The sequence below is a fragment of the Brevibacillus sp. NRS-1366 genome, from assembly GCF_050467985.1.
In genome coordinates, this window is sequence record NZ_JBITPN010000025.1 from 57,672 (window position 1) to 115,342 (window position 57,671).

Annotated in this window: 53 protein-coding genes (2 of these 53 cut by a window edge); 5 read left to right on the forward strand and 48 right to left on the reverse strand. The window is 46.5% G+C overall.

Going from position 1 to position 57,671, the window contains the following annotated elements:
• The 7 genes from ACIFQN_RS22400 to ACIFQN_RS22430 form a co-directional block, all read right to left on the reverse strand.
• A protein-coding gene (locus ACIFQN_RS22400) for an LLM class flavin-dependent oxidoreductase (protein ID WP_429835260.1) crosses the window boundary here: on the reverse strand, positions 1-507 show its start. It extends 639 nt beyond the left edge of the window; 507 of the gene's 1,146 nt are visible here — the first part of the coding sequence; the start codon lies at positions 505-507; the stop codon falls past the left edge of the window.
• Positions 500-697 (reverse strand): tautomerase family protein, encoded by a 198-nt coding sequence (locus ACIFQN_RS22405; protein WP_429835261.1) that lies wholly within the window; start codon positions 695-697, stop codon positions 500-502. Before ACIFQN_RS22405 ends, ACIFQN_RS22400 begins: the two co-directional genes overlap by 8 nt.
• Before the next feature lie 144 nt (positions 698-841).
• On the reverse strand, positions 842-1,723 hold the full coding sequence (locus ACIFQN_RS22410; RefSeq protein ID WP_429835262.1) for a polysaccharide deacetylase family protein: 882 nt from the start codon (positions 1,721-1,723) through the stop codon (positions 842-844).
• Positions 1,724-1,774: 51 nt separating this feature from the next.
• Positions 1,775-2,146, reverse strand: coding sequence for an arsenate reductase family protein (locus ACIFQN_RS22415; RefSeq protein WP_429835263.1), 372 nt, complete (start codon positions 2,144-2,146; stop codon positions 1,775-1,777).
• A gap of 121 nt (positions 2,147-2,267) precedes the next feature.
• Positions 2,268-3,233 carry a fumarylacetoacetate hydrolase family protein gene (locus ACIFQN_RS22420; protein WP_429835264.1) on the reverse strand — a complete coding sequence of 322 codons (966 nt, stop codon included), beginning with the start codon at positions 3,231-3,233 and terminating at the stop codon, positions 2,268-2,270.
• Positions 3,234-3,411: 178 nt separating this feature from the next.
• A complete protein-coding gene (locus ACIFQN_RS22425; protein WP_429835265.1) occupies positions 3,412-4,977 on the reverse strand; it encodes a response regulator transcription factor in 1,566 nt (521 codons plus the stop codon).
• 48 nt (positions 4,978-5,025) lie between these two features.
• Positions 5,026-5,688, reverse strand: a complete 663-nt coding sequence (locus ACIFQN_RS22430; protein ID WP_429835266.1) for a GntR family transcriptional regulator — start codon at positions 5,686-5,688, stop codon at positions 5,026-5,028.
• Between the two features lie 393 nt (positions 5,689-6,081).
• Here ACIFQN_RS22430 and ssuE point away from each other — a divergent pair, with 393 nt between their 5' ends.
• Complete coding sequence (ssuE, locus tag ACIFQN_RS22435) at positions 6,082-6,624, forward strand: NADPH-dependent FMN reductase (protein ID WP_429835267.1); 543 nt, start codon at positions 6,082-6,084, stop codon at positions 6,622-6,624.
• A 297-nt stretch (positions 6,625-6,921) separates the two neighbouring features.
• Here the strand turns inward: ssuE and ACIFQN_RS22440 are convergent, their stop codons facing one another.
• The gene (locus tag ACIFQN_RS22440) at positions 6,922-7,971 is read right to left on the reverse strand and encodes an AraC family transcriptional regulator (protein ID WP_429835268.1); all 1,050 of its coding nucleotides are present in this window, start codon (positions 7,969-7,971) and stop codon (positions 6,922-6,924) included.
• 168 nt (positions 7,972-8,139) lie between these two features.
• Here ACIFQN_RS22440 and ACIFQN_RS22445 point away from each other — a divergent pair, with 168 nt between their 5' ends.
• Positions 8,140-8,721, forward strand: coding sequence for an NAD(P)H-dependent oxidoreductase (locus ACIFQN_RS22445; protein WP_429835269.1), 582 nt, complete (start codon positions 8,140-8,142; stop codon positions 8,719-8,721).
• Between the two features lie 137 nt (positions 8,722-8,858).
• Here the strand turns inward: ACIFQN_RS22445 and ACIFQN_RS22450 are convergent, their stop codons facing one another.
• The 7 genes from ACIFQN_RS22450 to ACIFQN_RS22480 all read right to left on the reverse strand — a co-directional run bounded on the left by ACIFQN_RS22450 (position 8,859) and on the right by ACIFQN_RS22480 (position 17,477).
• Entirely contained in the window at positions 8,859-9,908 is a 1,050-nt protein-coding gene (locus ACIFQN_RS22450; protein WP_429835270.1) for an NAD(P)/FAD-dependent oxidoreductase, read from the reverse strand.
• A gap of 109 nt (positions 9,909-10,017) precedes the next feature.
• The gene (locus tag ACIFQN_RS22455) at positions 10,018-11,274 is read right to left on the reverse strand and encodes a GNAT family N-acetyltransferase (protein ID WP_429835271.1); all 1,257 of its coding nucleotides are present in this window, start codon (positions 11,272-11,274) and stop codon (positions 10,018-10,020) included.
• 260 nt (positions 11,275-11,534) lie between these two features.
• Positions 11,535-11,798: a YokU family protein gene (locus ACIFQN_RS22460; RefSeq protein ID WP_429835272.1), complete on the reverse strand. Its 264-nt coding sequence runs from the start codon at positions 11,796-11,798 to the stop codon at positions 11,535-11,537.
• A 278-nt stretch (positions 11,799-12,076) separates the two neighbouring features.
• Positions 12,077-13,435 carry an APC family permease gene (locus ACIFQN_RS22465; protein ID WP_429835273.1) on the reverse strand — a complete coding sequence of 453 codons (1,359 nt, stop codon included), beginning with the start codon at positions 13,433-13,435 and terminating at the stop codon, positions 12,077-12,079.
• Positions 13,436-13,617: 182 nt separating this feature from the next.
• Complete coding sequence (locus ACIFQN_RS22470) at positions 13,618-15,063, reverse strand: aldehyde dehydrogenase family protein (RefSeq protein WP_429835274.1); 1,446 nt, start codon at positions 15,061-15,063, stop codon at positions 13,618-13,620.
• Between the two features lie 9 nt (positions 15,064-15,072).
• Entirely contained in the window at positions 15,073-16,062 is a 990-nt protein-coding gene (locus tag ACIFQN_RS22475) for a Gfo/Idh/MocA family protein (RefSeq protein ID WP_429835275.1), read from the reverse strand.
• Between the two features lie 32 nt (positions 16,063-16,094).
• Positions 16,095-17,477, reverse strand: coding sequence for an APC family permease (locus tag ACIFQN_RS22480; RefSeq protein WP_429835276.1), 1,383 nt, complete (start codon positions 17,475-17,477; stop codon positions 16,095-16,097).
• Between the two features lie 221 nt (positions 17,478-17,698).
• Here ACIFQN_RS22480 and ACIFQN_RS22485 point away from each other — a divergent pair, with 221 nt between their 5' ends.
• Positions 17,699-18,307 (forward strand): TetR/AcrR family transcriptional regulator, encoded by a 609-nt coding sequence (locus ACIFQN_RS22485; RefSeq protein ID WP_429835277.1) that lies wholly within the window; start codon positions 17,699-17,701, stop codon positions 18,305-18,307.
• A 125-nt stretch (positions 18,308-18,432) separates the two neighbouring features.
• Here ACIFQN_RS22485 and mdcH read toward each other — a convergent pair whose 3' ends face one another.
• The 8 genes from mdcH to ACIFQN_RS22525 all read right to left on the reverse strand — a co-directional run bounded on the left by mdcH (position 18,433) and on the right by ACIFQN_RS22525 (position 27,641).
• Positions 18,433-19,389, reverse strand: coding sequence for a malonate decarboxylase subunit epsilon (mdcH, locus tag ACIFQN_RS22490; RefSeq protein WP_429835278.1), 957 nt, complete (start codon positions 19,387-19,389; stop codon positions 18,433-18,435).
• Entirely contained in the window at positions 19,386-20,036 is a 651-nt protein-coding gene (locus ACIFQN_RS22495; protein WP_429835279.1) for a malonate decarboxylase holo-ACP synthase, read from the reverse strand. Before ACIFQN_RS22495 ends, mdcH begins: the two co-directional genes overlap by 4 nt.
• Complete coding sequence (locus ACIFQN_RS22500; RefSeq protein WP_429835280.1) at positions 20,024-21,745, reverse strand: biotin-independent malonate decarboxylase subunit beta; 1,722 nt, start codon at positions 21,743-21,745, stop codon at positions 20,024-20,026. The genes ACIFQN_RS22495 and ACIFQN_RS22500 overlap by 13 nt, the downstream gene beginning before the upstream one ends.
• Complete coding sequence (locus ACIFQN_RS22505) at positions 21,742-22,035, reverse strand: malonate decarboxylase subunit delta (protein ID WP_429835281.1); 294 nt, start codon at positions 22,033-22,035, stop codon at positions 21,742-21,744. Before ACIFQN_RS22505 ends, ACIFQN_RS22500 begins: the two co-directional genes overlap by 4 nt.
• Positions 22,036-22,061: 26 nt before the next feature.
• The gene (locus tag ACIFQN_RS22510) at positions 22,062-22,925 is read right to left on the reverse strand and encodes a triphosphoribosyl-dephospho-CoA synthase (protein WP_429835282.1); all 864 of its coding nucleotides are present in this window, start codon (positions 22,923-22,925) and stop codon (positions 22,062-22,064) included.
• Position 22,926: 1 nt separating this feature from the next.
• Positions 22,927-24,588: a malonate decarboxylase subunit alpha gene (gene mdcA, locus ACIFQN_RS22515; RefSeq protein WP_429835283.1), complete on the reverse strand. Its 1,662-nt coding sequence runs from the start codon at positions 24,586-24,588 to the stop codon at positions 22,927-22,929.
• A 122-nt stretch (positions 24,589-24,710) separates the two neighbouring features.
• Positions 24,711-26,252: an AbgT family transporter gene (locus ACIFQN_RS22520; RefSeq protein ID WP_429835284.1), complete on the reverse strand. Its 1,542-nt coding sequence runs from the start codon at positions 26,250-26,252 to the stop codon at positions 24,711-24,713.
• Positions 26,253-26,276: 24 nt separating this feature from the next.
• Positions 26,277-27,641 carry a M20/M25/M40 family metallo-hydrolase gene (locus ACIFQN_RS22525; protein ID WP_429835285.1) on the reverse strand — a complete coding sequence of 455 codons (1,365 nt, stop codon included), beginning with the start codon at positions 27,639-27,641 and terminating at the stop codon, positions 26,277-26,279.
• A gap of 209 nt (positions 27,642-27,850) precedes the next feature.
• On the opposite strand from ACIFQN_RS22525, the gene ACIFQN_RS22530 reads away from it, so the two are divergent.
• Complete coding sequence (locus ACIFQN_RS22530; RefSeq protein WP_429835286.1) at positions 27,851-28,726, forward strand: LysR family transcriptional regulator; 876 nt, start codon at positions 27,851-27,853, stop codon at positions 28,724-28,726.
• Positions 28,727-29,000: 274 nt separating this feature from the next.
• Complete coding sequence (locus ACIFQN_RS22535) at positions 29,001-29,105, forward strand: DUF1259 domain-containing protein (RefSeq protein WP_429835287.1); 105 nt, start codon at positions 29,001-29,003, stop codon at positions 29,103-29,105.
• Here the strand turns inward: ACIFQN_RS22535 and ACIFQN_RS22540 are convergent.
• The 25 genes from ACIFQN_RS22540 to ACIFQN_RS22660 all read right to left on the reverse strand — a co-directional run.
• A complete protein-coding gene (locus tag ACIFQN_RS22540) occupies positions 29,078-30,409 on the reverse strand; it encodes a (Fe-S)-binding protein (protein ID WP_429835288.1) in 1,332 nt (443 codons plus the stop codon). The two genes, ACIFQN_RS22535 and ACIFQN_RS22540, sit on opposite strands and share 28 nt — an antisense overlap.
• A gap of 4 nt (positions 30,410-30,413) precedes the next feature.
• The gene (locus ACIFQN_RS22545) at positions 30,414-31,838 is read right to left on the reverse strand and encodes an FAD-binding oxidoreductase (protein WP_429835289.1); all 1,425 of its coding nucleotides are present in this window, start codon (positions 31,836-31,838) and stop codon (positions 30,414-30,416) included.
• Positions 31,839-31,867: 29 nt separating this feature from the next.
• On the reverse strand, positions 31,868-33,301 hold the full coding sequence (locus ACIFQN_RS22550; RefSeq protein ID WP_429835290.1) for an NAD-dependent succinate-semialdehyde dehydrogenase: 1,434 nt from the start codon (positions 33,299-33,301) through the stop codon (positions 31,868-31,870).
• 91 nt (positions 33,302-33,392) lie between these two features.
• Positions 33,393-34,673 (reverse strand): aspartate aminotransferase family protein, encoded by a 1,281-nt coding sequence (locus ACIFQN_RS22555; RefSeq protein WP_429835291.1) that lies wholly within the window; start codon positions 34,671-34,673, stop codon positions 33,393-33,395.
• Between the two features lie 26 nt (positions 34,674-34,699).
• Positions 34,700-35,881 (reverse strand): CaiB/BaiF CoA transferase family protein, encoded by a 1,182-nt coding sequence (locus tag ACIFQN_RS22560; RefSeq protein WP_429835292.1) that lies wholly within the window; start codon positions 35,879-35,881, stop codon positions 34,700-34,702.
• A gap of 31 nt (positions 35,882-35,912) precedes the next feature.
• Positions 35,913-36,884 carry an aminopeptidase gene (locus ACIFQN_RS22565; RefSeq protein ID WP_429835293.1) on the reverse strand — a complete coding sequence of 324 codons (972 nt, stop codon included), beginning with the start codon at positions 36,882-36,884 and terminating at the stop codon, positions 35,913-35,915.
• Positions 36,881-37,423, reverse strand: coding sequence for a gamma carbonic anhydrase family protein (locus ACIFQN_RS22570; RefSeq protein WP_429835294.1), 543 nt, complete (start codon positions 37,421-37,423; stop codon positions 36,881-36,883). The genes ACIFQN_RS22565 and ACIFQN_RS22570 overlap by 4 nt, the downstream gene beginning before the upstream one ends.
• Before the next feature lie 18 nt (positions 37,424-37,441).
• Positions 37,442-38,209, reverse strand: coding sequence for an enoyl-CoA hydratase/isomerase family protein (locus ACIFQN_RS22575; RefSeq protein ID WP_429835295.1), 768 nt, complete (start codon positions 38,207-38,209; stop codon positions 37,442-37,444).
• Between the two features lie 25 nt (positions 38,210-38,234).
• Positions 38,235-39,365: a 2-keto-3-deoxygluconate permease gene (locus tag ACIFQN_RS22580; protein ID WP_429835296.1), complete on the reverse strand. Its 1,131-nt coding sequence runs from the start codon at positions 39,363-39,365 to the stop codon at positions 38,235-38,237.
• A gap of 47 nt (positions 39,366-39,412) precedes the next feature.
• The gene (locus ACIFQN_RS22585) at positions 39,413-40,597 is read right to left on the reverse strand and encodes a CaiB/BaiF CoA transferase family protein (RefSeq protein WP_429835297.1); all 1,185 of its coding nucleotides are present in this window, start codon (positions 40,595-40,597) and stop codon (positions 39,413-39,415) included.
• 41 nt (positions 40,598-40,638) lie between these two features.
• A complete protein-coding gene (locus tag ACIFQN_RS22590) occupies positions 40,639-41,073 on the reverse strand; it encodes a tripartite tricarboxylate transporter TctB family protein (RefSeq protein ID WP_429835298.1) in 435 nt (144 codons plus the stop codon).
• Between the two features lie 24 nt (positions 41,074-41,097).
• Positions 41,098-42,165 (reverse strand): tripartite tricarboxylate transporter substrate binding protein, encoded by a 1,068-nt coding sequence (locus tag ACIFQN_RS22595; protein WP_429835299.1) that lies wholly within the window; start codon positions 42,163-42,165, stop codon positions 41,098-41,100.
• On the reverse strand, positions 42,165-43,673 hold the full coding sequence (locus tag ACIFQN_RS22600) for a tripartite tricarboxylate transporter permease (protein WP_429835300.1): 1,509 nt from the start codon (positions 43,671-43,673) through the stop codon (positions 42,165-42,167). The genes ACIFQN_RS22595 and ACIFQN_RS22600 overlap by 1 nt, the downstream gene beginning before the upstream one ends.
• A 17-nt stretch (positions 43,674-43,690) precedes the next feature.
• The gene (locus ACIFQN_RS22605) at positions 43,691-44,668 is read right to left on the reverse strand and encodes an aminopeptidase (RefSeq protein WP_429835301.1); all 978 of its coding nucleotides are present in this window, start codon (positions 44,666-44,668) and stop codon (positions 43,691-43,693) included.
• Between the two features lie 349 nt (positions 44,669-45,017).
• A complete protein-coding gene (locus ACIFQN_RS22610; protein ID WP_429835302.1) occupies positions 45,018-46,805 on the reverse strand; it encodes a sigma-54-dependent Fis family transcriptional regulator in 1,788 nt (595 codons plus the stop codon).
• Between the two features lie 361 nt (positions 46,806-47,166).
• Positions 47,167-48,075, reverse strand: coding sequence for an N-acetyltransferase family protein (locus ACIFQN_RS22615; protein WP_429835352.1), 909 nt, complete (start codon positions 48,073-48,075; stop codon positions 47,167-47,169).
• 28 nt (positions 48,076-48,103) lie between these two features.
• Entirely contained in the window at positions 48,104-49,672 is a 1,569-nt protein-coding gene (locus tag ACIFQN_RS22620; protein ID WP_429835303.1) for an ABC transporter substrate-binding protein, read from the reverse strand.
• Between the two features lie 33 nt (positions 49,673-49,705).
• Entirely contained in the window at positions 49,706-50,377 is a 672-nt protein-coding gene (locus tag ACIFQN_RS22625; RefSeq protein WP_429835304.1) for a YczE/YyaS/YitT family protein, read from the reverse strand.
• Positions 50,374-51,348 (reverse strand): ABC transporter ATP-binding protein, encoded by a 975-nt coding sequence (locus tag ACIFQN_RS22630; RefSeq protein ID WP_429835305.1) that lies wholly within the window; start codon positions 51,346-51,348, stop codon positions 50,374-50,376. The genes ACIFQN_RS22625 and ACIFQN_RS22630 overlap by 4 nt, the downstream gene beginning before the upstream one ends.
• Positions 51,338-52,336 carry an ABC transporter ATP-binding protein gene (locus tag ACIFQN_RS22635; RefSeq protein ID WP_429835306.1) on the reverse strand — a complete coding sequence of 333 codons (999 nt, stop codon included), beginning with the start codon at positions 52,334-52,336 and terminating at the stop codon, positions 51,338-51,340. Before ACIFQN_RS22635 ends, ACIFQN_RS22630 begins: the two co-directional genes overlap by 11 nt.
• 24 nt (positions 52,337-52,360) lie before the next feature.
• The gene (locus ACIFQN_RS22640; RefSeq protein ID WP_429835307.1) at positions 52,361-53,266 is read right to left on the reverse strand and encodes an ABC transporter permease; all 906 of its coding nucleotides are present in this window, start codon (positions 53,264-53,266) and stop codon (positions 52,361-52,363) included.
• Between the two features lie 9 nt (positions 53,267-53,275).
• The gene (locus ACIFQN_RS22645) at positions 53,276-54,193 is read right to left on the reverse strand and encodes an ABC transporter permease (RefSeq protein ID WP_429835308.1); all 918 of its coding nucleotides are present in this window, start codon (positions 54,191-54,193) and stop codon (positions 53,276-53,278) included.
• A gap of 68 nt (positions 54,194-54,261) precedes the next feature.
• Positions 54,262-55,428, reverse strand: coding sequence for an amidohydrolase (locus ACIFQN_RS22650; RefSeq protein WP_429835353.1), 1,167 nt, complete (start codon positions 55,426-55,428; stop codon positions 54,262-54,264).
• A gap of 47 nt (positions 55,429-55,475) precedes the next feature.
• Positions 55,476-56,807 (reverse strand): hypothetical protein, encoded by a 1,332-nt coding sequence (locus ACIFQN_RS22655; RefSeq protein WP_429835309.1) that lies wholly within the window; start codon positions 56,805-56,807, stop codon positions 55,476-55,478.
• A 207-nt stretch (positions 56,808-57,014) separates the two neighbouring features.
• Positions 57,015-57,671, reverse strand: partial view of an APC family permease gene (locus ACIFQN_RS22660; RefSeq protein ID WP_429835310.1) — the final stretch only. Its footprint extends 675 nt past the window's final position; 657 of the gene's 1,332 nt are visible here — the last part of the coding sequence; the start codon falls outside the window, past its right edge; it ends in the stop codon at positions 57,015-57,017.

Below are 57,671 nucleotides of genomic sequence, written 5' to 3' on the forward strand. Positions count from 1 at the left end.
TAGTACGACCTCAATCCATTCTCCTGCATAATCATAGCGGCGGTCATGGTCCATCATTTTAGGCCCGAACATTTCCATCTCTTCCCGATAATTACCGGTTACGATGTTCAAACCAAAACGCCCTTTTGACACATGGTCGATTGTCGCTGCCTGTTTGGCGGCAAGTAGCGGATGGACGGTCCCCACATGCGATGTGGCAAAAAGGCAAATTTTTTCCGTCACAGCAGCAAGAGCAGCAGCCCATGTATAGACTTCCATACTCGTTCCATTAAAATTGGAAGGTCCTCCCCATCCGCGCCATCGGCCAAGTGGAATCATGCATTCAAAGCCGGCAGCCTCCGCCATTTTTGCGATTTCCACATTTTTTTCAAAGGTCGGTTCAAATACGGTTTCAGCTAATGTCATGGACAGAGCACCAGAACAATTTGACGCAAAAGTCCCTAATTTCAGTTTATTCTCATTGAACATCGGGTTGCCCGCTTCGCGAAAAACATCCAAATTACTCATCGTTTTGTCCCCTTCCCGGTGTTTTTCCACCTGCATTGGTGTTGTCCTTTGAAATCTCATGCAGCATGACTAGTATCCAATCAGGGGAACTTTGCAGCGTACGGCTTACCGCGTCGGTTACTTCGGCAATCAATCTTGTTTTTACTTCTTGGTTTCGTCCCTCTAAAATGTGCATATGAATAACGGCCATGTTCAACCTCTTTTCCAATTGTTATTTTTGTTTATTCAATTCAGATTAAATAAAATTCAATATGTTTTTATGTTCTACCAATTCAATCTCCATCCCACTCGGTGCAACTCCTTGAATAGCTTCGCCCAAGGGGTAATTGGTTCATCACCAGACCGGCGGCTCGTCGTGGTGGGTGATGGTCGGAAAGTCACCAGGATGATCGGTCATCCAGCGAGCCACCTCGTCTGGGGAGGCGAGCCAGAGCCGTGAATCACGGGCGAGACGATCAATCAGTTCACCGATGGCCTCGAGGCGCTCGGAACTGTCGATCCACGGGACATGGAAGACAAACGAGGTGCAACCGCCGACGGACACCGTCTGCTCGACGTAGTCGAGGTGCGCTTCAAGGAGTCCACGGGGGCCGACGGGCTCGCGACCTGGGGGAACCCGGAGCCTGGAGAACTGCTCGAAGTAGTAACAGCCATCGACGTTCCGCCAGGCGAAGGGAAGCATGGGCACCCCGTTTGTCAGCCCATAACTCGCTCCAGAAAACGACAGGTAGTCAAATCCTGCGTCGAGATACAGGGAGAGTGGAAGTTCCCCTAATACCCCGCCAGGTGGTCGCGCGCCGGCCAAGCGCAGCCCAATGGCATCAAAAGCGGCGAGCGTCTTCTCCATGATGGCTGTTGCTTCATCGAAGCCGACCTTGTACATGGGCTCGTTCCACCACCCGTGCCAGCCAAGCGAGTGCCCGGCTGCAACGATGGAACGCAGTGCATCCGGGTAGAGCTCACAATTTAGCGCTTCGATGTAAAAAGTTGCCTTGACATCGCGATCAGCCAGCAGGGCCAAGAGGTGCGGCAAGTCCCGAGAGACACTCGGATGCGCTCCGCGCGGGGTATCAGGCGTCAGGATGCCCGCCTGTAGGTCGGCGGCCTCGCCCAGGTGATCGAACGTCAAGCACACCGTCGCTTGGCGTCCGTCTGGCCCCCAGACTCCTCGATTTGCCTCGCCAAGGGTTTCATGAGTTCCAATCTTTTCAATCATTATAGCCCTCCTAATATTTGTATTTTGCTATACAGATTGACAAGGTTATTCTTACAACGTTCTTACCTTCACAAAGCGGAAAGTGGATTTCATTTTGTCAGAATCGTATCCGATCATGATTTGTTCATTGTTGGTAATCACTGGCGTTTTGATTAAGGCAGGGTGGTCGGCTAAGATCGCGACAATAACTTGATCACTCAGCGATTGATTGTGTATGTTTGTCTGATACGCCGGGTTTGTCTTTTGTTCCTGATCGATCAAGCCGGCTGCCCCGTTTTCACTGAGCTTTGCCCAAAGAGAAATTTGCTCTTTCGAGGCCGCAAATACGTTGACCTTCTGAAACGGAATGCCATGATTTTTCAGCCAGGCGTTGCCTTTTTCACTGTCGACACAGTCCGGTTTAACAAATATCGTCCAAGTCATTATTATCATCTCCTCACACCGATTGAGGTGCATTCTTTTCCTTTACCTCTTGGCTTCGTCCCTCTACAACGTGCATGTGAATAACGGGCATGTTCATCCTCCTTTCTGTTTCCATCGTTGATCACACAATTCGGTTTGACAGTCGTCCGAGACCTGGGACTTCCACCTCCACCAAGTCACCTTTACGCAAGTACCACTCGTCGCGTCCAACAGCCACACCCGAGGGAGTGCCGCTTAAAATGATGTCACCCGGTACCAAGCGAGTTTTCGACCAGTAGGAGATCAAGTGTTTCCAGTCAAAATGCATATCATTGGTGTTACCCTTTTGCCTAATTTGCCCGTTGACATAGGTTACGATATCAAGGGCCTGGGGATCTGGGATTTCGTCCGTGAAAACAAGTTCTCTCCCCATAGGGCCAAAACCGGGAAAGTTTTTCGACAACATAATGGCGCCGGATTTTAACTCGGTTCGTTGGATATCTCGTGCACTTATGTCATTGACGATTACGTAACCGGCTACATATCGCATTGCGTTTTTTGCATCAATGTTATGAGCCTCTCTCCCGATGACCACTCCAATTTCACCTTCGTAATCAAGCTCTTTCGTTTCACGCGGATAGGGAATATTTTCGTTATGACCGATTAAGCATGTATGCGCTTTCAAGAAAGCCACTGGAGTGCTGGGCAAAGGGATTTCTGGTTCACCTCGTAAAATCCGGTCCTGATTTGCTTCCTTAAGATGATCGAGAAAGTTTCCTCCCATGCCTACGATTTTGGTGGGAGTAGGTACCGGTGGCAGCCAACGAACCTCCGTTTCTGGAATAAAACACTCGATGTCTCCTTTGGCTATTTTTGTGTCTGCCCAGTTTTGTACAGAAAGTGCAACTTGCTTTGAACGGTCGAGATCCTGTAGGAACGAAATCATATCAGACAGAATCGGGTCTGTTGAAGAAACGGGAATACTAGCCTCCATAGCCCCGGTATGCAAGTCTAAAACATATCCCCCTGAGCCTACTTTGTCCAATAGAACCAAACCAAGATGGTTCCTATTTTCATCAACCTTTTTTTGAAATCTAGCTATTCTCATCCGGCTACCTCACTCCTTGTAGACCTGAGGGATTAACCCTGCAAAATGTCGCTGTATTCCCATTTTAAACACGACGGAGGCCACAGGGCAGGGAGAATCCTCATCAAAAAAAGGAATATTTTAATCTCTTTCCAAAAGAAATGCCGGACCCACGGAAAATGAGTCCAGCATGCAAATTCTATCTATTTCTATTGCGTTTACGGAAATGAATCGGGGACAATCCGGTTTGTTTTTTAAAGACTTTGCCAAAATAACCTTCATCCTCGTAACCGATGGAATAGGCCAATTCTGAGATCGGTGTATCCGAGTGAAGAAGCAGTGATTTTGCTTTATCGATTCGTAGATCTGTCAGGTAGGTAATAATGGTCGTATGAAACTGTTCTTTGAACTTTTTCGCCAAATACTGAGGACTAAAATGAAAAATCTCCGACAGCGTGGATAAAGAAATATTCTCTTGATAATGCTGCCTGATATATAGTCTGACCGCTTCCATTCCGAGAGAGAAAGACTGATCGCTTTCAAACTTTTCAGCCATACCCCAATAACGATGGATAAGCTGAGTTTTCCATTCGTCCAAATCACTGATCCAAAGGGGAAGAAAAAAATCAGTCCGATGGGCGTCCATTTGGCATAGACTGGCGGTACGTTTCAGCAGGAGGTTGGCTTCTATCGTATACAATTGAAGTTCTTCGAAACGCAAAGATCCATGGGACCTCAATGACTGAACAAAGGCTTCGATAATATCCGCCAAATAGGGTTTTTTGCCTTTTTGTGTACCATCCATCAAAGGGATCTCCAAATCCTGCAATCGAGGAAGCTCCCTGCACGTATGAGGAACGTTGCCACTAAAAAGCGGTTGTTTCAACAGAGATGCCCTCGCTCCTGCAATTGCTGGAAGCAGCTGTGAATAATCTGCTACTTTCACGTAGGTTCCTTGCAGGACTTCCAGCCCTAAAGTCTCCCTCCATGCACGGACTAATTTTTCGAGTTGCCTGCTAAATTCATTTGAATTTCTTTCAGGATTCGTAGAAGATGCAAGTAGTACCCCTTGGTAATGGTCCAATTTACATAAATAATGTTCCCCAAAGGATTGAAGGATTTCTTGTGTGATATTGTTAACCACAAATTTAAACAACTCGATATCACCCATAAATCTTTCATACACAAGCTGGTTTATGTTTCGCGGAATAAAGCAAGAGACACGCAAACCTTGCAAGGGTAGTCCGATTTTATCGAACAGATTACGTATGGAATGATCCTGGAATGCAGCTTCTCCTTTGAGAAATCCGGCCAGTTTTTGCTCAGTCAACAGGGAGTCGGCAAGGCGAAGGCGATGACTGATCTCCACTTCGTCTTTCGCTTTGCTCGTGATTTGCTGATACGCAGTGATGGCCCTAGAAACCGCATCTTCCAATTCCTTCGTCTTGAACGGCTTCAGGATATAGTCTACCACGTTTGCCAAAAGAGCCGTTCGTATATAGCTATAATCGTCAGAACCGCTGACGACAATGACTTGGGTATTCCACCCTTCTTCCCGAACCAACCGCAGTAAGTTAACCTCGTCCATACGAGGCAGGCCCATATCGCAAAGCAAAATGGCAGGATGATGTTGCCGAATCATCTCCATCGCCTTGTATCCGTCGTCAGCCATGAATCGTTCAATGATCCCGAACTGATCCCAATTGACAGCAAGATCGATTCCTTTGCAGACATGTTCTTCATCGCCTGCTATAACGACTTTCATGCTTCAATCCTCCCTTTTTGCACCTGGAAAAGGAATATGGAGAAATGACTACCGCTTCTGCGAAAACATCTCCCCCATGCTGGCAACGAGCTCTGCGGCCGATCGGAGATGCATTCGCATCGCTTCCTCCGCTTTATCCCCGTCCCCTGCCAAGATCGCATCCAACACAACCTTATGATGTTGGTGAGAGGTTACCATTCGTACCATATTAAAAGCTTTGACGTATTGAAAACCGATCATTTGCGTCTTCAGCCTCTTTAATACGTTGATTAACGGTCTATTTCCGCTTGCCCTGGCAACAGCACGGTGGAATTCGCCATTTAACTGCATGTATTCCATCACATTGCCAGCTGCGATAGCTTCCCCCTCTTTTTCCCAAATCTCGCTAAGACCAAGCAGGCTCTCCGAGGGCATGCCTGCTGCCAGCAGAGCAGCAAGACCTTCAATTGGCTCCCTGACAAGATACAGCTCAAGCGCATCATTAACGGATAAAATGCGTACCCGGATGCCGCGGTGGGGCAAAAGTTCAACCAGCTCGTCGACAATTAACCTGCGCAAAGCATCTCTTATCGTGACGCGACTTACCTGGAACTCGGCCGTGAGCTCCGCTTCTACTAAATGATCGCCAGGTAGAATTACGCCGCGAAGAATTCGTTCTTTAATCTCGTGGTAGACTTTTTCCACCACCGGTACGTCTTGACGATCAGCCATGGTACATGCTCCTTTCTCTAAAGGTGAAGGCGATTGTATGACAATAATCATAAAATTCAAACGAATATATGTGAAATTGTATGACAATGTCATCCGAGATGCAATTATTTTCTCAAATTCAGAGGCTTATTTGAAACACATTGGTTTAGTTTGTAAAACATTCAAATTGAATGATTTCGAAAATTAAACTTATTGACTAACAATTTGTTGTGCTATAGTTTTTATCGTAGCAAATATTTCCTTGGTCTCTTTTCTACCAGCTTTTGTGATTTTGATTTTGATAGAATGGTATAGGGGAGATTGACAGGAATCAGAACCACCCGGAAGGAGTCGCACTCTTATTTACGCAATACCGTTTCCCCATTTTTAGTAGAAGAAAGGGTTGTGGATAAAATGCCAAATATTGCTATTATTTCAGGGAGTCCTTCAGCATCATCGCGTTTGAATGGGATTGTCGAGGGTCTTCAAGCTGAACTACTAGAGGCAGGTGCCGCCGTCCAAATCATAACGCTCCGCGAGCTTCCGCCCGAAGACCTGATCTATACCAAATTCGATAGCCCTTTCATTACGAAGGCGTTGGGTGAAATTGAAAAGGCTGATGCAGTAGTAGTGGCTACCCCGATTTACAAGGCGTCCTACACCGGGGTGGTAAAATGCTTCCTGGACATGATCCCGCAGAAAGGCTTGCTCGGAAAAGCAACACTTCCTGTCGTGATTGGCGGAACGATCGGGCATCTTCTTGTCATCGATTACGCACTCAAGCCGGTACTAGCTGCGATCGGGGCCAAGCACCAGCTACAAGGCATATTCGCTCAAGACACGCAAGTAGCTCGAAACGAGGATGGAAGCTTTCAGCTTGCTGACGAGCTCACCGAGCGGATCCAAAATTCCGTCAAAGAACTGATTCACGATTTACATTTGTATAAAAACAACTAGGCATAGTCCTATTTACCATGACGATAGACTGGTGGCCAAAAGCGGCTTCTCTTGCTTTCACCTCCCCTGCTATCCATTCGTGTATCATTTGAACGAATAAAGCCAAGCCTTCGAGTATATCCGGCTTGGCTTTATTACTGTCGGGTGGTTTGGGGCTGTCAACCCCACCAGTGTGATGAATAGGTATTAATTGAACTTTTTTATGAAATTTTTTTGGTCCTTTGTAAACACATAGTCACGTCGCTCGTAGAACTTATGAGCATGCATCCATAAAAAAGAACTCATGTGGGGACGAGTTCACAGACTGTAACTATATTTTTGTGGCTTCGTCATGTCTTGACCTGCCAGCGATTTTGCCCGATACTGGCCCGGCGTTAACCCAGTCCACTTCTTGAAAGCACTTTGAAATGCACTTGGCTCCGAAAAATACAGCAAATAGGCAACCTCAGTGACCGAATACTCCCTTTTTTTCAAATAGCCCATAGCCAATTCCTTGCGTACACGGATGGACAGGTCATTAAAGGAAGTGTTCTCTACCTTCAATTTATTTTGAAGGGTTCTCGTACTGATTCCGAAAAATTCAGCAGTTTGCTGCAGTGTCGGGAAGAAGGATGGAACACATTTTTTCATCCACTGAACTACCCGATCTGAAAACATATTCGCCTGGGTCAATTCATCGCTTGATTCCTGTGCAATCGTCTCAAATACACCCAACAGTCTTGTATCGGAGTACATGATCGGATGTTTCAGCAAGTCCTTGCTCATACGCAAAATATTGTTTTTCGCGCCAAACCGTGGAGCTTTCCCAAACACCGACATGTAGGGCTCGGTATCCCCTGGTGAGTCATGTGTAAAGAGAATCTCATGCAAAGAAATGCGCTGGTTGCTGAGCCTTCCGATCAGATGAAACAAGGAACTTGCCATTTCCTCTATACAATGACGTGACACCCGCCCGGGATTCTGCAAAAACATCCGGATAAGAACGTCGTCTTCTTTTATTTCCCAATCCAGATTGAATACGTTGCAAAGAATCACATTGTATCTCTGGTAAGCGGTTAGCGCATCGACAACTGTTTTCGAATGCAGCATCACATAACCGAGCACGCCCATATCGACGAGTTCCGTCATTTGTCCCTGGTGCAAGCCAAAATGATCATCTTGCGTGTATTTGGCAGCTGCGGTCATCAAATGCTCCAATTCCTCCACGGAAATGCGTGCCTCTACATTTTGTAACAGACTGCTGTCAAACGAAGCATAATGGAAAAATTTCTCTATTTCATATCCTTTGTGAACCATTGTCTTCATAATCGGATAGATCATGGAGATCGCGATTCCTGGGCTCTTCAAGTCTCCTTTCCTCCTTTGCGCGAATTAGCAAGATGATTGCGTGGTTGAGCATTCATTTCACTTTCCATTCAATCTATGCTAATGAGTACAGTCTGACTTCAATCTATTATATCGCAAATAGCGATTATGGTCAGTCATCAAGAGGTCACATTTGAGGAGGAACGGAAGATGAAATCGAATATTCTCGTTATTAACGGACATCCTGACCCACAGAGCTTCTGTGCGGCCTTGTCCGACTCTTATATGAAAGGGGCTTTAGCCAGTAATGCCCAGGTTCGCTCTATTGATCTTGGCAAGATCGAATTTAACCCGAACTTACAGTTTGGTTATCGCAAAAGAACAGAACTGGAGGAAGATCTGATAGAAGCGCAGAAACTCATCCTCTGGGCGGATCACCTTGTATTTGTCTATCCTACATGGTGGGGGGTCATGCCGGCCATTCTGAAAGGATTTATTGATCGGGTCTTTCTTCCTGGATTTGCATATAAATACCGTGAAAATTCTTCCTTCATAGACAAGCTCTTAACCGGCAAATCCGCGCATCTGATCGTAACCGCTGATACTCCATACTGGTACAATAAGTTGGCCTATAAGAATGCGGAATACAATGTGATGAAACGAAACATATTGAAATTTTGTGGGGTATCGCCTGTCCTTGTTACCGAGCTTGGTCCAATTAAGGGATCATCAGATAAACTTCGAACCCAGTGGTTAGAAAAAGTGAAACAGCTAGGGTCAAAATTAGCTTGAGTAACCCCTAAATGAACGCAACAAAATGGACCTTTTCCCGACCCTCATCACTTCAACTGGCGGCAATGAGGCAGGGGACAGGTCCTGATGTCGTTATCTCATCCGGTAGGATCCGGATAATGTCTTGGGCAAATATATTAAAATGAAAACCTGGATAATCGCCAACTTTCAAATTCTTGTATCCGCACGTTTTCTACAATCTCATTTGCAGCCAAGCGACTAACAAGAGGAGCTAGTGTAATCGCGGAATGCATAACTGCTAAATAAAGGCCCTTTATCTGATCATGAAATCCAACAATGGGATACCCGTCATGAGGCATGGGCCTCATCCCTACCTTGATATGTTCCAGCCTTAAATTCTCCCCTCCTTTTAGATTGTGACGAATTATTTCAAAAGCCCGTTTTCCAATTGCCTCCGGCCCATTTTCTTCTGACTCATCTATATAATCTTCCGCAGCTATTAACGTTTCGTTTGTTAGGTGCCTTGCTTCAAATTGCTGATTAGAAATTAACGTGTGGATTAATTTTTTATTGGATTTCATCCGAATGATAATGGAAGGCGAAGGAGCAACAGGTACATCGATACCTAATGGCCGACAAAGCCCAGGTAAAGCGGTTCCAGCAGCTAATACAATTACGTCTGATTTAATAAAACCATTGGAGGTATGTACGCCAACAACCCCAGAACCGTCTTTTATTAATTGCGTAACTTTTGTATCATAACGTACGTTTGCTCCGTTTTCTTCTGCTTTTTTTATGAATAAGTTTGTTGTGTATACCGGATCTAATGCGCCTTCTTTATTTGCAAACATGGCTTCTTGGGGATATTCCTTCAAATTTGGTTCCAATTCTATGATCTGTTGCCGATTCAGTTTTTGTATATGAGATTCCTCCGTATTTATAGGAACTCCCCATGTCAGTGCTCCATGCCAATTTACGTTTAAATCAGGTAACTCTTTCTCTAATGTGTGGTATTCCGCTAGAGTTGCATCGTATAAAGGTAGGGAATTTTTAAAAACGCGACCAGACGGATTAATCCAAGCAAATGATTTGTCGGTTACTTCACATGCTGCTGTTGGATTCCTTTCGATTAACGTAACCTCCTGGTTTCGCTTTGATAAGTGATAGGTCATTGCTGCACCAACAATCCCCGCACCCACAACTACAATCTTTTGTTTATCCTGCATGTAGCTCCTCCCTCTTTAAAGACATGAGTCCATATAAGGATGATTCTAACATGAGAAGTGCCTTTCTTGCGCTATGTGTAGACAATGCATCAGCTTGTTCACCCTCGCACTAGAAAGAAGCCGTGCAAATGGGCTTTTGTACCGCATGAAACAGCTGATCCAAATCCTTCTCAAAGGTGGGATTCGATACTTTTACCAAGCTATAGTCTAGCAGCTTTTGAAAAGATATAGAACCCATGATGAGTGAGGAGAAATCGGCAATGTCCAATTCGATGGTTACATCCGGGGTACCTTCAGTCAATACAGACGCCCTTCCCTCCTGAAAATGAACAAGGGTGTTTTCCTGGTTTTCCGGCAAAAACTTGTCCTGAACCCGTATCTCTACCGTTAGGGTCTTTCCACCAAAGTTGTGATTCGAAAGATCAGCGAATAATTTGGCTACATGGATGACCCTATACATAGCACCTACACCCGATGTATGCATTTGAATATTAGAGCCGGGAAGCAGATTATCGTATCCGTTGCTAGGATCAGTCAGTAAATGGTGAAAGTCTTCTTCTTGTGTGTTTACAATTACCCGATGAATTTGATCTGCCTGGCTGGAAAGGAATGTGCACAATTCGGCAAAAGCTTCAGCAGTTTCATAAATCAATTCATTGACGATAAGATCACTGGCAGAAAAATTATCTTCAGGACAGAGTCTTTTAAACGAAAATACTAGGTACCCTTCAATTTTATCATCTTTTTTGTAAGCAACCGTATGATAATCCGGATTGGCAAACATAAGTCTGGCTTCCATATCGGTTTTGGCGATCATTCCATGCTGACGTTCCATATAGCGTTGATAACAAGCAAACACCAATTCATGATCACGTTCAGTAACGCGGACGATGTGTTTTTTCGTACCTCTATTATGGAACTGACCAGGATTGACCCGGTATTGATTTATCTTCGTACCTACACCAAACCCCATTTGTTTGTAGAAATCAACACGAAACGGATTCAATAACGTGATGCTAACTCCTCTATCCCGAAAATAGCGCAAGAAATAGGAAAGCAAGTCACGACCCACTTTTTCTTTTTTGCGCATGATATCAACTGCAACCAGACCGACTCCTCCCACAGGTAATAGATGAGAGAAGACATTCATCGTATAGTTATGAAGCCGCATACTCCCCAAGAGCGTTTCATCTTCAAACAAGCCGTAAAACTCAGAGCTTGTGTCCTGCTCATGTGCCTGGGCAAAGCGTTCTCGCAGGCTTCCGCAAGTATCCGGCAGGTCAAATCGGGTACCGGGGAATGCACTTTGGATGATAGGGACGTATTGTTTAAAATCTTCCTCAGTCAATTTACGAATAATCCGCATGCTTACAAACACCGCCTCTATGTTTATTACACCCAGAAATAACTATTATCGTTTGCGCTCATGATTCCCAGCTTTTTGGATGTCTTACATTTCGAATACTCAGTCCATACGAACGGTTGTATGGATGATTTTACATTCCTACGTTTGCAATTTCAAGATAAATATTTCTATTTTATCAAAAATAAACTTCTTTTATTGACTGCTAAAAAGTACCTACCCACCTTTGGTCATGGAAAGCAGGTACTTTCTATCATTTACATTTATTTCAACTTAAATAAATCAAGCATAGGCGCCTTCAGAAGTTCTTCATATGTCAATACATTGGGATATTTAGAGAGGTCACTCGAGTACACTCTATCTTCAACCGTTTGATTGATCTCATCTTCAATATATAATCCGCAGTCAACACATTCAAGAGCAGGCACTCGGAGTATCTGTACAGATGTTGCTCCATCTGGCATAATCCAGTAACCATCTTTTGTGGTTTCCCTCACTTTATCTTCGTTACACCATATGCATTCCATTGCAAATATCCTCCCTTATTCGTACACCACCGAGATATTGTATGATTTCATCGTTTGTTGCAGATGGCATCCAATAGACCTCCCTTTACATTTAGAATGTATTGCGTATCGTAAATATACAACAAGCAAGGTTCATGCCAATTCCGCATACTAAGAAAAAAGAGGAAATATCCTCTCTTCTATGTGTTAGTGCAAAAAAATCGGCAATGTTTAAAATTTAAATGCATAATATTGGGCAGTTATTTCTCTATGCTAGATATATCATTCGCGCGGGTTGATTAAACTTTTTGCACCTCCACCTCTTCATTTAATTCAATATTTCCGAGCTTACCTTTAAACATCTTCGTCTGATAGGCAAGATAAATGAAACCAATAAAAACCCAGCCGATACCAAGAACAAAAGAATTCAACTCCAAATGAAACCAGAGTACAGCAACCAAGGCTGCCCCAATACTTGGCATTATTACATAGGATAAAAAATCTTTAGGTGTCTTGTATCTCTTCAGTCTAATCGAATAATAGGCAATCACAGATAAGTTAACAAACGTAAAAGCTATCAGCGCGCCGAAGTTTACCAGTGCAGCAGCCATTTCCAAATCGAAAAAAGCCGCTGTGAGGCAAACCGCTCCAACCAGAAGAACATTAAAAACAGGTGTTCTCCACTGTGGATGCAAATAGCCGAATAGCTTTTTAGGCAGAACATTATCACGACCCATTACGTACAAAAGACGTGATACACTTGCATGCGAAACAAGTCCTGAAGTAAAGGATCCTGCAAAAGATGCTGATAGAAAAAACAATTGAAATAGTTTCCCCCCTACGTATAGGGAAATCTCAGGAGCAGTGGCACCTGGATCTTTGAATGTGGATATATCTGGGAATAACGCTTGAGTGAAGTAGCTACTTACAATAAATATAAGCCCACCGGCAAGTGCAGTAATCATAATCGCTTTCGGTATGTCCTTTGTCGGATTAAGGGCTTCCTCGGAATAATTTGTTACTGCATCAAACCCTAAAAAGGAAAAACATAATACAGTTGCGGCCGCAATCACACCAGAAAAATGAAAATCCGGTTGATAAAAGGGTTGAACCGTGAGCGTAGTTCCAACACCCATTCCCTGATTTAATTCCTTTACAGCCAAAAACACAAAACAGACTATTACAACAATTTGAAACACAACCAAGATGCTATTCACATTTGCTGTAATATTGATACTCCACAGATTAATGACAGTAGCGACAATCACATATCCAGCAATCCACACCCACGATGGAATATCAGGAAAAATAGCAGTACAGTAAATTTGTATTAACAATGCACTGATCATGGGAATAAGCAAATAGTCAAGCAAAGATGCCCATCCAACAAAAAAGGCAAGATACGGACTCATCGTCTTCTGTGTATACGTATAGGATGAACCTGCGCTGGGGAAAGCCTGTGCCATTTTTCCATAGCTAAATGCTGTAAATAACATCGCACCTAAAGCGATAATATAGGCAAGTGGCACAAGTCCACTTGATATTTCCGATGCAATCCCAAACGTATCAAATACGATCATCGGAACCATCCACCCCATACCCAGCATAACAATTTGCCATACTCCCAACGAACGTTTTAAAACTATGTTTTCATTCATGCCGTTTCCCCCTTGATAACGGTTACAATATTGTCTATCCTTTGGTACTCTCCTTACCCAAGTAAGTAAAAAAGAGAGTTAAATAGGTTCTGAAGAAATGGGGAAAAAAGCTGAATAGAGCGAGCAAGGTCTTATCTGCTTCATTCAGCTTTTTGACAAATCGTTAGTTGTATCTTTTACATCTAGCGCAGATCAAGCGAAATGGTTTTTAGATCTGACATTTCACTGATGGAATATTTTCCGCCAATTCTACCTACACCACTGGCTTTTCCAGCTACTCCTCCAAATGGAACGTGCGCCTCCCAGTAGTTACTGCTATCGTTAATGTTCACGATTCCGGTCTTTAATTTTTCAGCAAAATACATGGAATCTTTTACATTGCTTGTAAAAACGGAGGAAACCAGGCCCCAATTATTACGTGCGGCAATCCCCAACGCTTCCTCATGTGTGGAAAATGACATTACTGGCGCTACCGGACCAAACGTTTCTTCCTTGTTGTATAAACAGTCTTCGGTTACCCCGACGATGACTGTCGGTTCAAAGAACAGATCGCTTGTTTGATTTTTTGCGCGATTACCCCCGATGAGAATTTTCGCGCCTTTCTCCAGGCAATCTCTCGCGTGCATATCATTTTTTAGAGTAACGGCTTCATTATTCAACGGCCCCATTGTCGTGCGGGGATCAAACGGATCACCCATGATAATCTCCTTCGCATGGTTGACCAATTTGGCGACAAATTCATCATGGATATCACGGTGAACCAAAATCCGTTCGGTTGCAGAACAGACCTGACCGGCATTATAGAAACACCCACTCGCAATCATGTTTGCTGCATGATCCAGATCGGCATCTTTCAGCACGATCGTGGGACCATTTCCGCCCAATTCCAGAAGCATCGGTTTTCCAGCGCCCCGAACAGCAATTTGGTGGCCGGTTGCCGTACTGCCAGTAAACCCGATTGCATCCGTACCTGGATTCGCAACGATTTCGTCCCCAACCACAGAGCCTTTGCCAGTTACTAGATTGAGGACGCCTTCGGGAACGCCCGCTTCCTCAAAACATTCCGCCAGCCTGATCGCACATAAGGAGGTTGTTGGTGCCGGAACCCAGACGATGGCATTGCCTGCAGCCAAACCAGGAGCAAGGTATTCCGCCGCAACCATGAAAGGAAAGTTCCATGGAGTGATGACGGCGTATACTCCCTTTGGTTGCCGAATCGTCAAAACCCTTTTATTCCTGTCTTCTACTGGAATCACAGAGGTCTCTAGCCACTTGATTTGTTCGGCTGCGTTAGCGAATGCCATAGCCGTACCATCGATTTCATCGAGTGCTTCGGAATAATACGGCTTTCCCTGTTCCAGTGTTAAGACTCGTGCCAATTCCTCTCTCCGACGCGAGATAACCTGTGAAATGGATACAAGTAATTTTGAGCGGTCCCAAATAGACATCTGTGATAGTTGCTCAAACCCTTGGCGTGCAGCTTGAATTGCCATTTGAGCGTCTTCGCGGACCCCCTCCGGAATACTGGCAATCGGTTGCCCTGTTGCTGGATTAACACTGTCGAAATAGGTGTTGGATACTGAATTCACCCATTTTCCACCGATAAACATTTTTTCTGCTCTCATCATGGTACCCTCCTACAAATTGACCTGCACTGGAAGTCCTTCCTTGCTAGACTTTTCTAAAGCGATCATGATTTTCAATGTGTCGAGCCCTGCCTGTCCCCCTGCATACGGCTGCTCATCACTCAAGATGCATTTGATAAAGTGGTCAGCCTCGATGTGATATCCATTATCGAGTGTAAGCTCGGGATAGTCACAATACGTATCCGTTGCAACATTAAGCTGCTGTCCTCCCAGAATCACGTGACCGCTCCCTTTGGTTCCGTTCACGTAGCATTCCATCTCCAGCAAATTCTTGTTTCCCTCAGGTTCATTCCATGTTACTTGCAGAGCTGCTGTCGCCCCACTTTTCCACTTGATAATGTTCCAGTAATAGTCGGATACACCCAATTTATCGAAGATTTCGAAATTACCACGAGTGGCGTAAACGCTGTCTACTTCTCGTCCAAAAATCGATAGCAGAAAATCAAAGTCATGAACCCCTAAATACTCATTCACACTGCAGCGCCCATTTATTCGGTATCCTTCTGATTTTCTTACTGCTCTTCTTGAATAGGCATTGATGGGAAGTCCTAATTCGCCCTTTTGGAATTGCTGCTGAATATGCGCATATTCCGGGATATAACGCAAAGTCATACCCAGCATCAATTTCACGTTCGCAGCAGTCACCGCCTGTATGATTGCCTCTGCATCCTCAATTGTAGTGGCAATTGGCTTTTCTAACAGAATATCAACGCCTGCAGCAGCAGCCAGTAAGGTCGGTTCCCGGTGATATTGATCAGGAGTAGCGATGATTACCCCATCCAAAGGGCATTTCTCATGCATTTCCGACTGATTGGTGTACACTTCAGGGATTCCATAGGTTATTTTCATTTCTCGTAATCTACTTTCATTCATATCGCAGATGGCTACCACTTCACAAAGAGGATTCTTTTGAAATGCCTGTATATGCACCTCTCCAATCAAGCCAGTTCCCACAATACCAATGCGTGCTTTCTTCATCATTTTATCTCTCTCCTTATCGATGAAATATTCATTCATTCTGATGAGGCCCTTGGTTCCAGCCCTGTCTCTTTACCTGAACCATAAAGATCAGGCAGCGGTTGACGAAACATTTTTGTTAAAAAGATGAGATATATCAAACCGCAGGTAAGCCATAAGCCACCTAACAGTAATGAATGATAATCCAGTTTCATCAAGAAACTACCGGTAAAAAAAGCACCTATGAGCGGGAGAATCAGGTATAGGATTATGTCCTTGCCCGAACGTTTCTTCAGCTTAATGAAATAGTGAGAGATGACAGAAAGATTAACCATTGTAAAAGCAAACAAGGCTCCAAAGTTGATAAATGAGGTTACTGTCATAACATCGAGTACCAAAGCCCCCATGGCCACTACGGCAACTAACAGCAAATTCAAAACGGGAGTATGATATTTGGGTGACAGATATCCAAAAAACTTATTAGGCAGTACATGTTCTCTCCCCATCACATACAAAACCCTAGCAGCACTAGAACCGGCCGCCACAGCAGAGGCCAATCCTGCTGTCGACCAAATCGCTACAAATATAGAGACAAAAATGTTTCCGCCAATATAGGCAAATATTTGCATTGCTGCTGATTCAGGATCGATAAAAGAATCAATATCTGTATATACCATTTGCAAAAAATACGAGATTGCGATAAACAGTAAGCTTGCGATAAGCGTAATGAGGAACATTGCTTTCGGTAACGTTTTTCTTGGATTTTCGGTCTCTTCTGCCAATGTCGTTACCGCGTCAAATCCCAAATAGGTAAAGGCGAGAAGCGGCACGATGGAAAGCACGGATGCCATTTTTACATTTGGGTCAAAGAATGGCAGCGTGGACAGCAACGTTCCCATCCCTTTTCCATCTACTAATCCTTTAATGGATAAGGCGATAAAGCTTAAACAAAAAATGACCTGCAACGTCAACAGTAACGTGCTAAAATTCGCTGCGATTTTTATTCCAAGCACATTTACAACGGTGATAACCGTTACGAAAAAAATGACAACTACATAAAAGGGAACTGCAGGAAAATAGGATGTAATAAAGATTCCAAAGAATAACGCGCTGATTAATGGACTAAACATGTAGTCTAATATGACTGTCCACCCCACAATGAAGCCAACGTGGGAATTAATCGACTTTTGTGCGAAAGAGTAGGCAGCTCCAGCATTTGGAAACGCTTTCACTAACATGCCGTAACTATAAGCAGTAAACAGCATAACTACAGTAGCAATTACATAAGCTGAGGCAATCATTCCTTTTGAAGACTGAACGGCCACCCCGTAAATCGAAAAGATGGAGATCGGAGCCACGAAAGCCAATCCGAAAAATACGACCTGTCCCAAGCTGAGCGAACCACGCAAAGAATTACCGTGCCCTTGTCCCTCATTCATGTATTACATACCCCCTTAGCTGAATACGTTTTCGATGGATCAAGAATTAGATGGGTATTTTCCCTTCCCATACGAACGGCTGTATGGATGATAATACAACTTTATTTTTTCAATTGCAAGATAATATTTTCAATTCCCGCAACGAATTATTCATATATTGACTTTTGTAAAAAACTTATGTAAAAAGGGTTACAAGACGATAAAACTTATCGGGAGGCGTCATGACAGCTAACCTCATTATAGAAGCTGGTTTAAAATTGTTTACCCAACATGGTTACGAAGGTGCATCCTTGGCAGATATCGCCAAAGAAGTAGGCATCCATAAGTCTTCCATTTATACACACTTTAAGAAAAAAGAAGATCTTTTCTTAGCGGTATTTGATTATGCCATGTCAGATTATCGTGAGCATCTCAAACTATTGCTTGCCACAATACAACATGACTCCATTGAAGATAGCCTTTATAAGATCTTGTGCAATGTTGGTCAGTACTACAATCAAAGTGCAGAAAAAGTGGTGTTTCAAAAAAGGTTTCTTCTCTTTCCACCGAGCTTTTTACAAGATGAAATGAAAAGTAGATTTGCGTTCTTTGATGATTCACTCATTCAAATGCTGTTTACTATTTTTAAAGAAAGAACCCCGGAAGCTGAATTCCACTCTCATGAAGTAAAAGGTTGGTTGAATGCGTATTCTTGTGTGTTAGATGGTCTTTTTTCACATATGGTTTATTACGGAAATGTAGGGTTTGATGAGAAGGTTAATAGTATTTGGAAGCTTTATTGGGGAGGAATTCAACATTCCACACTAAGATCAAATAGTCCATCCAAGTAGGTATCTTTCCAATGAAAACTCTTATGGAATCTTTCAACCCACGTAGACTCTAGAGGCCACAAAAAATAAGCTTTGATCAATCAGACATTTGATTATCAAAGCTTATTTTGATTTTGTTGTGCCAGTCATTGTTTCGCGGTTGTATCTGTGGCTAAGAACTTTTTCTCGCGCAATATCAAGATTTTGACGTTCTCAAATCTGCTATTGCTGAAAGAAATAGATTGTGCATTCGGAAATTCCACAGCAGCAATGTCTGTCAAGACGTGACCAGGTGCCATTTCTACAAACAGCCTGGCCCCCAGTTCATATAACAGCGTAGTGGCATCGTGCCACCGAACAGGTTTGGCAACACTTAATGCAAGATCTTTTTTGATGGCTGTCGCGTTTTTTAGAATTCGTGCATGAACGTTTCCAGCATAAGGCACAATCGGTTCACGCAATGCCATCTTTTCTAAAGCAAACATCAGCTCTTCTGATACTCGATTTAGTAACTCGCAATGCGAAGGAACGCTTACGTTCAATAACTGGGCCCTCCGAGCACCTGCCAAACGTGCGGATGCAAGAACTCTTTCAAGTCCAGCAATCGCACCTGCAATGGTAATTTGCTGTGGTGCATTCAGATTAGCCATATACACAGGTACCTTACACGTAAATTCTTTTTGGATAATTCCGGATAATCGACGTTCATTGAGGCCTACTACAACGCCCATCCCATATCCCTTTGGATACGCGTTCTCCATCAGAATAGCTCTCAGCTTTACAAGTTGCAGTGCATCTTTCAACTCTAAAACATTTGCAATGACAGCAGCACTAAATGCTCCCACAGAATGTCCGGCCACCAAATCCGGTGATGCTCCTTCAGCTCGTAAAGCACGGGCCGTAGCTACTCCGGAAATAAGTAAGGCAAGTTGAACCGCAACCGTAGAGGAAAGCGACTTTTCTGAATCGAGTGTATAAATATCTTCTTCCAATACCTCACTTGCTTCATGAAGAGTTGCTTCAATAACCGGATGATCAGGCAATTGATGAAGCATTCCGATCTGTTGAGAACCTTGTCCAGGAAAGAAAAACACAGTGCTCATCTTCCATCCTCCTGATTCAAAGTTACGACAGACCATGGAGTGTCCACTAATGTAGGACCAGAGCTTGTACGGAGGAGTACCTGTTTTTCATTTCGAGCATACTCGGCGAGCGCAACAGCTCCCAAGGGAGTTTCAAGCTGGACATCTATTCGAATCGGCAGTTGAGTATTCCAGCCGTGGAGAACTCCTGCTTTCTTTCTATCAAGCGGTTGAGGCATTCGGATCACGATGTCCAAGTCGCTGTTCGGACGAGCAGTCGGTATAGAACTTGCCAGTTCGAAACCGACGCTACCTGTAATTCCCCATGACCAATCATAACGACTATAATAGAAAGAAACGATATCGAGTATTTGGAAAGCACGAATGGTAGTAAACCGTTCACTCGTTCTCCAGCCGGCCTGAGAGACTAGTTGCTCTGGCGTAACTTTCATTACTATCGCAGAAGATGGAATATAGGCACCGAAACGCTGAATTCTATTTTCGCCACGAACCCCGACCGGTATCATTCCATTCTGAAGCGGAGCTCGACGAACCACGACCCAAGGCGCCTGGAGCAAAGCCTCGTGCACCCATTTTGGTGCCTCTTCATCACTCGCGATACACTCGATATTGTTAATTTTTAGCAGATCATGAACTAAGAGTTCCATTGTTCTGCCATGCGGGCACGTACTGCGATGGATGCGGCTCGTCCCTTTTGAGCATCATCGGAAGCCAAGCGACTACTTAAGTCCCTTTTACTTGTTCGTGCCTCAGAAATCGTATTTTTTAGTTTACTCTTCACGATATCGATGTCAGATTGAGCAGGTTCATCGGCAGACACGTTCACCAGTAACTCGTGCAAGGAACCTAGTGAAGCAAATGAACGTATATCATAAGCAGTAGCTGGTATCTTTTTAGCTGCTTCTTCTAGTTCTTCGATACATCGACGGGTGACACGAGCGGCAGAGTTTTTGGACATCACTTGTACGACAACATCAGGATCATCAAGTGCCAGGATACGATTGGCCTGTAATCCATGAGCAAGGAAAGCACCTGAGATGGCGTTTCCAACAATGAGCGCAATGACAGGATGCCCAGCCAATCGAGCGGATGCGTATGCGTCTGCGGCAGCCGCACAAGCCAAATGAATACCCAGCAATTCTTCCCGGTAGCCATAAGCTTGACTTGGCACGTCGACAATGGCAACGATCGTCCGGCGCTTTCCGTCTTGATCAGCTTGGATGGCATCACGAACATAACGTGCAATGGTCCAGCCCTCGTCCAAACCTACCTCACCATGGCGAGCACGTGGGAATCGATTTTCCGGATTGGGAACGACAGAAATATAACGAACGCACTCTCCGCCTAAGGATGCATCTGTACACAAAACTGACGGCGCTCCTACCTTTTCCGACTTCGTTACGCCGGTCAACGCTTCGAACCACTTCCGCCCACGACTCTTTATATCGTTCGTTTCAGTCTGGAGCCACACTTCCTCCAATTTCTTCATCCATTCCTCTGTAAGGGAGACATCTTGCTCTTGATCTCGTCCCCACAGGGTTCGTAATAGTGGACCATCAACAGGGGTAGAAGGGTCAATAACGGCTAGCCGAGAAAGAAACCGTTCCACCTGAGAACTACGAGCTTCAAGGGCCACATCTTGTTGACAAGCATCTCGAACAGCCTCATAAATTTGTGTCACATCGTCACTGACCAAAGTATCAGCAAAACCGGTTTCAAAGCGCTGTTCCCCACCGACTGTACTCCAGATTAACTGACGGTCACGCGAATCGAACTCCAGAATTCCCGCTTCCTGTTCAATGACTTCAGGGCCGTTTAGCTCCAACCGTCCTTGACGTGTCATGATCAGAGTCGTGCATAATGCAGACGTGATTGACATGCCACCAAAGCAACCGATCATTCCGGACACGACACATACGACCGGTACGTAACTGCGCAATGACACAATGGCAGCTTGTATTTCTGCAATGGCCAGCAACCCATAGTTCCCTTCCTGCAATCTCACGCCCCCTGTTTCTAGCAACAATACAGGTCTCGTACGAATGCCCTCTTCATTGTCTTTCAACGCTTGTTCCAGTGCCGCTGCAATCTTGGCACCGGAAACCTCTCCAATCCCACCGCCTTGAAATTCACCTTCAATGGCAATGACGACAGCGGAATCTCCATTGATGAAGCCACGAGCAATTACGACACCGTCATCACTCTGTGGAACAATGCCTTGAAGGGCGAGGTGAGGCGACTCTATTCGATCAAAGGGTCCGAGGATCTCGCGAAAAGTATCTGGGTCGAGAACCGCTGCAGCTTTCTCTCTAGCATTTAATTCTATGAAGCTATTCTTCAAGAAAATGTGGTTCATGATTGAAGCACCTCCACAGCTTGTGCCAATCGAAGCGACACGACGCCAGGGGTTGCTCCAAAGTCATTGATTTCAATGGACACAGCCAAATCGTAGATGGAAAAAAAGCGATCCAGAACAGCTTTCCACGTTTCTCCAAACCCATTTGACTGAGTACGAATCACCACATAAGCCCGTAGCTCTTGACAAGGTTCAATCAAGATTTCCAAGTCTCCTGAACCAGCCACTCCAACATGTGCACGGCGTGACACTTTTTTTCTGGCGTTATATTCAAACGTCAATTGTTCCATCCAAAGGCACCTCCTATTGCTAACTTTTATCGCTTACATCCGTATCCTGAAAGATGATCCAAAAACAATGTGGCAGCGAGTAAATCAGCACTTCCACCAGGGGAAGCATTACGGGCGATTAGACCTGTATCTAACTGCTGAAGCGCATTCCAACCCTCTTCCGTGGACGTTCCCCCTAGTAAAAGAACATACCTGGCCCCTTGTTTCGCAAAATGGAGTGCTTCCATACCGCCTCGGTGCAAAAGACATGTGTCATCAAGACTTGCTATAATCGCAAGTAGAGCATCCAATTTTGCTTTGCTCTCGGGGATGCCACGATCACGGAATGACTGCAAAGCCGGCAATCCGATGTTAATTACGTTTGGGAATCCCTGCTGCGCCTCACCAGTGGCGCCAGATACCTTAAACTTTTGCTGAACTCGTATTCCATTTGTAGATCTTACGGGAGCAAACCGATCCGGATAACGTGCAATCTCGCCGGCAAGCGTTGCGATCTCTTTTGGAGTGGCTTTAGGTCCAGTAATTGCGGCAGCGGCGATTAACAGACCAAGAGCCCAAATTGCCCCGCGGTGCGTATTCGTTCCTCCTGTTGCTTCCAACATCACTTCTTCACCTTCACGGCCAATCCGCGCTAATTGCTCCCGTAGTTCTTGACTCGGCTTACTTCGAAAGGCAAAACGTGCCATCTCCGCATATGTTTTATTCAAAGCTTTAGCCGATCGCCGCATGAGTTCAATAGTTAAGTCCGTATGGGCTCCTACCGTTTCCATATCGACCAAGCCCGGCTTTGGAGTAAGCTCTGCTTCATCTATCAGTGCTTTTGTGACGAGATCAGCGAGCCATTTGCTACACGAATCAGCATTCGTCCATGGGAAAGAACATTGGATCATATTACCAACTCCGGAATTTCGCTGGTGGTTTGTAATGTCCCCCCGACCATTCGACTAAATCCTCTATACTTTTTGCTGCCAATAAAGAACGCTTCGCATCGGTGCGACGGATTCCAAGGTCTTCTGGAAAAGCCACTAAACCATCACTGCGGAGCCGATCGTTTACAGACAGGTCATGATGACGACCAAGGGGAGAGACTCCAGCAACAGCCGCAATCGCTAATTTGCGTTCTTCGAGGTCGCGTGCTTTATAGAGATAGGCCACTCCTTCTTCCGTTACAACATGAGTTACATCATCCCCATAGATCATGACCGGTGCGATGGGCATATTGGCATCATGCCCAACCTCTACTGCGTCCAAAGATGGAACGAAAGTGGGTTGGTCCCCTTTTTGGAATGTTTCAACCATTTGGACAACGAGTTTCTTTCCTCTGACGATATCTCCTTCCTCAGAGATCATATTCAGCCAAGCTGGAGTTGCGTGGCGGCGTCCACGAGGATCATGCCCCATATTAGGAGCACCGCCGAAACCTGTCAGTCGCCCAGAGGTGACAGTTGAAGAATTTCCGACAGCGTCCATTTGGAGCGTGGAGCCAATAAAAAGATCCACTCCATATTGACCAGCCATTTGGGAGTAGGCGCGGTTCGATCGCAAGCTGCCATCAGAACCTGTGAAAAAAACATCAGGACGTGCGGCCGTGTAATCCTCCATTCCCACTTCCCCACCAAAACAGTGAATACTTTCGACCCAGCCACTCTCAATAGCTGGAATCAGCGTTGGGTGAGGATTAAGAGCCCAGTGTTTACATATCTTCCCACGCAGGCCGAGCTTTTCGCCGTACGTTGGCAATAGTAATTCAATCGCCGCTGTATTAAATCCAATTCCATGATTCAGTGATTGTACCTTATGACGCTCGTATACGCCCCTAATGGCAATCATGGCCATCAAAATTTGCGTTTCTGTTATCAATCGCGGATCTCTGGTGAACAAAGCCTCTAATTGATAAGGTTTGTCCGCTTTGACAACAATATCAACCCAGGATGCAGGAATATCAACACGCGGTAGATCGTCAACAAATTCATTGACCTGAACAATGACGATGCCGTTGCGAAACGCGGTCGCTTCAACGAGAGTTGGGGTCTCCTCTGTGTTTGGACCGGTATAGAGATTTCCTTCTGCATCGGCTTTGTCTGCAGCTACGAGCGCGACATTGGGTATGAGGTCGACAAACATCCGGGCATATAACTCCAGGTACGTATGAATGGACCCGATCTCCAGCTGCCCATCTTCGATCATTTGCGAGATACGAAGGCTCTGTGGACCTGAATAGGCAAAATCTAATTTTCTTGCGATCCCTTTTTCGAATAGATCCAGATGTTCCGGACGAGAAATGCTGGACATGATCATGTGCAAACCGTTTACTTTATTCGAATCTATCATGGCTAGCGCATGAGATAAAAAAGTTGCCTGTTTCTGATTGTTACCTTCCAAAACAACTCGATCACCAGGTACCAGCAAAGACTCTAGGGCGTCGACAATGCGCTCAGTAGGAAGTACACGTCCTTTCATGAAGCTTTTGATTTTCTTTAATCGGATATCCTTCTGATCACGGCGCGTCGTCCATGATCCTCCATATACGTGATCTCGTACTTGCTCGTTCATAACATTGCACCCCTTCCCAAGACGAATTTTATCCATTTCACAGTACCCGGTTTTCCGTTTAAGTCGAACACGTCGGATTGAAACCCTTAACCAGGAAGTATTCTGTTCTTTTTGGACATCTTTTACAAATGCATAGAAACACCTGGTCCTACAGGGATCTCGAAAATAGCAAAGATACACAGCATGGCAATCCATGCGATCAAGAATGCTACCGTATAGGGGAGGATCAGGGATATATGTGTTCCTAGACCGGCTTTTTTATCGTATCGAACCAAATAGGCTAGCATGACAGCTACAAAAGGCTGCATGGGTGTGATGAAGTTGGTTGCGGAATCCCCGATTCGAAAAGCAACTTGAACGAAAGCTGGATGAAAATCCATCAGCATAAACATTGGAACAAAAATAGGAGCCATAATGGACCATTGGGCAGAACCACTCGTAATAAGTAGGTTCAGCATGGTTGTAATCAGTACAAATACAATGATGAGAGGTAACCCATCAAGCTGGATCGTCTTTAGTAATTCTGCTCCCTTAACAGCAAGCCAGACTGTTATATTGCTCCAATTGAGAAAAGCAATAAACTGTGACACAACGAAAACCAAGACAATAAATCCAGACATGTCCTTTATTGATTGAGACATGAAATTAATTGCATCTTCTGCCTTTTTAATAATCCCTAATGTACGACCATACGTATATCCGGTAAGGAGGAAGAAAGCCAAAATGAATACAATAATGCCCGACATAAACGGCGATTGCATGATAGAACCATTTTCTCCACGAAGAGGTGAATTTGGTATGAATAGAATCAAAGCAACTAAACCGATAAACATCAAAGCAACAAGCAACGTATTTCGAAGCGCTTTGTTCTCTAGGGGAGTTACACTGGCCATTTTTTCTTGAATAATGTCCTCTTGATAGATACCCAGGCGCGGTTCTACAATCTTGTCTGTAACAAAAGCCCCAACAACTGTAAGCAGCAATACGGAAGCACTCATAAAGAACCAGTTATCTACAGGCGTCACCACGACGGCAGGATCGATGACTTTCGATACCTCTGTTGTTATGCCAGATAATAGCACATCCGTTCCTGCGATAAAAAAGTTAGCAGTAAATCCGCAACCTACCCCGGCAATCCCGGTGGCAAGACCTGCGACAGGATGCCGGCCAACGGAATGAAAAATCATTGCTGCGAGTGGGGGAACGATAACATAAGCTGCGTCGGAAGCTAAATTTCCTAGAATCCCTATGAATAATACGGCATAGGTGATCAATGATTTCGGCGCATTAATGAGGGCTTTTTTAATCGTTGCTTCAAACAATCCTACCTTGTCAGCCATTCCAATACCGAGAGCGATAACCAAGACCAATCCTAAAGGCTTGAAGCTGGTAAAATTGTTCACCATAGACTCTAGGAAATATTCGAGGCCTTCTTTGGAAACCAAACTTTTGACAGCTATTTCTTCACCCTTACCTGGATGAACAGCAGACAAACCCATGTAATTACCAATCCAGGACACAACGATTACAATGAAAGTCAAGTAAAGAAATAACGTAAACGGGTGCGGGATGCGATTACCTAAACGTTCAACCAAGTTTAAAAACCGCATCATCACTCCATTCATTACATTACTGGTCTTATAATTGGGCTGCAATTTAGCCATCGATAACACGTCCTCCCCAAATCTCTATGTCTTTACATGTTCTCCAAGCTTATGGATCACGTGACATGTACACTTTATCCCATTAAAGAAGTTATCAATATTCAGATTTTCATTTGGAGAATGATTTGCTTCATCAAAATTGGCATAAGGTACAACAATCGATGGCAATCCTAATAGTTTTGTCCATACATAGTCTGGCAAACTACCACCTAAACTAGGTTGAATAATCGGTTCTTGCTGATAAGCCTCTCGAACAGCACTTGTTACAATCTTAACGAATTCGTGGTTCGAACTCGTCCTGGATGGATAAACAGCACCCATAAATTCTACATCAATATCAGGGGCGTACTTTTTGACATGACGAACAAACTTTTGATAAATATCTTCTGGATCTTGATCCACGACTAAACGTATATCCATTTTCGCTGTAGCTTTTGAGGGGATAATGGTCTTAACCCCTTTCCCACCATAACCACTCTGAAATCCAGAAATGTTAAAAGTGGGTTCAAACATTAATCGGCGATAATAGGTTTCTCCATCCAAAGCCAAATCTTTGTATCCGATTTTTTTAGAAATTTCATCACGATTATAGGGAATCTTCTTTAGAAGCTGAGTCTCATGTTCGGTAGGTTGACGTATATTGTCATAAAAACCCTCAATTAATACATGCTCGTTTTCATCCCGTAGAGTGTTAAATAAAGCGATAAGTTTCCAGACTGGGTTAGGAACGATATTTCCTTTGTTTCCTGAATGATTATCCCACTCGGCCCCTTTCGCAGTTAACTGTACTTTGAGGTTCCCTCTCACTCCTAATAAGATAAGAGGATTCCCACTCTCATGAGATGGCCCATCGGACGTATATACCAGATCTGCCTTTAATAGTTCCTTATTTTCTTGGACAAAAGAAGGAAGGTTGACACTACTCTTCTCTTCTTCTCCCTCAAATACAAATTTGACATTGATCGGCAGCTCACCATATGCATCCAAATAAGTTTTGATTGCGAGAACTTGAGCCATAAGTTGACCTTTGTTATCCCCTGCGCCTCTACAGAAAATTTTCCCATCCCGAATCGTAGGTTCAAAAGGGGGAGACAACCACTCTTCAATGGGATCAGGTGGTTGGACATCGTAATGACCGTATATGAGTACTGTAAAAGCGTTTTCATTTTTGAGAAGTTCACCATATACGACAGGATTTCCATTGGTTTCGATTAAACGAGTTTGAACACCGATCTCCTCCATCAATCCCTTTAGCAATTCTGCACATTCCACAATTCCATCATCTTGTGTGCTGATGCTTTTTTGTTGCAGCAGAGTAAAAAGTTGTGCTAAATATTGTTCCTTACGTTCAAAAATGATCTCATCAATTTTTTCAAGATTTATTACCATGTTTTTTGTCCTTTCCTAGCTGTTTGTTGATCTATCTCTATCGACCCCTGCGTAACTTAGCCCCAGTTCCTCCCCCCTTAAACATGGTTCCTCTGGCATTACCCATCCATGTCATATATTTTTTTAAAATTATACCTTTTCTAAATCAATACATTCTAATATATAATTTTATATTATTTGATATAAAATCATGTATAAGAGGGATGAAGATGGAACTTTTACAGCTTAAATATTTTCAAACAGTCGCTCGCCATGAACATATGACCCGAGCAGCAGAAGAATTGTGCATTGTCCAACCCGCTCTTAGTAAAATGATTTCCATTTTAGAGAAGGAGCTTGGTGTACAACTTTTTGATCGAGTAGGAAAGCACATCAAACTAAATCAGTATGGGAGAGCATTTTTAAAAAACGTGGAGAAAGCTTTAGCCGCATTAGAGGACGGTAAACGTGAACTAGCAGACCTCAGTTTAGAGAAATACAAGTATATCCATCTAGCAATTCTTGTAGGTTCCCATATCCTATCAGATATATTAGTGGAATTTCGTAAGCAGTATTCGAATATTGGTTTTCATTTAGTGCAGCATGTTTCCAGATCAGCCATACAACCCAACTTTGACTTATGCATCTCTTCATCACCACTTGAACTGCAAAATATCGACAGTACACCTTTAGTGAATGAAGAAATTTTTCTAGCTGTTCCTTCCAATCATCGGTTGGCTGGACGTTCGAGCGTTCATCTCCAAGAGGTAGCAGATGAAGATTTTATTAGTTTACGATCTGGTAAAAGCATGAGAGGATTAACGGATGACTTCTGCAGGCTTGCCGGTTTTACGCCACGCATCGTGTTCGAAACGGATGATCCTTCTACCGTAAGCGGGCTAGTTAAAGCAGGCCTAGGGGTAGCCTTTATTCCTGGAGTTTCATGGGGGGGTACAACGGGTTCTTCTATCATTCTTTTGCATATAAAGGAGCCAATATGTAGGCGAACCCTATGGTTATCTTGGGTAAGAGATCGCTATGTTACAGAATCCTCACAAATTTTTCGGCAGTTTATGATTGAGTACTTTTCCAGGTTTAAGAAGTAAACATACTGGCAAGATGACTTCCGTTCTCTTGGAATCTCCCACGTAAAAGCAGTAGAAATTGCAAATACCTGCGGGTGTGCATGGTGTACTACAAAGACTTCGCATATACACAAAGCCCTTGGTATTGCCTTCTGGCAACAACAAGGGCTGTAAAGCTTAGTACGAGGAAGTTTAGAGCTTCGTCAAGTTTGATGAACCGCATAGGAATACATTATCGCGTAAAATCCGCAGGAGTCTAATTTGAACTCCCTCTATCCTCTTCAAAAAAAAGTCTATGCTTCGTTACTACGATATCCTTGTGACTGCCCTTCATAAGCACTGGCTTTTCAACAATCCCGGGATTATGTTCATTCATTTTGAATCAATCGATGAACCCTGATCGGTTTTAAGACCAGCTGACTCTGCCAGCAGCTCGACCAGATGGACGACGCGTGCCTTGGGGGAATATTCTACTCGCTGGACTCCGAGTTTCATTTGCAAGAGACAGCCCGGATTGGTCGTGACAATGATGGAGGCTAGCGTCTCATTGACGAATGGCATCTTGGCATCCAGTACCTCCATTGATTCTTTATAATTCACAACGTTGTATATGCCTGCGGAACCGCAGCACATGTTGGGGTTAGCCATCTCTCTGAGATTCACACCTGGAATACTGCGGATCAGCTCTACTGGCTCCATTGTCACTTTTTGCACGTTGGTCATATGGCACGAGCGCTGGTAGGTGACAGTGGCCGAAATGGGTTTTAACAACGGCAGCTCGCACCGTACCAGCACTTGGGTAATGTCCAAGGTCTTGTCAACAAAGGCCTTGGCCCGTGCCTCCCACTGCTCATCACCGGCGAAGAGGTGGTGGTACTCGACCAGCTGTGCTCCACAGCCGCCCGCATTGTTGACGATAAAGTCGACATCCAGTTGTTCAAAGGCAGCGATGTTGCGCTTAGCCAGCATTCGTGTATCATCCCGCCGGCCAGCGTGCGCATGCAGCGCCCCACAGCACGTCTGTTCCGGGATGACCAGCACTTCGCAACCGCCAAGTGCCAGGAGCTCCATCGACAAGCGATTGATTTTTTCAAAAATGGCATCCATGATGCATCCGGTGAAAAAGGCGACCTTGAACCTTGGAATAGTGGCAGATGACGGCTTTAGAACCTCTGGACGTTTGCGTCTTTCCAGAGGCGATATTACTTTTGGCAGCACTTCCTCAAATGCCCTCAAATTATCCGGCAGAATGCGAATCACCTTGCTTTTATGTGCCAGGCTTTTGAGGCCGCTTGCCTGATACAACCAGATCAGGTCCGCCGCTGCACGCAGCTTTTTCGAGTCGGGAAAGAACTTTTGAAAGATCACGTTCTGCGCAAATCGGAGAGGCTTTGACATCCGGCTCGCTTTGTGCTCTTCCAGCACATCCCGCGCGCCCTCCAAAATCTTGCCGTATTCAACGCCAGACGGACAAGCGGTTTCACAAGCTCGGCAACCGAGACACATGTCGATCGGTTGTTGCAGTTCGTCAAGTGTCAAGTGCCCCTTCGCTGCCAGCTTGACCAGATTGATCCTGCCCCGGGGCGAATGGGTTTCTTTCTCCATTGTCATATATGTCGGGCAGGCGGGCAGACAATAGCCGCATTGGACGCACTGGACGGTTTCGTCATAAGGGAGCTTATGATGATTATTTGATTGGCTCATCTCATCAACCCTTCGTCAAATTTAGTCGCTGCCCCGGGGACGGGAAAATTTTGCCTGGATTCATGATATGGTTCGGATCCCAGCTATCCTTGATACGCTTCATCATATCCAGGCCAATTGCGCCTAGCTCCATTTCCATGAACGCCGACTTCATGTTTCCGATGCCATGCTCGCCTGACAGCGTACCACCCAGCTCAATCGCTGCTGCGAAAATCTCCTCCACAGCCTGCTCAACGCGCTTCATTTCTTCCCCGTCTCGCCTGTCCGCCACGATGTTTGGATGCAAATTGCCATCGCCAGCGTGACCGAATACGACCAGGTTCACATTATATTTTTCACGAATCTGTTTCAACCTGGCAAACATTGCCGGAATCTGGCTACGCGGCACCGTTGCGTCTTCGGATATTTTAGTCGGCTTCATCCGGGTAATTGCCGGGGAAACGAGCTTCCGCGCTTTCCATAGATTGGCCTGCTCTGTGGCCGTGCTGGCGATCTGGACCTGACGCGCCCCGATTTGCTCGCAAATGCGTGCAGCTTCACGGATTTCATCTTTTACGGCAAGGGGATGGCCGTCCACCTCGATCAGGATGATCGCTTCGGCATCTATAGGCAGGCCCAAGGGCTGGTACGACTCTACAGCCTGGATGCAGGCTTGGTCCATGATTTCCATTTTGGCGGGGAAAATGCCTGAGGTGAGCACTTTGGATATGGCTTTACCAGAAGTGACGATATCGTCAAAAATGGCTGACAGCGTCGCTGTCTCGAGCGGCTTCGGGATTAGCTGCAGCGTTGCTTCCGTAATAATTCCGAGCGTTCCCTCCGAGCCCACAAGCAGCTTGGTCAAGTCGTAGCCAGTCACGTTTTTCACCGTGCGGCTTCCCGTGCGGATGATTTCGCCCTGTGGCGTGACCACCTCCAGTCCCAACACGTAATCCTTGGTTACACCGTACTTCAGGCCGCGCGGACCGCCGGAGTTTTCCGCTAGATTGCCACCAATCGTAGAGACAAGAGAGCTGCTGGGGTCCGGCGGGTACATGAGTCCAGCCTGTTCCGCAGCCTCGTGAATCGCCGCTGTGAGTATACCAGGTGATACGATTGCGACGAGGTCATCGGGGATGACCTCAAGCTTGTGATTCATCGTGGACAAATCGATCACGATACCTCCTTCTACCGGCAGCGGACCACCCGACAGCGAGGTGGACGCACCACGCGGGTAGACGGGAATTTTCGCCTTGTTGGCCAGATTTACGATTCCGGCCACTTCCTGAACAGTTTTTGGCTGGACGACCAGCTCCGGCCAATAAGTACCAAACGAGGCGTCAAAGGAATAACTCGCCAAATCCTGTTTTTCCGTCAGGATGCGCTTGGACTCCGTAATGATTTGCCGTACGTTGCGCATGATCTCCTGATCAACTTTTCGATATGCCATATGATTCACCCTTTTGCGAACTTGCTGTCCTACAGTTCTAGTTGAAGCGAAACGAATTTATAGTCTAAATAATCCTCGATGCCGTATTTGCCGCCCTCGCGCCCTACACCGGATTCCTTAACGCCGCCAAAAGGAGCCTGTGCCACGGTTGGCAGTGCGTCGTTGATGCCCACTATTCCGAAATCCAGTTGCTCGGCCACGCGGAACATACGGGAGCCATCTCTGGTAAAAACGTACGAGGCCAGCCCATAGACTGTGGCATTGGCATACTGGATAGCTTCCTCCTCTGTATCAAAGGTAAAGATCGGGGCGACCGGACCGAACGTTTCTTCGTATGAAATTTTCATGTCGTGCGTGGCGCCGAAGAGTACGGTAGGAGCAAAGAAATGACCGTGTGAGTATGCGCCCTCCGTCAATCTGCTGCCTCCGCACAGGATAGCAGCGCCCTTTACCACCGCATCGTCTATATGCTCCTGTGCTTTCTCCAGCGCGTCCGCATCGATCATTGGACCGATAGTCACACACGGCTCCAAGCCGTTGCCGACAACGAGCTTCTTCATTTTCTCCGCCATGATAGTCGCAAACTGATCTGCAACCGATTTTTGCACATAAATACGGTTCGTGCATACGCATGTTTGGCCCGCATTGCGGAACTTACTCGCAATCGCCCCTTCCGCTGCCTGTTCTAGATCCGCATCGTCGAAGACCAGAAACGGAGCATGCCCGCCCAGCTCCATGGAAATTTTTTTCATCGTGTCGGCAGACTGACGCATCAGCTCCTTGCCCACTTCCGTTGAGCCAGTAAACGTGATCTTGCGTACGACCGGGCTCTCCATCATGGCGCCTACTACCTCGGAAGCAGCACCGTTTACGAGGTTGGCGACACCCTTTGGCACGCCTGCCTCGTGCAGTGCCTTGAAAACCTCAATAGCAGTGAGCGGCGTCGCGGATGCTGCTTTGAGCAGGATCGTGCAGCCGGCTGCCAAAGCCGGTGCTAGTTTACGGGTGATCATAGCAATTGGGAAGTTCCATGGCGTAATCGCCCCGACGACACCGACCGGCTGGCGCAGCACGATAATGCGCTTATTCGGGGCCGAAGCCGGAATCGTATCGCCGTAAATTCGCTTGCCTTCCTCCGCGTACCAGTCGAGATAATCAATCGCAAGGCCGATTTCGCCAAGCGCCTCTGCGACTGGCTTGCCCATCTCACGGGTAATCTGCTGGGAAATTGCTTCGGTACGCCCACGCAAAATGTCTGCGGTCTTTTTCAAGTAGGCATAGCGTTCCTTTGCAGTCAGGCGTGACCAAGGGCCAAAGGCTGCTTGGGCCGCGTCGATCGCAGCTTGTGTATCGGCCGTTCCGCCTTTCGCCACTGTTCCTACGACTTCCCCCGTTGCCGGATTCATTACGTCAAACGTCTTGCAAGATACAGCCTCACGCCATTCACCATTGATATATAGCATTGGAATTTCCTCCAGTTCTCTGGTTCATTCGGGAATTCGGCGACCCCCGAGGTCGATCGTCTACCGGCGGGGGTAATCGCAAAATGCGGTGTTAGTACAGTTCGGATAATGCCTCACGGATGATGTTCATCGCCTGATCGATCTCTTCTTTCTTCACGGTAGTTGGCGGTATAAAACGGATCACGTTTTTGTCCGAACCGCATATCAGCAAAATCAAGCCTTTTTCCAACGCCTTCTCTTTCAATCCGATTACGGTTTCACTGACTGGCTTGCCATCTGCATCCATGAACTCCATTCCAATCATCAGGCCAAGACCTCGGATTTCCTTGATCTGCGGGTAGTCATCCTTGAGCAATTCCAACTGTTCAACGAAATAAGCGCCCATCCGATCGGCATTGTCCAACAGTCCGCCTTCCAAAAGCTCGATAACCGCAAGCGATGCTGCGCACGCCACAGGGTTGCCGCCATATGTACCTCCGTGCGTGCCCGCTGTCCATTGATCCATCCATTCTGCCTTGGCTACCATGGCGCTCAAAGGGAAGCCATTTGCAATGCCCTTGGCCAGTGTCAGCACATCAGGCTGAACACCGAAGTGCTGCCATGCAAACATTTTTCCGGTTCGACCAAAGCCGGTCTGAATTTCATCAAAGACCAGCAAAATACCGTGCATATCGCAAATGCGGCGAATGGCTTTGAGGAATCCTTCTGGAGGGACAATATAGCCGCCCTCTCCTTGAATTGGTTCCATGATGATAGCTGCAATCTGATCCGGGGCAATCAAGAAACGGAAAATTTCATCCAGTTGGGCTAGGCAGCGTTCGGTTTCCGCCAGATCACAAAGTCCGCTGCGAAGAGGGTATGGAAATTCAGCGTAATAGACGCTGGGCAACAAACCTTCATAATCCTTACGGTAGGCGCTGTTTGAGGCGGTTAGCGTCGTGGTCGCCAGCGTGCGACCATGGAAGCTGCGCTTGAACGAAATGATGCCAGAGCGCTTGGTTACTTTTTTCGCCAACTTGATTGCTCCTTCGTTCACTTCTGCCCCGCTGTTGGAGAAATACACCTTGCAATTGCCGCCGTTCAACTCGTTAAGCTTTTCTGCCAACTCGACATAGACCGGGTAGTAGACCACATTGTGCCCACCGTGGATGAGCTTCTCCATCTGCTCCTTCGCCCGTTCAACGACAAGCGGATGATTGTGACCAACGTTGGTTACCGCGACGCCGCTAGCGAAATCGAGATACTTTTTCCCATCCTCCCCCCACAGAAAGGACCCCTCTCCTTTGATGACCCCTAGTGTGGTAGCGCGTAATGCGACTGGTGGCATTACGGCGTTGGCCCGTTCATACAGGCTTTTTGTTTGTACGGACATGATTTTCGCTCCTTTGGCTTTATCTTCTACACGATTCCACACGCTTTTAACCGCTGAATCTCATCCTCTGAATAACCTGCTCCCTCAAGGATCGAGTTGGTGTGTTCGCCAAGGGCGGGAGCCGGCGAATCAATAGACCCAGGGGTCTTTGACAATTTGATCGGGATTCCCGGCATCATCACGCGACCTGCAACGGGATGTTCCTGATACACGACCATTTCACGTGCCATCACCTGCGGATGTTGAACGACTTGCTCGATATCATTGATTTCACTGCACGGGATTCCTGCTTCTCTGAATTGCTCAATCCAAGCATGGGCAGGACGTTGTTGCAAAACCTGACCCATGATGGCTTCAAGTTCGGCCCAGTTTTCAGTTCGGGATGAATTGGAGGTAAACCGTGCGTCAAGAAGCAGGTCTGACCGCCCAACTGTATCGCACCATTTCTTCCAAAGTTGATCATTTCCAGCGGCCACGACAATATATCCGTCTGATGCAGAAAAAACAGCAAACGGGCTGATGGAAGGATGTCGATTCCCAGTGGCTTTCGGTGATTGGCCTGTGACGGTGTAGCGGGCGATTGCATTTTCAAGGATGGCGACCTGGCAGTCAAGCATGGCTACATCCACTTTTTGGCCCGTTCCCGTTTCTTTTCGTTTGTGAAGGGCAGACAGAATCCCAATGACCGTGAACAATCCTGCTGTAATGTCACCGACAGATGCGCCGACTCGTGTCGGCGTCCCGTCGGTGTCACCCGTTAGACTCATGATCCCCCCCATCGCCTGGACAATGAGATCGTACGCGGCTTGTTGACTGTAAGGACCTGTATGGCCGAATCCAGAACAGGCGGCGTAAATAATCCTAGGATTGATCGCTTCCAATTCATCGTAGCCAAGTCCAAACTTCTCCATTGTCCCGGGTCTGTAGTTTTCAAGAACAATGTCTGCAGTCTCCAGGAGTTTTGTAAAAACTCGCTGCCCTTCTACTGTTTTCAGGTTGAGCGTCAAACTCTTTTTGTTACGGTTTATGCTGACAAAGTAAATGCTTTCCTCATTTACAAACGGGCCAAAGCCCCGCGAATCATCTCCGACCTGTGGTGATTCAATTTTAATGACTTCCGCCCCTAAGTCTGCAAGGATCATTGAGGCATAAGGACCTGCCAATACTCTGGTCAAATCAAGCACGCGTACTCCCTCTAATGGCTTCACTCTTGACTCTCCTCCTTTTCATATGGAACCCTTAGCCTAGGATCAATTCCTTTTTTTGCAACAGGATCGTTCCGTCGATTTCGACTGTCGCGTCCTTGATCACCATGTCATAGTGTCCATTCGCTTTCACGGTCCCACCGATATAGGCATTCGTGCCTAGAGCGATATGAATGGTTCCAAATACCCCTTCGTCACTAAGCATGCTGTTTTCCAATTCGCACTCGGGATTCATGCCGATTCCGAATTCACCCACTTGAAAGATGGAATCCTGCTCATCATTTTTTTGTTCAAGTACATGGCGAAATGCGTCTGCTTCTGGACCGCCGCTAATGGAAATGGCCTTTCCCTGCGTGATTTCAACAATGACAGGTGTTTGAATCAACCCAATACCCGGGATGCTGCCGTCTACAACCAGGATACCCTCGGCCGTTCCTTCCACTGGGGCGATACTTGATTCAATGCAATGTGCAGCAGAAATATCACGGGTATTGGCGAATCCGGTTAATGCCCGCCCCTCGCGTCCTTGTATCGAAAAAGTCAGATTCGTTCCCTTATCCGTTCGGATCGCTACTGATTTGCCACGTGTTAAGAGGTCGGCAACACGCTCCACTTTGGGCTTCAAATCGATAAAATCAGCTTGTAGCCCTTTGCTCAATAAAATGTTGTCATGCGACTCCGGAAGAATAAGGACTCGGACTCCTGCTGATTGTGCAGCGTGCCGTGCCCGCGTGTGTGCAATATTAAAGGTCGTTGGGGCAATGACGACGTCTACTTCTTTCATCGCGACAGCAACAGCTTCTGGCAAAGCGTCCCCATGCCCTTTTCTCGGAAGCATTGACATGGTAATGGGCTCAGCTCCCAACGAACAGGTAACCGATGCGAGTACCTTTGCAATGCTGTCTGTTAAAAAGTCGGTTAAAATCAGGACTTTTTCTCCCTCTTTTACGCCCGCTAATATTTTGACTAAGGATGTTGCTGACTGGTACATGAGTGCTTCCTTCAATTTGTTTTCCCTCCGTTTGGCATATCTTGTCGTGAAGAATAGTGGGCTCTCCATAGATCGACGTACTGCGTTGCATTTGAACGGATGTCTTCTTGCTCTTCTGGGTTCAACGGACGAATGACCTTCGCTGGGAGGCCAATGGCGAGTGCGCCTGCAGGAATGCACACACCTGCAGGAACAAGCGCTCCAGCCCCAACCTGTGCCCCTTTTTCGATGATGGCACCGTCTAAAACGATTGCTCCCATGCCGATTCGGGCTTCGTCGTGGATGGTGCACGCATGCAAAATCGCTCGATGACCAACTGTTACGAATTTTCCGATTATTAGAGGGTTATCTGGGGTAACATGGCATATTGATCCATCTTGAATATTGGTTCCTTCCCCAACCTCGATATAATTATCATCATCGCCGCGAAGCACCGCTCCTGGCCAAATGCTTACATCCTTTGCAATTCGAACATCTCCAATCACTTGAGCGGCTTTGTCGATATAGGTTTCGCCGTGGATAGATGGAGTTTTATCCGGCAAGTCTCGTATCACACTCTCTCCTCCTTCCTTTTACTTTCCAATAAAGCGAGGCGGCTGCTTTTTGAAGAAGGATTCGATTGCATGATGATGATCGCGGGTCGCCTGACATTCAACAAAAGCATCCAATTCCTTCGCCATACCTTCAGCCCACGTAAGATCCATCGTTCGTTGAATGGCCTGCTTTGCCTTTCGAACAGCGATCGGTGCTCGGGTCGCTATCAGTTCCGCCCATTCTAGAGCAGTTGCCATCAACTGATCGCAAGGGACAATCTTATTCGCAAGTCCCCTCTGAAATGCTTCTTTTGCTGAAATCGTCCTGCCAGTCAGGATTACTTCTTTCGCATAGGCTTCACCCAAAAGGCGAACGAGCCTAGTTGTACTCACTACTAACCCTACTTTAACGCCGGCTGCGCATAAGGCTGCTCGATCCGTCATAATTCGGATATCAGAAGCGAGAGCAAGTTCAAATCCACCTCCAAACGCGTATCCATCAATTGCGGCGATAACTGGTTGCGGCATTTCATTTACGATGTCATAGATGCGACAATCTTCCTGCAAAAATAACCGCACTGTCTCCTGCGTGAGCTCTCCTTCTTCATTCAGGTCTGCACCAGCACAAAATGCTCGCTCTCCTTCTCCCCGCAAAATGATGACGCGCACATCGTCACGCTGCTTCAGGCCCTCCATAAACGGAACGAAGACCTGACGAACTTCTTTGGTTAATATGTTCATTGGGGGATTCTGAATGGTTATCGTACAGATATGATTGCGAATCTCCGTGTTGATCCAATGTTTCATGGCTTGGCTCCCTCCTTCTTTTCATCTATGCCCTTTGTTTTATCTCTACCTGTGCCGTAGTTCCCTCACTACGTTCTGAGCTATCTTCTAAACGACCATCAATTCCTTTGCTTCGTTGATATTTATCCCAAAAAATCACGGCGATAGGGCATAACAGGGAGGTAGTTAATGTGGCGATCGAGATTTGGATCGTTGCCGTATTAGCGATGTCCTGAAACTGTTGCGCTTCAGCGGGACTCATGAGCCCGGCTCCTGCTGCGACTGATGCGGCGGCCGCTATCGCAGCAGGAGTTCCCGCTGCATTTCCTGCAGTCGACGCTTCCGCAACCGGACCGATCGTGCTGCGTTCCCGGAAGAGCTTGTAAATCAGTACGCCTGCCAGTCCCGTTAACAATGTGGTCATAAAGCCCAGGACAACTCCCCCGGCAACAACCTTTGGATTAAAGAAATTCATAAAATTCATACCTGCACCTAAGCAAAAGGCAAAGAACGGAACCAGCAAAGTTTCTCCTGGCTTCAGGAATTCTCGGATTTCCTCGTCAAGATTACCAAGCAGCATGCCAAGTGCGATGGGCAAAAGCACAGCAATAAATGCGATGATCGGGAAATTGGCGCCTAGCATGCCCAATGCCAGCATGGTAAGAAAAGGGCCATCGTTAAGGGTTAAAACAGCAATCGCTCCGACATCAGAACGATTCCCGTATTGCCCGCACAAAACGGCGTACATTCCTTCATTTCCGTTCGTCATGGCGGCGATGATCGCCATTGTCGACAATCCAAGCAATCCATGCATCGGGTCGAAGAATAAGCCGAACAAAACACCAACGCATAGGCCGGTCAAATACTTGCTGGACATGAGCAATATTCCTTTTGTCAAGGCTTTCCCTCCTACGCGCAGGTTCATTTGACTTCCAGCGCAAAAAAGGAACAGGCCAATCAACGTAAGCGTACCGGTCTTGAACAAGGCTTCAGTGAACCCGCCGATCTTTAGAAATTCATATATACCGTCTTTCGTTGGAGTTACGCCCAACTCTTTCAGCACATTCATCAAGGCAGGGAGATGAAGCTGATCGATGGTATTGAGAAGAGCGCCCAGCATAAGAGGAACAACCATTAATCCGCCGGGTATTCTCTCGATGCTTTGCTTTATTTTCACGATGATCCCTCCATATTAAAGAGAATGTGAGGCAGCTTCCCGAACCATTAAATGATTTTCTTTTGGGTGAGGAGCTCCATTTCTTCCGTGGAAAAGTCCAACTCTTGCATAATTTCAAGAGTGTGCTCTCCCAGCATAGGAGCGGTTCGGACAATTTCACCAGGCGTTCGGCTTAATTTGACAGGTATACCAAGAGCCTTGATGGAACCCGCTACGGGATGCTCCAGTGTGTGAACCATTTCTCGTGCCAACGTATGTGGATCGTTGAGCGCCTCTTGGAATGTGTTTATCGGACCTGCTGGAATGCCTGCCTTTTCAAATTGTTCAAGCCAGTAGGACCGAGGGTGTGCTGTTGTCTTTTCTTCAACCAGCTGTACAAGCTCGGGCAAATGTTTCATCCTGGCATAATTTTCTGCGAATCGTTCATCCGTAACCAGCTGGGATAGACCGATCAGGGAACAAAACAAGGGCCAGTGATGTTCGGTATCTGCCCCGATCGTAAAGTAGCCGTCTTTGGCCTGAAACGCTTGGTATGGTGAAGAGAGACGATGAGCGCTGCCGGTTGGTTGGGGAATTTCACCGGAATACCAATACTCGGTACTCTCCCATACGGACATGGCCAGACCAGCTTCAAACAGCGACGTGTCGACATATTGACCTTCACCTGTTCGTTCACGAGCCATCAGAGACGTCAAAATTCCATAACAAGCAAACATGCCCGCCCCTAAATCGGTGATAGGTAATCCACATTTGACAGGATTTCCTCCCTTTTCACCTGTCACACTCATGATTCCGGACATCCCCTGGGCAATGAGATCATAACCGCCCCGGTTGGAATAGGGGCCAGTTTGACCAAATCCGGAAATGGAACAGTAAATAATTCGGGGGTTCAGTAAACGTATGGTGTCATAATCAATCCCGAGTCTTTTGACGACACCTGGTCGGTAATTTTCTACGATCACATCGGCGGTTTTTGCCAACCGATGAAACAGCTTTACTCCTTCCTCTTCTTTCAGGTTGATCGCAATTCCTCTTTTGTTGCGGTTCACTGAAAGGAAAGCCCCACTCTCCCCATTTACGAACGGAGGCCCCATCCGTCGTGTGTTCTCTCCGCGCAATGGTGGCTCAATTTTGATAACGTCCGCTCCCATATCGGCAAGCAGCATGCTGCAATAAGGTCCAGCCATGACTTGGCTCAAATCAAGAACGCGAATACCTTTCAACGCTTTCATTTGTTGACACTCCTTTCACGTCTTAACAGGTTCACTGGTTTTTAGGGTAATTGGATGAACATAAGTCGGGTAAAAACGAAGTAGAATAACAGAATCGTTCCTATAGAGACAGGCAACACTTTATACCATCTCACCTCTTTGTAGAAAGTAATGCCGACGAAAAGGTAGAGAATCGTTACGAGTATAAAGCCGATGAAAGGAATTCCCGCAAAGAGATAAATACCTGTCCAGAGGACGTAGAAGACACCCCTACGAATGTTTCCATTGCGGTATGCTGGCGTAACAACTGCTGTCCTCAGGCGGCCTGCTTTCACAAGCTGGGTGGCAGAGACAATCATGAGCAGCACTCCCAGCAGTAATGGAAATGAACGGGACGAGTTCAGCACATGATCACCAGCAGGAAGTTGTAAGGTCAGCCAGATAACAAACATACTCACCAACATTGAACATATCCCAAGCGTCCACTCTTTGTTCAAAGGTAACCACCTCTGGTGAATTTTTTATGGGCGCAAAATCCCCACTTCCTCTGGAGAACGTTTACCTACACCGATATCCCAAAGCAACCAGCTGGTTTTTTCCGTAATTTTTCGTGTGTACTCCTGGGGATCTTCGATAGTGATTAGCACAATGGCCCGTTCTTCTGCGAATTTTTTAAATTCCTCTGTTTGGATAATCCGGCGATAAGCATCCCTAAGCTTGTTTATGATAGGCTGAGGAGTCCCTGCCTTGACTGATGGCCCCCACCACGTGCCCTCTGGAACATGGGCGGCAAGCTTCCCTTCAAAATCGGTAACAGGTGGAATGCTCCCGATCCCCTTCACTTGAAAAGGTTTATTATCCATAACGGCCAGTGCACGAAGTTCGCCTGCACGGAGCAAGTCAACTACCTCATTAACCCCGCTGATGGAAAAGTCAACCTCATTGCGCAGCGCAGCCATTGCAGCATTTTTCCCTGAATCATAGGTAATAATTTCAGCCTTGCCGCCGACTGTATTTTTCACGATTTCCAATGTCAGATGCCAAGGGTCACCAATGCCAGCGACGCCTACCTTTGCTTTCCCTGTTTGTAACAGTGTGACAAGATCCGAAAAGGTTTTGATAGCGGAGTCTTTCTTTACGGTGAATGTAGCAATCCCCATAGCCCCAATTCCGATTTGTTCAAAATCCTTGTAGGTATAATCCGTCATCCCCATAGTGGGAAAAACTCGGATCAGATCGGTCTGAAAGAGAATGGTTTGGCCGTCTGCCTGCTGCTTTTGTACGTGTTCGATAGCGAGAGCACTGGAAGCTCCCGGCATATTCCGAACCGCAACAGGCACACCAAGAATCTCTTGGAATTTAGGCTGGATGGTTCTCGCCATGGTGTCCGTACCGCCGCCAGCACCAAACCCCACAATCATTTCAATAGGACCATTCGGGTACGGTTCTCCCTCCTCTACTTTGGCGGCTGGAGTCGTAGTGATACTGCTAGGATCTGTCGTGCTTTGACTAGATGGAGAGCAACCAAAAACCAATAAAAGCAGCGAGAGGTATATGAGAAGGAAAGATACATTTCCACGAGAGCGCATTACTCAATCCCCCTAGAGCGATTTATTTTCCTCCGAATGAAATGCCATGTTTGATTAACCGCTTGATTCTTGCTTAAAACAATAAACAGAATAGTCAAAATCAATACAATACATATGGGACGGGTAATAAAGGGCAGAAAAGAATAGTCGGCACTTACCATTGCTCTTCGAAAATTTTGTTCAGCCATCGGCCCAAGTATGATTCCCAGTACCATCGGTGGGGCAGGTAGCTCAATTTGCTTCATTCCATAACCAATTAAGCCGAACAGAAACATGATACCGATATCAAACGGACGACTATTTACAGCATACGTGCCGATGACACAGAGTACGGAAACAATTAGTAATACCATGCTTTTCGGAAGTAACAGCACCCGCTGAAAAACGGATGAAAATGAAAGTCCGGCTAGCAGCATGAAGAGTGAGGCCACTAAGATAATGAAGAAAATTTGGTACAAGAGCAAGGGCTGTTCTGTGAGTAACAGTGGACCTGGATTTAACCCGTGCAACATCAGTCCGCCAATAATGACGGCCGTGACAGAATCGCCAGGGATCCCTAAGGTTAACATTGGGATGTATGAACCGGGCACACAGGCATTATTCGCGGTTTCAGAAGCAACAATCCCCTCCGGATTTCCTTTTCCGAACGTCTCGGGCTCTTTGCTGCGCCGTTTCGCCATGTCGTACGACACCCACGAAGCAACATCCGCACCTACACCAGGAACTGCCCCGATAAGAGCACCAATGACCGATGACCGAAATCCAAGTGGAAAGAATTTTTTCAAAAGCTTCATGGATGGCATCACGGATGATACTTTTCCTGCTTTGATCGGTGGCGTCAAATCCGAGAGTGCCGTGATGACCTCTGAGAGACCGAACAGTCCGATTAGAACAGAAATCAGACTAAATCCATCCATGAGTTCACTGCGTCCAAATGTAAAACGGGGTGTACCTGAAATCAAATCCATTCCTACGGTAGCCAGGATGAGCCCGATTACTCCTGCGATGATTCCTTTTGTCAGGGATTCAGCTGTAATGTTGGCACTGATCAGGATGCCAAACAAGGCGAGCAAGAAATACTCCCAGGAACCAAAATTCATACTAAATTGAGATAGCAGCGGAGTAGCCAACAGAAAGAGGAAGGCTGCTAAAATCGTTCCAATAAAGGATTGAATCGTGGCGATACCTCTCGCCAATCCCCCTTCGCCTCGCAGAGCCATTGGATAGCCATCGAGTGAAGTTGCCGCTGATGCCGGTGTTCCTGGTATATTCAAAAAAATCGCAGAAGTCGAGCCCCCATAGGTTCCGCCGATATGAAGGGATACAATGAGAACGAGTGCTTCCGTCAGAGGCATTCCCCATGTAAAGGAGATCAATAGTGATACGCCCATCGTGGTTGTAAAGCCGGGTAAAGCGCCAATAATGATGCCGATTAACGTCCCAATAAGAAAAAGTAGAAACGTATTCCAGGTGAACAAATCCCCGATAACTCCCAGTAACGGACCCAATTCTCCCCCTCCTTTTACTAGTCAATCATGACTTGGCGGTCCCTCATTATGATCTTACCGTCCACCTCAATAATTGCGTCTCTCATCACCAGATCACAGTGTCCAGGTGCGCGAATGCTACTGCCAAAAGTAATGCCATTGCCAATCCCTATGTGCATCGTACCCAGCTCGGCTTCGTCTTCAAGAGGTCCACCCTGCCCGATTTTTGCCTTTGGATTCATTCCCATGCCCATCTCCACTGCACAATACATATTCGGGTGGTTATAACTTTTTAATGTTTCTTTTAGACGCTGGGCATCCGCTCCTCCTTCGATCGAAACGATGATACCTTTTTCAAACACAAGCTTAATCACCTCTTTGCAAGGACCACCAGGCACTACCGCACCATCTACGTACATGACGCCTTCCGTAGTTCCTTCTACAGGTGCAACAGCAACCTCAATACACGGTGGGGGTGATATGGAGCCTGGCTCGTGGCATATTCCTGTTTGCGGAACTGCATATCTACCGGCTATGTCCATCACTAGGTCCGTTCCGAGTGGGGAGCGTACCCGCACTTTTTTACCATGTTCCAAAATGACGGCAAGCTTATCAATCAGTTTTTTTTGCTCGAAATAGTCAACCTCTAAGGAACCATCTAAAAAGACTTCATCACATGCATCAGGCATAAATAGTAATCGCGCTCCTGCGTTGCTTGCTTCCTTTCGTGCGGTGGAATGATTGACTGAAAAAGTAGTCGGTGCAACGATGGCATCTGCCGCTTTCATTGCTTCCGCGACTATTCGTGGCGGTTCCTCCCCATGACGCGAACGCGGTGTCATCACAAGTAAAACGACTTCTGCTCCCATCTCCTGTCCAACTAGTGCAAACATCTCGGCAATGTCCATCTTGTTGGTATCGGTGAGGACCAACAAATTTTCGTCTGGCTTGACATTGAGGCAGGTCTCTAGCAAATTACGCACGGACCGCATCATAAACATGCGCCTCATATACATTTCACATCCTCCCTTTCCAAAAGCGTTTTTCTGTGCACTCTTTGTTAATAGCAAATGGTGTGCCAACCGTTTCATTTGTTCCACAGGGAATAAATCATCAGCTGAATACAGAGCAAAAGCCAGGTATGGCCAGGTTTTTGTCTCAGTGGTACTTCTTAGGTGCAGATGAACGCTCCCATCCTGGATTTCGCAAATTGCGAACGGAACCAAGTTTTTTTCTGCTGTGGCTGTTATGAAGCGGAGAGATGTTCGTGATTCGCAAAATGCAAAACCATTTTGCATTTTGCGAATAAAAAAGCTTTCCATTGAATCGAAGGAACGAGTCCTGTTGATCCTGGAAAGCATATGATTACATATTGTTTTTCAATTTTTGTAAATTTCTGTAAAGTGTAGCCAGATTTATCCCAAGGGCATCTGCTACCATTTTTTTGCCCTCTACACTTGTCCCATATTTCTGCAGCGCTTTGGTAATCATCTCTGCTTCCAGCTGTTCCAGCGGGAGAATCGCGTTTTCGTCCCATGAAGGTGCAACATTCGTACGGGATATTCTCTCAGGAAGATGATTGGGTTGAATCCAGGAAGCGTCCACCATGTGAACAGCATATTCCACAACGTTTTGTAATTCCCTTACATTCCCCGGCCACTTGTACTCTGTGAGTATTCTCTCTGTTTCCTCCGAAAAGCCTCTTATTTGCTTACCTGTTATTTCCGAATAATGCGTTAAGAAATACTGCAGCAAAATCGGAATATCTTCCTGCCGTTCCCTAAGTGGTGGGATAGATAAAGAAATGACGTCTAAGCGATAATAGAGATCCTCTCTGAAGGTGCCCTGCTGCACCATCTGCTCCAAATTTTTATTGGTGGCCGCAATTATTCTTACGTCAATCGGGATAGGATCACTACCGCCGACACGCTCCACTTTTTGCTCTTGCAGCACCCGTAATAGCTTCACTTGTAAATGGAGAGGCATATCACCGATTTCATCTAGGAAGATCGTTCCCCCGTCAGCCATTTCAAACTTACCCGGTTTTCCTTTTTTTATCGCACCGGTGAAAGCACCTTCGTTGTAGCCAAACAATTCGCTCTCCAATAACTGCTCAGGGATTGCCGCACAATTGATAGCGCGGAATGCGTGCGTCTTTCTCTGGCTCTCTGCATGAATGGAGCGGGCAAACAACTCTTTTCCGGTTCCGCTTTCACCAAGGATGAGAACCGTTGCTTTACTTGGGGCAATTCGTTTAGCACGCGTAATCGTTGCATGCAAGGCTTTACTGTTTCCAATAATACAGGCAAAAGTGGATGCGTCATCATTTTCAGAAGTCAAATGATAGGCATAACGTTGAACATCCTCCAAATCTTTAAATGTATAGACAGCTCCAACCACCGAATCTCCTTGGAGTAACGGAGTCGCATTCCCGATTACCTTCACGTTCTTTCCGTTCACCTCCAACCAGCATTCTTCATCTTTAAATCCCTTCTGTGTTGATAGAACGCTCTTTAATCGTAGCGGAGGGAGAATTTTATGGATCGGCTTACCGAGAACCATCTCTTTTGTTAGGCCTAAAATTTTCGAGCCTGAATTGTTTAACTCGATACATCTGCCTTCTTTGTCAACTGCCAAAATGCCCTCGTACATGGATTGAATCGTAATCTCCAACATTTGCGAAAGAGAAAAATACTGGTGCGTCAAAAACTTTGACGAAATTTTGTTGCTGATCAAATCAGCCATTTTTCCCAAGAAATTGGATAATATGATCTGCTTCTGTCGCAAAATCATCTCTTGCTCTTGTGAAAAAGCGGTAATGCTTACGACACCAACAGAAACGCCTTGATGGATGAGGGGAAATGAAACATCCGCCTTCTCCGGACAATTCCCCCATAAACTGCATGGTTTACAGAGCTCATGTACTCCAGGATGATAATTGTAAACGGGCTGACTGGTTTTCAGCACCTCGGAAACGATAAAACCTCTTACTTTATCTCCCACTTGTGCGTGGGCTCCTCCACCGGTTGCAGCTACAACCGTTTTTTGATCATCGTAAATGATCACTTCCAGATCAAGAACCGATTTAATGGCTTCCGCGACCAACTTGACGTCTTCTTGAACATCAAACAATATCGATGTAGTTTTTTCCATCAGATCACTCCTCATCCTCCTCGCCAAATCGGGTTCCCACGCTGTTGTTTTTTATCAGTGAAATTTGTACAGCATGTATTTCAACGTAAAAGTTCTACATCCTTTTTTCCAAAGAGGCTTACTAATTTATGATGGTGGATGTAATAAAAATGATCATTCAGCTTGATTTTAATTGAACTGATATTAATAAAAAGTCCCGGTAGTATATCTTATCAAAAAACGCCATTAGAAAAGGAATGCATCTTTTCTCCATGACACAGGGCGGATCATCTGCAACAGACGTCCGCCCTCTCTCCTATCCTCTGCCAGCCAACAGCCGGTTCCATTCAATTGCCTATCGCTTGAATACTTTTCATTGACTTTACACCTGAGTCATCTCCATCTTCATGTAAACCTGCTCCGTCGAAAGCGTAAACCCTGCCTCCTCCAGTATCTTGATAAGACGCTGGTTGGAAACGGGCAAGTTAAAGGTCGTCCGGCGGCAAGCCACATCGAACGGCGCGAACAAATGTGACAAGGCGAAGCGAACGATATCGTCGCCATCTTCAATTCCTGGTGCCGCCTCGCATTGCATGAGCGTAATCGAGTGGAGATGGCCTTCCTCGTCAAAAGCGCGCTTGTAGATGGCGTACCCGACTGTATCTCCCGCTACATTCAGAATTGTCAGCGATTCTCCGTCGCGAACACTGGCCCACTGGGTTTGCCATGGCGACATGCTCTGGTAAAACGGCAGCGAGCAAACGTCATGGGGAATCCCCCGCTTAAGCTGGTACGCCGACTCGTTTTCGAAATAAAACAGAGTCTTTGTCATTGCATCCGTACGCTGGAGGAAAATCAGGTTGTCGATGATCTCATACCCGATCTGCTGGTATAGCGCAATCGCCTTGTCATTTTGCCGAAATGCCTCCAAAATGGCCGTATCTATACCGGCTTCACGATATACGTCGACCAGCGCATTCATCAGTTGCCTGCCGAGACCTTGGCGGCGTACCGAGGCTGCTACTCCTGTACCGCCATTCCACGCGACTCTCTTCCCATCAATTGTGCGCACACCGGACAATACGATGCCAACAGGCTGCTCATCCTGAAAAGCGATAATCGACAGATCAGCGGACAGTCCCTCCATCACTAATCTCGTCAGGAATCGATCTACAGTCGTAGTTGCATCGACAAAATATCCCTCAAATCCCTTGTTCCACGCTTCTACTGCTTCAGCAAATGAGCATTCGCTTAATTTTTTGATCGTGATTATGAGAATCTCCTCCTTTATTCCCTATTACTATTTTCCTGCTTGTACTCTATGGCAACCATTTCATTTGTGAAACGACAAGCTTCTCATCGGCACGAGGCTGGAAATCCAATTTGTCACTCACACCGTATATATCCCTCTGTTGCCAGAGTGGAATCCAAGCGGCTTCTTCTACCACCCGCTTTTGCAAATAAGCAAACGCCTCTTGCCTTTTACCAGGATCTACGGTTGCTGCCAGCTCTAGAATCGTTTTGTCCATGTCTGCATCGGTATAGCCGCTAAAAGGAGAATCCTTGGTAAAGTAATTAACCATCGTTCCTTGTGCTTCAAACACCGGCCCTGATCCAAGCAGATACATGTCTTTCATCTCTTTTTGCAGCAGTTTGTTCACGTGTGTGCCCCATTCATTTACTTGCACATTTACTTTGATGCCGATCTTTTGCAGCTGCGAGGCAATCGCTTGTGCCACATGCGAATCCATCGGGTAGCGTCCACTCGGGGTATCCAACTGGAGCTCCAGAGAAGAGGGTTCATACCCTGCTTCCTTCAGCAGCTGTACAGCTTTGTCGGGATCGTATGCATAGCCTTCTGTTTTGACGTATTCCAGATTAAAGTCTGGCAGCGGTCCGGTCATTCGCTTGCCGTATCCGTTGAGGACAGCATTGAGGATTCCGTCTATATCTACTGCATAGCTGATCGCCTGACGTACCTTTTGATCCTTTAGCGGCCCGTTGTACATGCTGTTGAGGATGATAAAATTGATCCGTGCCGATTCAACCGTCTCCACCTTGGTTGAAGGGGTGTTTTTTACTGAGTCGACAGAATCCACGGGAATATTTTTGATCAAATGCACTTCGCCGCTTAATAGCGCAGAAAGTCTCGTACTAAACTCTGGAATGTATCGGAACGTCAGCTTCTTGATCGCAGGGGCTCCCCGCCAGTACGCTTCGTTTGCGGCCAACTGCAGCGATTCGTCGCGGCTCCATTTGACAAAAGTATACGCTCCTGTGCCGATCGGCTGACTGGCAGCCTTTTCTATGCCGACCTCTGCCACGTACGCAGCCGACATGATCAAAATGTCATCGGCCATTCGCTGCAAGATCGTTGGGAACGGCTGTGTCGTGACGATTTGTACTTTATGGGGATCAATTACTTTCACTTCTTTTACATCTTTCCAGCGGGTGCGGTAAAAGGACTTGTTTTTTTCATCCAAAATGTACTCGATGCTAAATTTTACATCATCGGCGGTAAATGGAGCACCGTTGTGAAACGTAACACCGTCTTGCAGTGTCAGCTCCCAGGTCAAGTCATTGACATTTTTCCATTCTGTAGCTAGTCCGGGAACCAATTCTCCCTTGGCGTCACGGTCAATCAAGGCATCGTAAATATTGCGGATTTGAACATCTGTCACGTAATTTTGCTGAGTATTGGCTAACATCGTGGCTGCGTCTGCTTCCAGCCCAACGACGAGATCCGTTTGAACAGGCTGGGATGCTTCTTTCCCTGTACTGGCAGTATTGCCTGTTCCTGACGTGGTCGGCGTTCCTGCGGTGTTTGGCGTACATGCTGTGATGCAGAGGATGAGTAAAAGCCATGGAACGAAATATTTTTTCAGCATTCCGTTTGCCTCCTATGTGTGTTTTAGCTTTTTTTAACCAGTTACATTCTTGCTATATTTTCGTTCGCGGTTTAGCCAAGCAAGCAGGGCACGAAAAAAGTGGATACATGCCTGCATGACAGGGCCGATCATGATAGCAAAAACAAGGGTGCCGATGGAAACCGGTCCTCCCAAATACCAGCCTGCTGCGAGGACAACTGCCTCCATCACCGTCTTTACCTTTCGTATCGACCAGCCCGATTTTTCCGCCAGTACGAGCATGATTCCGTCGCGCGGACCTGCGCCCAGATTGGAAGCGATATACATCCCGGCTCCTACCCCGATTGCGATAATCCCTGCCAAAAGGGAGACATATTGATAAATCCCTGTCGGCATAGATGCATCGCCAGTACTAAGAAACCAATCAATAAACCACCCGACCAAGAGCATATTTAACAAAGTGCCAATCGTCGGCAGTTGTTTCGAAAGAAAAGAGCTGATGAGCAGCAGCAAGGCTCCGGTTATTTGCGACCACAAGCCGACTGTTTGACCAAATGAATGTGTCAATCCGATATAGAGAACATCCCATGGACTTACTCCCAGATTGGCTCGAATCATCAATGCGACACCGTAGCTCATCATAATCAGCCCGGCGAAAAACAACCCTAAGCGAAACCACCAGAGCCAGTTGCACCTCTTCCCCATTTTTTGGCTACGAGTATTCATGATTCAGCATACAAATGACAAGCCGTATACTGTCCGTTGCCAAGATGGCGCAAGGGTGGTGTAGTGACCTGACAAACTGACATTTTTTGTGGACAACGGGGATGAAAGGCACATCCTGTCGGCGGATTTGCCGGACTGGGCAGGTCACCCTGCAAGATAATTCTCTCTTTTGACTCATCTGGGTGCTTTTTTGGAACAGCTGATAGCAGCGCCTGTGTATACGGGTGTTTTGGTGCCTGAAAAATGTCTGCTGTCTTGGCCATTTCCACCATTCTCCCCAGGTACATCACACCTACCCGATCGCTTATATGCCGTACGACTCCGAGATCATGAGAAATAAACAAATAAGTAAGCTGGAAATCCTTTTGCAGCCTCAAGAGCAGATTGATCACCTGGGACTGTACAGAGAGATCGAGGGCCGAAACAGGCTCATCGGCAACTATCAATTCAGGCTGTAAAATCAAGGCCCTGGCAATACCGATCCGCTGCCGCTGACCACCGGAAAACTCGTAGGGGTACCGATCCAGATGATACTCGCTGAGTCCGACGATTTTGAGGATGTCGATGGCTTTTTCCACCCGTTCTTTCGGAGAAAAAAGTCCATGAACGCGCAGTGGCTCGGTCAATATTTGCCGGATCGATTTTTTCGGATTAAGTGAAGCATACGGATCTTGAAACACCATCTGCATTTTTCGCCGTAATGTTCGCAATTCTCGATCACCGAGTGTACTGATCTCGGTTCCTTTGAACCGGATCTCGCCTGACGTTATGTCATTCAGACGAAGAATACTTCTCCCTGTCGTGGACTTTCCGCACCCACTTTCCCCGACTAGGCTAACCGTCTCGCCCTGGTACACAGTAAAGGAGACATCTTCAACGGCCTTAATCATTTTTTTCGGTTTGAACAGGCCTTGGTCAATTGCGTAGTATTTTTTCAATTGGTTTACTTCTAGGAGAGGCTCAGCGCGCATCAGCAAGCACCTCCTGGTCATTGTTCTCGTATAACCAACAGCGGCATTCTTGCCTTCCAAATTGGTAGAGCGGCGGGCTTTCAACCAAGCATTTGTCAAATGCGCTGGAACATCGCGGAGCAAATGAGCAGCCTGTGGGCAGTTCATCCGGTCTGGGAACATTCCCAGGAATGGACGGCATCTCGCTCTTATGTTCATGGTGAGTAGGCAGCGAGGCGAGCAAACCGCGCGTATACGGATGCTTGGGCTGGTTGAAAATCGTTCTGACATCCGCACTCTCCACGACCTTGCCGGCGTACATGACCACAACACGATGGCACATTTCTGCAACTACACCGAGATCATGGGTGATGAGCAGAATCGACATGTTATTCTCCAGCTGGATCGTTTTCATAAGATCCACGATTTGCGCTTGTATCGTAACATCTAACGCTGTCGTCGGTTCATCTGCAATTAATAGCTTGGGTCTGCACAGCATCGCAAGGGAAATCATGACTCGTTGCCGCATACCCCCAGATAGCTGATGGGGATATTCATCAATGATTTCATCCGCTCGGGGAATCCCGACCAGGTTTAGCATCTCGATAATCTTTTTCCTTCTTTCTTTACGTCCCAGCTTTGTGTGATGCCGCAAAGGTTCGCTTAACTGTTCTCCAATGGTAAACACAGGATTGAGCGAGGTCATTGGCTCCTGAAAGATCATAGCGATCTGATTTCCCCTGATCCTGCGTATTTTTTCTTCTGGCAACTGGACTAAATCCATACCGTCAAAGCGGATGCTGCCTTGCTCAATCAATGCGACCGATTGCGGCAGCAGCCCCATGATAGACAAAGACGTCACGCTTTTACCGCACCCCGACTCACCAACGATGCCCAGGATTTCGTTTTCGTACACGCGCAGACTGATGTCATCGACCGCCTTTACCAAACCGCGGGCAGTGTTGAAGGTAGTTCGTAAATGCTCAATCTCCAAGATCACTTTTTCCAAACGAATCCTCCTCTTTCGTATGTCCTATCCATTCTTCGCTTCGGGGTCGAGTATATCGCGCAGCCAGTCGCCAAATAAATTCACACCCAATGCCGTAATCACAATCGCAATACCGGGGAATGTAATCAGCCACCAGGAGCTAAAAATATAGTCTTTTCCTTCATTGAGCATGTTTCCCCAAGCAGGCTGAGGGGGTTGGACACCAAAGCCGAGAAAGCTAATGGACGCCTCCGCGATGATAAAAGACGCCACTTGCAAGGAAGAGAGCACGATGATTGGCGTATACAGATTAGGCAAGATATGCTTGACTAGGATCTCCCACTTGGGGACACCGAGCGAGACGCAAGCAATAATGAATTCTTTCTCCCGCAGAGCGAGAACTTCACTGCGAATCACCCTGGCATAGCTAACCCATCCAGCGATGACAAGCGAAATGATAATATTCTTCAATCCAGCGCCGATGACGGCATTAATGACGAGGACGAGCAGGATAAATGGGAAGCTGAGCTGTACATCGACAATTCTCATCAGAACGATATCGACCCAGCCGCGAAAATAGCCTGCAATAATTCCAATGGCGGTACCAACGATTCCGGCGAAGCATGCCGTAGTCAGCCCTACCAGAATGGATATTTTCGTACCTGAAATGAGCCGCGATAAAATGTCTCTGCCCAATTGGTCTGTTCCCAGCAAATGACCCTCTGTTAGCGGCGGCAAGAGCTTTTTGGTCAATTCCGCGCTGTAGGGATCATACGGAGCCAGCCAGTCACCGAGCAAACCGATGAGCAGTATGCATACAATGATGAGGAAACCGAGCAGCCCCGTGGGACTTTTCATCAGCTGTCGGATGAGGAGAATCGATTTTGCCTCTGGTTTCTTAGGTTTTAACAGGGGCACGTCGAGTGAATTCTCAATGGTACTGTTTCTCATGGTATCCCCCTATTTAAATCGAATTTGTGGATTTACGTAGGCGTAGAGTACATCGACTAGAAAGTTGATCAGACAATAAATCATGGCAACGAAAAAGACTCCCGCCATGACTACAGGAAAATCTCGATTTAACAATGCCTGCATAAGCAGCTTGCCGATACCTGGCCAGGCAAACACGACTTCCGTGATGACCGCTCCTCCCAAAAGCACTCCCAAATCCAGCGCGACGAGAGTAATGATCGGGATCAGCGTGTTTTTAAACGCATAGCGGAACAGGATGCGAGATACTGGGATGCCTGACGATCTCGCCGTTCGAATGTAATCTTTACGCAGGACGTCCGCCATCGTCGATCTGGTAAACCGGGCAAATCGGGCAATGCTGTATGCAGCCAAAGTTACAGCCGGAAGGACCAAGTGAACGGTTGAACCTCCTCCGCCCGAAGGCACCCATTTTAAATGCGCCGCAAAGATAAAGATAAGGATCAGCCCCAGCCAAAAGCTCGGAATCGCCTGACCAAGCACGGTCATGCTTACACCCAAATAATCGAGCAGCGAATTTTTTTTGTATGCCGTAATGATTCCGATGGGTATGGCAACCACCAAGGACAATCCCAGCGCTGTAAAGGCTAATTGAAAGGTTGCCGGAAGTCTGGCCAGAATCATTTGCAAGGCATCCTCCGAAGTCCGCAGCGACTGGCCAAAATCACCTTGTATGGCATTGGTCATAAACTCCGTATATTGAATCAGCAGCGGCCGATCAAATCCAAGCAAATGACGGTACTCTTCGATTTGTTCACGCGAAGCGTCGGCGGGGAGAAACAGAGCAGTGGGGTCCCCTGCCAATCTCACAAGGAAAAACACGGCAGTTAAGGCAAGCAAGACGACAATGATCATCTGACTGCCTCTTTTAATCACGTAATCAATCATCTGTTCCTCCCAGGACATTTTTATTTATGGATTCTTCCATCCACTCTATCTGCCATACACTCATGTCACTAGGCCAACAGCTTGAGCGCGGAATGGACAAACAGCTTTACGCCATTGGGCAATGCGTCCTCATCAACGGTAAACTTGGGGTGATGGTGCTCATAGGTAATTCCTTTGTCCGGATTGCCAGCCCCGATAATAATGTAGGTACCAGGTGCTTTATCCACATATGCAGAGAAATCTTCTCCACCCATACAGGGGGTAAACAGCTCCAGAGCTGATTGCCCAAACAAATCAATAATCGATTCTTCGAGCTGTGCGGTGATCTTGTCATCATTAATAACTGGACTGTAGCCGTTTTCATACTTGAACTCATAGGTAGCCCCGTGTGCCTCGGTGATGCCCCTAGTCACTCGCTCCAACAGTTGCGGCACGGTCTTTCTGATCATTGGATCAAAGCTTCTTACTGTCCCGCACATATAAACAGATTCAGGAATGACGTTGTGGGCTGTACCCGCGATAAATTGAGTTACCGAAACAACCAGATTCTCCAACGGATCTGTATTGCGCGAAACGATGTGCTGGATATTTGACACCAGCTGTGCAGCAATCGCCACCGAATCGGCTACCTTATGTGGATGGGCAGCGTGGCCGCCTTGACCGCAGACGGTAATTTCGAAGGTATCTGGCGCTGCCATCATTGCACCATACGTGATTCCGTACTTGCCGATCTCCATCGTGGACAGGAGATGAGCGCCAAGCACCATGTCCACTCCATCCATGACGCCTGCCTCCACCATTTCTTTGGCACCACCCGGAAAAAGCTCTTCTGCATGCTGGAATAGAAATCTGACCTCTCCCTTGATCGTGTCCTGCATTCCGGACAGAACCTTGGCAGCAGCCAAGAGCATCGCTGTATGCCCGTCATGTCCGCAAGCATGCATCACACCAGGTTTTTGCGAGACATATTCAAACGTATTTTCTTCCTGAATCGGCAGAGCATCCATATCTGCGCGAATCGCCAAAACTTTTCCCGGCGTCCGGCCAATCAACCTGGCCATTACACTCGTTCTGGTTGGCCTAGATACGGCCAAATTTCCAAATGAACAGAGCGTGTCATACACAAAATTTGAAGTTTCGTCCTCCTGAAAGGATAGCTCTGGGTGCTGATGCAGATAGCGCCTCCACTTGATTACATCCTCTTTGATTTGTTCGGTTACGACTTCATTAACCATCGGTTCCATTTGTTGCCCCTCCTTTTTTCGTGATGTGAGACAGTATGTCAATATTCGGCTGTTACCTCGTTGAGTGTGATGCGGTATGTCTGACGAGGTCGGCCTTTCGCATACGGTTTTTCCTCACCCATCTCTTGCAAATAGTTCATCTCTTTTAGCCTTTTTAATAGATTACGTGCTGTTCTTGGTGTCACGGAAAGACTATGTGCCAAATCCTCTGCAGAAAAGCGCGCTTGTTGTTGGGAGAATTTTAATAATTTGCTGACTGTCTCGACACTCAGGCCAGTCTCTTCAGAGAGCTGCTGAATGATCGGGTTGTCAGTCTTATGGACATACTGCATTGCTTCGCCCCTACCAAGCGGGCCCACGACTTTGCCATCCTCCCGAACCAGAAAGCCGCAATCCCCGCCGCGTTCTCTTGCTCTCTCCAAGGCTCGCTTGGCATTATTTTGAGCTGCCAGCGTTGTTGGACCGACCCCAAACCCTACACTGATTTGAATGGAGAGCCGATCCTTCAAGTCCTGCAGAATCGGCACCTTCACCCATGTCCGCACCGTCTCCTCGACAGCGCCGCGGTTTGCGTACATTAACATTTCCGAAGCAGAGAGCGCCACGACGGAAGCATTATTATTGCGGGAAAAGTCAAGTACTTCACGGTGAAAGTCAAGTCGCAATTTTTCCATTTCATAGTTAGTATCAAACTCGGTGCGCGTCGGTATCTTGTGATAATCATCAATGGAGAAAATCCCTACCGCTACCTGTGACTCCAGGTTCTTACTGTTCTCACCAAGCAGCGAAGCTCGCAGGATTCCTTGTCTGATATTGAACTTGGTAGGCAGCACATAGGTACATGGAATCTGTTCCTCCTGCAAAACCCGATAGACAGACAATCTGCAGGTAACCACATGGTCAATTTTTTGCTCTCTCCATAGCTCTTGGAAGTACGAAATGATCGCCTCTGCGGGCTCGTCCGGTTGAAACTCTTTTACATAAACCTGATTAAGTGGTGTGTCTAATTCGGCAAAGATCTCATCCACTGTCTCCTGTCGAAAAGTATCCAAGCCGAGCCTGCTGTAGCCTTGTGAGGCCCCCTCTTCCCATTTGAGCAGCCCCTTCATCACCTCAGCATGGGAGTAATCAATGTAAACCATTGGCTTATGCTCGGGAATCAACCCCTTGTTTTTCCAGTAGCTTATCGCTCCACCAAATACAAGGACGTCCAAATATGGCAGGTTCTCTTTAATCAAATCAGAAATTTGGTCCTCCGGTTTATACAGCAGGACTTTAAACCGAATGGAGTCAAACTCTTGCAAAACATTTTCAAATAATGGTTTTGCTACCAGGGGGACGATTACGCCAATTGTGACATGTGTTTCCATGAACTCCTCCTTCGTTAAAGGAAATTTCCTTATATGCACCATAAATTGATGATAATGAGATGTTACGATTATTCAGTCTATTTTGTCAATATGGAATTTTGTCATATCATCAAGTTAGAAGCTAAATGACTCATAGAAAAACCCTTGCCGACGTCAAACAGACGTCCGGGACAAGGGCTTCAGGTTTTTCGGTTTATTATTTGAGCTTCAGCTTTCATTCAGATGCAGTCGTTCCTCTTGATTTTTCAGGTGTCTTTTCCGGGACGCTCTTCCGAATGCATAATAATATATCAATCCCATCAGTGCCCACGCTATACCTACGATAATGATTTCCAAACCAGAAAAGAGAATCGCCAGCGAATACAGCACAATCCCGAGAATGGGCATTACAGGATATAGCGGTACACGAAAGGGTCTGTTCATTTCCGGATGCTTCCGACGAAGGTAAAGCAACAGGATGCATGCCATGATGTAGCTGACAGCATAGCCGAATACGCCGAGAAATCCTGCCCATTCCCACGCCCGCTCCGTAATGCTCGGAAGAATGGATACGGCAATCATGGAGAACCCGGTAAAATAAAGTGCGCCTTTTGGAATGTTGTGCTTTTCATCCACCTTGGCAAATACTTGACTGAACCACCCTTCCCGAGCCATCGCATACATAATCCGCGTCTGTCCCATTACACCACCGTTAACTGTACTCATCGAGCCGGCAAAGCTTTGAATCGACAACCAAGCCAAACCAATACCACCAAAAATCAAGCCTCCCGCTTTAATTAAAGGCGCGTTCGTAGACAATTCAGCAGCGGGCAACAGTCCAAAGAGAACAGTAGCAAATCCCCCAAACAGAATAGTCAAAAATGA

Bases quoted from the DNA above. Each gene is read 5' to 3' on its own strand.
- mdcH (WP_429835278.1), bottom strand. From the start codon at position 19,389: ATGAGCACTGTGTTTTTCTTTCCTGGACAAGGTTCTCAACAGATCGGA.
- ACIFQN_RS22445 (WP_429835269.1), top strand. From the start codon at position 8,140: ATGAAATCGAATATTCTCGTTATTAACGGACATCCTGACCCACAGAGC.
- ACIFQN_RS22480 (WP_429835276.1), bottom strand. From the start codon at position 17,477: ATGAATGAGGGACAAGGGCACGGTAATTCTTTGCGTGGTTCGCTCAGC.
- ACIFQN_RS22430 (WP_429835266.1), bottom strand. From the start codon at position 5,688: ATGGCTGATCGTCAAGACGTACCGGTGGTGGAAAAAGTCTACCACGAG.
- ACIFQN_RS22415 (WP_429835263.1), bottom strand. From the start codon at position 2,146: ATGACTTGGACGATATTTGTTAAACCGGACTGTGTCGACAGTGAAAAA.
- ACIFQN_RS22630 (WP_429835305.1), bottom strand. From the start codon at position 51,348: ATGCGCGCTGAGCCTCTCCTAGAAGTAAACCAATTGAAAAAATACTAC.
- ACIFQN_RS22425 (WP_429835265.1), bottom strand. From the start codon at position 4,977: ATGAAAGTCGTTATAGCAGGCGATGAAGAACATGTCTGCAAAGGAATC.
- ACIFQN_RS22540 (WP_429835288.1), bottom strand. From the start codon at position 30,409: ATGAGCCAATCAAATAATCATCATAAGCTCCCTTATGACGAAACCGTC.
- ACIFQN_RS22525 (WP_429835285.1), bottom strand. From the start codon at position 27,641: ATGGTAATAAATCTTGAAAAAATTGATGAGATCATTTTTGAACGTAAG.
- ssuE (WP_429835267.1), top strand. From the start codon at position 6,082: ATGCCAAATATTGCTATTATTTCAGGGAGTCCTTCAGCATCATCGCGT.
- ACIFQN_RS22645 (WP_429835308.1), bottom strand. From the start codon at position 54,193: ATGATTGATTACGTGATTAAAAGAGGCAGTCAGATGATCATTGTCGTC.
- ACIFQN_RS22610 (WP_429835302.1), bottom strand. From the start codon at position 46,805: ATGGAAAAAACTACATCGATATTGTTTGATGTTCAAGAAGACGTCAAG.
- ACIFQN_RS22470 (WP_429835274.1), bottom strand. From the start codon at position 15,063: ATGATGAGAGCAGAAAAAATGTTTATCGGTGGAAAATGGGTGAATTCA.
- ACIFQN_RS22585 (WP_429835297.1), bottom strand. From the start codon at position 40,597: ATGAAAGCGTTGAAAGGTATTCGCGTTCTTGATTTGAGCCAAGTCATG.
- ACIFQN_RS22500 (WP_429835280.1), bottom strand. From the start codon at position 21,745: ATGAACCACATTTTCTTGAAGAATAGCTTCATAGAATTAAATGCTAGA.
- ACIFQN_RS22555 (WP_429835291.1), bottom strand. From the start codon at position 34,673: ATGTCCGTACAAACAAAAAGCCTGTATGAACGGGCCAACGCCGTAATG.
- ACIFQN_RS22455 (WP_429835271.1), bottom strand. From the start codon at position 11,274: ATGCGGATTATTCGTAAATTGACTGAGGAAGATTTTAAACAATACGTC.
- ACIFQN_RS22530 (WP_429835286.1), top strand. From the start codon at position 27,851: ATGGAACTTTTACAGCTTAAATATTTTCAAACAGTCGCTCGCCATGAA.
- mdcA (WP_429835283.1), bottom strand. From the start codon at position 24,588: ATGAACGAGCAAGTACGAGATCACGTATATGGAGGATCATGGACGACG.
- ACIFQN_RS22505 (WP_429835281.1), bottom strand. From the start codon at position 22,035: ATGGAACAATTGACGTTTGAATATAACGCCAGAAAAAAAGTGTCACGC.
- ACIFQN_RS22460 (WP_429835272.1), bottom strand. From the start codon at position 11,798: ATGGAATGCATATGGTGTAACGAAGATAAAGTGAGGGAAACCACAAAA.
- ACIFQN_RS22605 (WP_429835301.1), bottom strand. From the start codon at position 44,668: ATGTATATGAGGCGCATGTTTATGATGCGGTCCGTGCGTAATTTGCTA.
- ACIFQN_RS22420 (WP_429835264.1), bottom strand. From the start codon at position 3,233: ATGAGAATAGCTAGATTTCAAAAAAAGGTTGATGAAAATAGGAACCAT.
- ACIFQN_RS22625 (WP_429835304.1), bottom strand. From the start codon at position 50,377: ATGAATACTCGTAGCCAAAAAATGGGGAAGAGGTGCAACTGGCTCTGG.
- ACIFQN_RS22495 (WP_429835279.1), bottom strand. From the start codon at position 20,036: ATGGAACTCTTAGTTCATGATCTGCTAAAAATTAACAATATCGAGTGT.
- ACIFQN_RS22640 (WP_429835307.1), bottom strand. From the start codon at position 53,266: ATGAGAAACAGTACCATTGAGAATTCACTCGACGTGCCCCTGTTAAAA.
- ACIFQN_RS22520 (WP_429835284.1), bottom strand. From the start codon at position 26,252: ATGGCTAAATTGCAGCCCAATTATAAGACCAGTAATGTAATGAATGGA.
- ACIFQN_RS22450 (WP_429835270.1), bottom strand. From the start codon at position 9,908: ATGCAGGATAAACAAAAGATTGTAGTTGTGGGTGCGGGGATTGTTGGT.
- ACIFQN_RS22410 (WP_429835262.1), bottom strand. From the start codon at position 1,723: ATGATTGAAAAGATTGGAACTCATGAAACCCTTGGCGAGGCAAATCGA.
- ACIFQN_RS22620 (WP_429835303.1), bottom strand. From the start codon at position 49,672: ATGCTGAAAAAATATTTCGTTCCATGGCTTTTACTCATCCTCTGCATC.
- ACIFQN_RS22545 (WP_429835289.1), bottom strand. From the start codon at position 31,838: ATGGCATATCGAAAAGTTGATCAGGAGATCATGCGCAACGTACGGCAA.
- ACIFQN_RS22475 (WP_429835275.1), bottom strand. From the start codon at position 16,062: ATGATGAAGAAAGCACGCATTGGTATTGTGGGAACTGGCTTGATTGGA.
- ACIFQN_RS22650 (WP_429835353.1), bottom strand. From the start codon at position 55,428: ATGGTTAATGAAGTCGTAACCGAACAAATCAAAGAGGATGTAATCAAG.
- ACIFQN_RS22550 (WP_429835290.1), bottom strand. From the start codon at position 33,301: ATGCTATATATCAATGGTGAATGGCGTGAGGCTGTATCTTGCAAGACG.
- ACIFQN_RS22535 (WP_429835287.1), top strand. From the start codon at position 29,001: ATGCTTCGTTACTACGATATCCTTGTGACTGCCCTTCATAAGCACTGG.
- ACIFQN_RS22485 (WP_429835277.1), top strand. From the start codon at position 17,699: ATGACAGCTAACCTCATTATAGAAGCTGGTTTAAAATTGTTTACCCAA.
- ACIFQN_RS22575 (WP_429835295.1), bottom strand. From the start codon at position 38,209: ATGAAACATTGGATCAACACGGAGATTCGCAATCATATCTGTACGATA.
- ACIFQN_RS22595 (WP_429835299.1), bottom strand. From the start codon at position 42,165: ATGCGCTCTCGTGGAAATGTATCTTTCCTTCTCATATACCTCTCGCTG.
- ACIFQN_RS22655 (WP_429835309.1), bottom strand. From the start codon at position 56,807: ATGGAAACACATGTCACAATTGGCGTAATCGTCCCCCTGGTAGCAAAA.
- ACIFQN_RS22405 (WP_429835261.1), bottom strand. From the start codon at position 697: ATGGCCGTTATTCATATGCACATTTTAGAGGGACGAAACCAAGAAGTA.
- ACIFQN_RS22465 (WP_429835273.1), bottom strand. From the start codon at position 13,435: ATGAATGAAAACATAGTTTTAAAACGTTCGTTGGGAGTATGGCAAATT.
- ACIFQN_RS22510 (WP_429835282.1), bottom strand. From the start codon at position 22,925: ATGATCCAATGTTCTTTCCCATGGACGAATGCTGATTCGTGTAGCAAA.